Source organism: Micromonospora sicca, assembly GCF_003172935.1.
Taxonomy (GTDB): Bacteria; Actinomycetota; Actinomycetes; order Mycobacteriales; family Micromonosporaceae; genus Micromonospora; species Micromonospora sicca.
The window spans coordinates 1-41,550 of sequence record NZ_QGKS01000286.1 but is presented as its reverse complement, the minus strand read 5'-3'; the positions used below and the strand labels follow the sequence as shown (position 1 = coordinate 41,550).

The window sequence follows — 41,550 nt, the reverse complement described above, 5'->3', positions numbered from 1 at the left end:
CAGCGACGACCAGGAACCCCGCCTCTACACCCCGGCCGAGGCAGCGGCACTGCTACGCGTCCCGGAATCCTGGCTGCGCCGCCGCGCCGGTCGTCGCCAGATCCCCCGCACCTTCCTCGGCAAGCACCTGCGGTTCTCCGCCGCCGACCTCGCCGCGATCATCGCCGCCGCCGCCGAACCCGCCACCCGAAGGCGGCGGGGCGCCGGCCGCGCCCACCCTCCACCACCGACTTGCCCCAACCCCGAAGTCACGCGTCAATCAGCGCCGGACCAGACACAAACGGATCGGAGTACCTGATGGCCTGGGTGGAAAAGCGTGGTGCCAAATTCCGCGTCCGCCTCCGAATGCCCGATGGCACCGTCACCACCGACTCCCTCCACGAGCGCCGCGCCGACGCCGTCCTGCGCGCCAAGGAAGTCGACGTGGAACTCGCCCGCGACACCTTCATCGACCCCCGCGGCGGGCGGATCCCCCTCGCCGACTGGGTACCGATCTGGGAATCAACACACCAGGCATCCCCGGCCACCTGGGCCGCTTACCGAAGCCACCTGCGACTGCACATCCTGCCCGTCCTCGGTCAGCTACCCCTGGTCGACATCCGCCGCCAGCACGTCAAGACCCTCGCCGTCGCCCTCGGCGAGCGCCTGTCACCCCGATCGGTCGCCGACGTGATCATGGTGCTGTCGATGATCCTGCAAGAGGCGGTGGAAGACCGCAGGCTTCCCTTCAACCCCTGCCGAGGAGTCCGCATCCCCAAGGGCATCCGCGCCGAACGGCCCCACGCCACCGCCGAGCAGGTGGCGGCCATCGTCGCCCGCCAAGCCCGCCCCTCGGACGGGCTGATGATCCTCACCGCCGCCTACACCGGCATGCGATGGGGAGAACTCGCCGGCCTCGCCTGCGACAACCTCGACCTCGCCACCGGCACCATCTACGTCCACCCCGAGGTGGGAGCGCTGCACGAGGTCGAGGGGAAGCTGTTCCTCGGCCCGCCCAAGACCAACGACTCCGTCCGAAACATCCGGCTACCGCGCTTCCTGACGAACCTCCTCGCCACCCACCTCGCCGAGCACCCGCACCACATCGTGTTCTCCGGCGCCCGCGGCTACCACCAGCGCCGCTCCAACTTCAACCGCCGCGCCTGGACCCCCGCCGTCTCCGGCGATCCGAAACGGGGCATCCCACCGATCCTGCCCGGCATGCACTTCCACGACCTGCGGCACACCCACAAGACATGGCTCATCGAAGACAACATCTCTGAGATCGCCCAAGCCCGCCGGCTCGGACACCGCCTCGGCGGAGTTCGCGGCATCTACAGCCACGTCACCGACGTGATGCACAACCAACTCGTTGATGCGCTGCAGCGGCGCTGGGAAACCACCCAGCCTGGCGGCCGGAAAGCTCTGCTGCGGCGGCTGCACCATGCCGCTTGATCGACGCAGATCGACGTCGTGCTTCCGCTGGCGGGAAACCCGGGCTGGTTGGCCATGCCGCATCAGCCGTCGGCCGCGCCAAGGGTGAGGGTGACCGGCTGGCTCGGTGTCTTGCAGTGATCGACCGGGCTGCGGGTGGCCCGCCGGGAGCCAGATCCGCCGCGCGTCGACGTCGCGGCCGGCGAGGTCGGCTTCGACGTCGTCCCACCCGTCTTCGGAGGAAGAGGACAAGCCCAATGCTTCCCCCAGGCTCACCCCGTACTCCGCGATCGCGGTCTTCCCGAGCAGCAGGTAGCTCTTGAGCCCGGGCCGGGCCTCATTCCACCGCTGCCACTGCTCCGGGCCGAGGAGCTGCTCGTAGCAGCTGCGCATCGCGCGGAGGGTCGCCGACACCAGCTGCGGCTTGGCGGCGATCCGGCGGACCAGCGCGGAGAAGTCGACGTCGTCCTTGTTGATGCCGTTGCCGTCGCCCTCGCCGAGCAGATCGACGAGCAGCGCGATCAGGTCGTCCAGCTCGCCGTCGAACAGCGGGTCGAGCACGGCGGCGGGCAGCTCCGGCGGGAGCTCCCAGCTGCGTCGTACAGAAGCCGGTGCAGGGGCGGCCATGACCGGCCGTCCGGGTGCGCCCACACCTCGACCTGGAGCTCCTTGCGGACGGTCCACAGCAGCCGACCATCGTCCCCGCCCGGCAGGGCGATGACCCGCAGGTGCGGGAACGGCGGCTCGTTCAGCCCGGACACGCGGTCCGGGCCGCCGAACTTCTCCGTGATGACCGGGGCCGCCTTGAGGACCTCGATGGCCAGGGCGACCCCGTCGATCTCGGCGGACGTCCCGGTCACGGCTTCGCGCGCCCCGACCACCGCAGCGCTGCGGCCCGCTCGGTCGACACGCGGATCTTCGCGCCGGGCAGGTAGTCCTCGCCGGCTTCGCGGTAGTGGGTGGTGAGCTCCACCTCGACCAGGCCGTCACCCGGGTCGGCGGCGGAGGCATCCACCGGGGCGGCCGCGGCCGGCTCGGTCACCTTCGCCGGCGTAGCGGCGGCCGGCTCGGTGGTCTCGGCCTCGGGCTTCTGGCTGGGGGCGTTGCGGGTCATCGAGGGCACCTCCGTCGCCGGGTGGACGGCGTGCACCGTAGGCACCCAGGTGGGCTTACGTCCGGCTACCGAGTCCGGTGCCGGGCTGCGACCTCCTGCACCGCCCTGCCCATGTACCGGGCGGCGTCGTCCTCGGCGGTGCCGAACTCGGCGTCGCTCACGCGCGGACCGACCGAGGTGACGTGCCCGACCACCGTGGCAACCCGGATCTCCACCGGGTGCGCCTCGATCCCGCGGGACAGGCCGGCCGGGTCCTCGATGGCCTGGCAGCGGCAGTTGACGGTCAGGCCGGGGGTGGCGTCGCGGTCACGCGGGTGCCGCAGCTGCTGCTTCGGCGGCGCGCCGTAGTGGGCCTGGTCGTAGTCGGGGCTGTCCACGACGAACCGCAGGTTCTCCGGCACCTCCTGGCCGTGCGCGTCCCGGTGCTCCGGCCGGACCTCCTCGTCGCCGAACGTGTGCCACGTCTTCGTCCCGGGGGCATTGTCCCGGGCAACGTCGGCGACCTCGTCGGTGATGGCCTGCACCTTGCGGGCGACCATCGCCGCGACGATCTGCTCGAGCCCGTTACGCGGTCGGAACCGGGTAGCCACGATCCACCTCCGGTGGGACGATCCGGGCCTGCACCTCGACGTAGTCGACGTCCGGCACGTTGGGCACCTCGTGCAGTCTGGGGATCCCGGTCACCGTCCACGTGCGGATGCTGTCGTCGGTGACCACGGTGTCCTGCGCGCGGACCGGCCACACGGACGGGTCGAGTCGCAACTTCCACGACCCGTCGGGCTGCTCCACCGCGGCGCCCGGCACCGGGTCGGTGACCGAGGCGTTGTCCGGGCGGGGGACCGGGGTGCCGTGAGCGTCCGGCTCGGCGGGGTGCTGCCGCTTGCGCACCTGGTAGAGGCCGTCTGCCAGCAGGACCGCCATGCCTCACCCCCTGTCCCGGGTGAACCGGGGCGGCAGGCCCCGTGATTTCCTGCCGCCCCGGTCAGCCCGCTCGCCAACCTGCCGACTGGCGGCTTACGGGCTCGACCCCCCCCGGGTCCGCGCGAACAGTAGGGGAGCTGCGCGGGTTGTGTCTCGCCGGCGGCGGGCAGCTTCTCGAGCGCCATGCTGGACGGTTGCACCAGCGTGGGCTCGAACGGCTCCAGCGCGAGCGTGCCCGCCTTGATCTCGGAGACCAGGTCAAGGTGATCGCATGGACCCAGTTCGAGGCCCCGGGCGACACACCGTGACGGCGAATCGCCGCCGGAGCGGTCACTTCTTCGCGCATATAAAGGGCATAACCCACCAAATTGGAGAGCAAAATCAGCCGATCATGCCAAGGTTTCGCGCACCCGGTGCCCCCGGACCGGTAGAGTTCTTCACTGGCACCGGCGCAAGTATCCCGACCTCGAGGGAACCCGCCCCCGAGAGCTCGGGGGGCGAACGTCCCCCCGGGAAGGGAGCTCGACCGATGTCGAGTGATACACCTCCGCCCCGCCGGCGCCCGCGCCGGAAGGGCAGGCGGCCAAGACCCACCACCTCGTGGTGGAAGAAGGCCGGCGACGTGGCGTTCATCATCCTGAAGGTGGCGACCGCCGCGGTGGGGCTCTACGGAGCCCTAAACGGATGTAGCCCCGTCTAACGACAGGGCCACATCTAGCAGGTGAAGGGCGCTCCGCTCCTATGGTTTCCAGGCCGGGGGCGGGGCGTTCTTCTTTTTTTGCGGGGTGTAACGCCCGCGACCACCGCAGTCTGACACACACGAGCGGGAAGTAAAGTGACCGGGACCACAAATATTTTCGGTTCCGCCTCTTGTGTCGTACACTTCCTCGCCCTGTGACGTGCGGTTACCTCCACTGTAACGGTGTCTGCAGAATCCGCAGCTTTTTGTGACACAGACCTGCATGGGCGACCCCGTTAATAGGCCAAACGGCCGAATCCCGTGGGTGGTCACGCCATCACGCAAGGTCATTTCCGAGGGCTGCTCGTACAGGTGTTTTCCTAGGATGACCCACGCATGGTGCGGTACGCCCTCAGTACGGGCGGGGGATCGTCCAGCCCGGCCGGGTGTACGCCCGGCGTCCGGCCAGCCGCCTGCGGTCCATTGAGGACGCGGCGGCACCCCGCCGGTCGGCGCGTCGGCCGTCGAGGGCCCGTCGTCGTAGGTGACGGACTGGCCCTCCGCCGACACCGACTTCACTGGCCGACGGACGGCGGCCTGGTCGGCGAGCCGGCGCACCATCGGGTGGGCGTACGCGGCCGCCGCGGTGATCCACCGGCGGATCGGCGCGTACTCCGCCTCCCGGGCGTCGCGCCCGTACAGGTACCTGCACGCCCGTCCGATGTTCGTGCGGCTGACCGATCGTGGCGTGTGGTGGGCCGATGGTGCCGAGCAGCCCTGCGATGCCATCATCTGGTGTACGGGTTTCCAGCCCAACCTCGCCCACCTCGCGTCGCTGCTGCCCGGGTGGCGGCAAGGCAAGGTGGCCACCGAGGGCACTCGGTCGGTGGACGAGCCTCGCCTCTACTTGTTGGGTTACGGCGATTGGACGGGGCCGGCGTCAGCCACGCTGGTGGGTGTCGGCCGGACAGCGAAGGCGACGGTCGCCGACATCGCCTCCCGGCTGCGCGGGTAGCTGTCGGCCCCGGGGCCCGGCCGAGCAGGTCGGACCGTGGGCGGCGCCGGTCAGGATAGAGGGGCTCCTGCTCAGGGGTGAGCCGCCGCCGGGGTGGGGATCCAGCGGGCGGCAACGACGGCGATGTCAGGCGGTGGGGCGCAGCTCGGTAAGTAGCCTCTCCACGCGTGTGCGGATCTCGTCGCGGATGGGGCGGACGGCGTCGACGCCCTTGCCGGCGGGGTCTTCGAGCTTCCAGTCCTCGTAGCGCTTGCCGGGGAAGACGGGGCAGGCGTCGCCGCAGCCCATGGTGACGATGACGTCGGAGGACTCCGCGGTCTCGTACTCCAGGAGCTTGGGGGTCTGGTCGGTGATGTCGATGCCGACCTCGCGCATGGCCTCGACGGCGGCGGGGTTGATCTGGTCGGCGGGGGCGCCGCCGGCGGAGCGGACTTCGACGGTGTCGCCGGCGAGGTGGCGCAGCCAGCCGGCGGCCATCTGGGAGCGGCCGGCGTTGTGGACGCAGACGAACAGGACGCTGGGCTTGTCGCTCATCGGGTGCCTTCCATGCGGTGCGAGGGCCGGTTGACCGGCTTGTCCTCGGGGTCGGGGAACAGGTGGGCCGGGTCGCTGTTGCGGTCGAGCGTCCGGTAGCGGCCGGGGGCACGGCGGCGGTTGACGAATCCGGCATCAGGCCGAGTGCCGCCGGTGCCTTGTGGGTGCGGGGTTGTCATGAGCGGCGGCCGACGGCGGCGTCCTCGTCGGTGGGGACGACTACCTGGTCGGCGGCGGCGCCCGCGTCGGGGTAGAGGGCGGCGAGCAGGCCGACACCGACGGCAAGGCCCACAAGCTGCGCGACGACGAAGCCCGGCACGGAGGTGGGGGCGATGCCGGCGAAGGTGTCGGTGAACGCGCGGCCGATGGTGACGGCCGGGTTGGCGAACGAGGTCGACGAGGTGAACCAGTAGGCGGCGCCGATGTAGGCGCCGACGGCGGCGGGTGCGACCGCGGCGCGGCCGGAGCGGGCGAGGGCGAAGATCAGCAGGATCAGGCCGGTGGTGGCGACAACTTCACCCAGCCAGAGGTGCCCGGCGGCGCGGTCCTTGCCGGAGAAGTCGACGGCGGCGTGGTCGAACATCAGGTTCGCCAGCACGGACCCGGCGATCGCACCCAGCACCTGCGCCACGACGTAGCCGCCCAGGTCTCGGGCGGTGAGGCCGGTGCCGGCGCGGCGGCCGAGGAACCAGTCAGCGGCGGAGACGACGGGGTTGAAGTGCGCGCCGGAGGCTGGGCCGAAGATCAGGATCAGCGCGCCGAGGGCGAACGCGGTGGCGGTGGAGTTCTCCAGCAGTTGGAGCCCGACGTCGCCGGGGGAGAGGGTGGCGGCCATGATGCCGGAGCCGACCACGGCGGTGACCAGCAGGGCGGTGCCGACGAACTCGGCCAGCAGGCGCCGCCGAAGTGCGATGGTCATCAGTCTTTATCTCCCATGATGGTGCTGTCCCGGATCGTCGGGCAGATTGGTTATCGGGTGGCGGGGACGTTCAGTTCGTCGAGCAGGCGACGGACGTGGCGCTCAATCTCGTCGCGGATCGGCCGCACGTCGGCCAGGTCGAGCCCGGCGGGGTCGTCCACGATCCAGTTCTCGTAGCGGGTCCCGGGGAAGATGGGGCACGCGTCGCCGCAGCCCATCGTGACCACGACGTCGGCGGCCCGGACCACCTCGTCGGTCCACCGCTTGGGGAACTCCTTCGAGATGTCGATGCCCCGTTCGGTCATCGCCGCGGTCGCGGAGGGGTTGATCTCGATGCCGGGTTCGCTGCCACCGGACCAGGCGATCGCCTGGTCGCCGGCCAGGTGGGTGAAGAAACCCAAGGCCATCTGGGAGCGGCCGGCGTTGTGGGTGCACAGGAACAGCACGACAGGGCGCCCGTCGCGGTGGTGACCCTCCACCCGGGCGAGAGCCCGTAGCCGCTGGCGGGCGAAGCGCTCGGCGAGCAGCGGCAGGTAGTTCGCAACGCTGGCGGCGGTGGCGAACTGGTCGTAGCTGGTCTGCAGGAACCGCTCGATGGTTTCGGCGCCGTAGATGCCGTCGAACTCCTCAGCAAGTCGCGTCGCGGCGGTGTGCAGGGCGACCTGCTGGTCGAGGGTGATCTCTTGGAGGGGGTGGGCGGTGATGTCGGTCATCGGAGACCTCCGGGCAGGATGGCGGGCGCGAGCCGGTCGACGCGGTCGGCCAGGTCGGCGTAGGCGGCCTCGAACGCCTCGTCGGTGTCCACGCGCACCGGGTCCGGGACCGACCAGTGCAGGCGAGGGCGGATCGGGCCGGTCAGTTCCTCATGGGCGTTGTCACAGACGGCGATCACCAGGTCGTCGCGACGGACGACATCGGCGACGTGGGCGGTGCCGGTCGGGTCGAGGTCGAGGTGGTGGCGGTGGGCCACGGCCACCGCACGCGGGTGCACCCGGGTGGCGGGCTTCGTGCCGGCGGAGGCGACGTCGCCGCGGGCGCGCTGCTTCCACAGCGCGGCGGCCAGCTGCGAGCGGGCCGAGTTGTGGGTACACACGAACACCACCCGGCCCACGCCGGCCAGCCGCGGGGTGGCGAGAGCGGCCAGCGTCTCAGGGCGTAACCGCAGGTAGGTGCGACGCCGGTCGCCCTCGGAGCGGCCCTTGATGACCAGGCCGGCGTCGGTGAGGACCTTGACGTGGTGGGCGACCAGGTTCGTCGGCATGCCGAGCGTGTGTGCGATCTCCCCGGGGGAGGCGTCGCCCAAGGTGAGCGCGTCGACGATCGCCAGGCGTGCCGGGTCACCGAGGGCGGCGTGGATGCGGGCTCGCCCGTCGAGGGAAGAAGGCTCAGCGTTCATTGAGTCAACTCTCGCTGAGGAAGTTTGTCGAGTCAAGCCGGCCTCGTGAAGGCCCGGATCTCACCGGGGCGGTGTTGGTGCCGGCTGATCAGCAGCAGGTCGCCAGATAGGACTGCAGATCCGTCAGGGCGGCGATGGCGCCGTCGCGGTCAGCCCGGTAGAACACCGTCTTGCCGTCTCGCCGCGAGGTGACCACGCCGCCGCGTCGCAGCAGCGTCAGCTGCTGCGACGCCGTGGCCTGGCTGATGCCCACCCGCTCGGCCACCTCACCCACCGACATCTCGGCGCCGCGGGCGAACAGCGTCATGATCCGCTGCCGGGTAGGGCTGCCGAGGGCCTTGAGGAACTCCTGCGTCTGCGGCGCGAGGCCCGAAGCGGCGCTCTGTGGCCCGGTCGGCTGGTCGGCAGCGGTCTGGCTCATGGTCATACCTTTCCTCGCCATCATCATATTGTCATTCAACGAAACGACGATATGATCGTGGTGTGAACGATCAAGTCAATCCCGTGATCATCGTTGGCGGCGGGCAGTCCGGCCTCGCCGCCGCCCGCGCCGCCCTGGACGCTGGCCTACGACCCGTGGTCCTGCACTCCGGCGCCGAACCGGTGGGCTCCTGGCCTGACTACTACGACAGCCTCACGCTGTTCTCGCCCGCCCGCTACAGCACCCTGCCCGGCATGCCCTTCGACGGCGACCCGGACCGTTACCCGCACCGCGACGAGGTGGTCGACTACCTCCGCCGCTACGCCGACGCCCTGGACGTCGAGATCCGCACCCGCACCCGAGTCGTCGCCGTGCGCCCCGGCGACAGCGGTGGATACCTCGTCCGCACCGACACCGGAGATGAATTGCCCGCCGTCGGAGTCGTCGCCGCTACCGGCTCCTTCGGCAACCCGTACCTGCCCACCCTTCCAGGGCAGAGCGAGTACACCGGGGATCTGCGGCACGTCGCCCACTACCGCCGACCCGAGCCATACGACGGCAAGCGGGTCGTGGTCGTGGGGGCCGGCAACTCCGCTGTCCAGGTCGCCTACGAACTCACCGGGCGCGCCCGGGTGACGCTGGCGACCCGCGAACCGGTCCGGTTCCTGCCGCAGCGCATCCGCGGTCGAGACCTGCACCACTGGCTGCGCGTCACCGGCGCCGACCGCCTTCCGCGCCCGGTCATCACCCGGCTCATCCGGCACGCCGCCGTGCTGGACACCGGCCGCTACCGCGACTCCATCACCTCGGGTGAGCTTCCCCGGCGGCAGATGTTCACCCGCTTCACCGCTGACGGCGTCGTCTGGAGCGACGGCACCACAGACGGCGTCGACGCCGTCATCTTCGCCACCGGCTACCGCCCGAACCTCGACTACCTCGCCCCACTCGGCGCGCTGAACCAGGGCGTACCCCGACAGGCGGGCGGCATCTCCACCACCCATCCCGGCCTGCTCTACCTGGGGCTGGAATTCCAGCGATCCTTCGCCTCGAACACCCTGCGGGGCGTCGGACGCGACGCCGCGCACGTCATGGGCGCCCTCGCCGCACGCGTGGACCGGCGTCCGCGTCTCTCCCGTCAGGCACGCCCCACGGCCTCCGTTGCCGAGCGCTCGACGCCGCCCGTGCACGCCGATCGAGCCACGGACGGTGCGGGCGGATGACGGCGATGGGCGAGCGAGGTCAGGCCTTGGCCGCGGCCGCCGGCTCGATCGACAGCAGCGCGGCGAGCTGGCGCAGGATCTGCGGTCGAGCCCGGTAGTAGACCCACGTGCCTCGCCGCTCGGCGTCGACCAGGCCAGCCTCGCGCAACGTCTTCAGGTGGTGCGAGATCGTCGGCCCGGTCAGGTCGAACGCCGGCGTCAAGTCGCACACGCACGCCTCCCCGTCCTCGGCGGAGGCGATCATCGACATCAGCCGCAGCCGCACCGGGTCGCCGAGGGCCTTGAACGCGGGCGCGAGCACCGCGGCCGTCTCGGCGGGAACCTGGCTCTGCGCTAGCGGGGGACAGCACGGCGCATCGGCGTTGAGGTCGATGAGGGCGAGCGGCGCCTGTTGCTTCGACATGCCTCTAGGTTGACATCTCTCTAATCAACGTGCAACTCTCTGATTCGACGGGCGTCGAGACAGGCGTCCTTGAGGAAAAGAGGCTCCGTCATGTTCGGCTTCCCCCGCCGCTCGCGCACACCGCTGCCTGGTGTCCGGTTCTGCGACTCCTGTGCCCAGGTGTCCACCGCCGCCCAGCGCGCCGAACGCCGTCTCGACCGCGCCCGCACCACTGCCTACACGCTGATCACCCCCCGTTGACGAGAGGACCCGACATGAGCGAGAACACCTCCACCGCCGGCGGTTTCACCAGCGACCCCGCCGCGGCCCTGCAGATCACCGGCTCCGGCGCCTGCTGCGGCAGCCCCGCCCAGGCCGTCGGCGGCATCCTCCCGCCAGCCGGCGAAACCACCAGCGGCGACCCGTGCTGCGGGACCCGCCAGGCCGCCCAGGCCGCTGACTCCTGCTGTGGCACCGGGGCCAAGGCCGACGCTATCGCCACCGGGCAGGGCTGCTGCTCATGACCAGCTCAAGCAGCCTCGCAGACCTGCTCGAGCAGGTCAGCGCCGACCGGATGGTCGCCACCATCGCCACCCTCGCCTCCGACCCACTAGCCGGACGGCGGGTCGGCTCGACGGGCGGGGCAGCGGCCCGCGCCTGGCTCCTCGACCAGCTCACCGCTCTCGGCGCCGACGTCCGCACCGAGGAGTTCCCGGTCCGCGCCGTGCCGCAGGTGTATGAGGCGCCGACGGTCACCTGGGGCGATCGGGACGGCACCACGGAGCTGGTGTTCGGACGTCAGGTCGCGATCCACCCGGCCTCCGCCGACGCGCCGGACATCCGTCGCGGCGCCCTCGGGCGTCGCCGGCAAGGACGACCCGACGGGGCGGTGGCCGGCCGACATGAGCCTGTTCGACGCCTACCGGGACACCCACGGCGCCGCCGGGTTGCTGCTCCGCCGCCCGGTTGACGCCGAGGGTTGGCAGTTCACCATGCTCGCCGGCCCGGACCCGGGGCCGCTGCCGGTGCTGACCCTCGACCCGGACACCCACCACGCCGTGCTCACCGTTGCCACCACAGCAGACAGCTGGCTGGCCGGCGCCACGCCGCTGCGCCGCGACGACGTCCACGGCGCCAACATTCACGCCTGCCTCCGGCAGTCCGTCCCGGCTGGCGCCGACCTGCTGCTGACCGCGCACTACGACGGCGTTGGCGACCACCCGGGCCTTCGCTTGCCCGGCGCTTCGGACAACGCCACCGGCGTCGCCGTGGTCCTCGAAGCCGCCCGCGTTCTCGCCACCGCGCTGCCGGCTGGTGCGGGACTGTCGGTCGCACTGCTCGACGGGGAGGAGGTCGGCGCTCTCGGCTCCGCCCACCATGCCAGTCAACTCCGCGCCGCGGGTGCCGCGCCGATGGTCATCAACGTCGACGGCGCCGGCCGCCTGGAGGGGGCAGCCGCGGTGGAGGCCGGCGGCCCTGCCCACCGTCTCCTCGCCCTGCTCGACCAGGCCGGGCGCCACACCGGCATCCCCCTGACGGCGGGTCCGGTGGCATCGGACAACCGCCGCTACGGCGGTGCCGGTTTCGCCGCAGTGGGGATCGGGGCCGGCATGGGCGGCTACCACAGCCCCGCCGACACCCCCGACAAGGTCGACCCCGACACTCTCGACGCCATCGCCCGGCTCGTTGTCGCGACCGCTCACCTCGCCGCGGCGGCACCCGCTACACTTTCATCGCCAATCGGCGATAAACGATAGAGGAGTGATCGTGGGCAACCTCCTCGACCGGGACACCGCGCAGACGTACGCCTCGTGGTTCCGGGCCCTGGCGGACCCGACCCGGGTGCAGATCGTGGAGTACCTGGCCCGGCACGCCCGGCCGATGAGCGTGGGGGAGATCGTCGCTGCCGTCGGCTTGGCTCAGTCCACCGTCTCCCAACACCTGAAGATCCTGACCGAGGTGCGGTTCGTGCTCGTCGAACCGGTCGGCACCGCCCGGCACTACCGCATCAACGACGCCTGCGTCGGCTGCTTCCCCTCCGCTGCTGACGTCGTCATGGGCCGCCCGGCCCCCAACCCGAAGGGAGCCTGCTGATGGCCGACATCACCGTCCGCCCGATGACCTCGGACGACGCCGATCGTGTCCTCGCCATCTACCAGGCCGGCCTCGACGGCGGCGACGCCAGCTTCGAGACCACCGCACCGACCTGGACCGCATTCGACCAGGGCAAGCTGCCTGATCACCGCCTCGTGGCCGTCGACGCGGACGACACAGTCCTCGGGTGGGTGGCGGTGTCACCGACGTCGAGCCGGGCGGTCTACGCCGGGGTGGTCGAGCACTCCGTCTACGTCGACCCCGCCGCCCAAGGGCGTGGCGTGGCGCGGCTGCTGCTGGACGCGCTGATCGCCTCCACCGACGCCGCCGGCATCTGGACCATCCAGTCCGGCGTCTTCCCGGAGAACGCCGCCAGCCTCGCCCTGCACCAGCGGGCCGGGTTCCGGGTCATCGGCACCCGCGAACGGATCGGCCGGCACCACGGCCGGTGGCGCGACGTGGTGCTGCTCGAGCGGCGCAGCCCCGCCATCACCTGAACCCCTTTCAGTTCTGCCCGCCGCAGCACCACTGCACCTTCTTGATTCGACAATTTTCAACACAGAGGAGTTTCCGATGACTGTCCTGGACGAGCTGCCCGTCGTGGTGATCGGCGCGGGCCCGGTGGGTCTGGCCGCCGCCGCCCACCTGCACGAGCGTGGCCTGCCCTTCCTTGTCCTGGAGTCCGGCGACACCGCCGGCGCGGCGGTGCGGCAGTGGGGACACGTGCGGGTGTTCTCCCCGTGGCGCTACAACATCGACCCGGCCGCGCGGCGGCTGCTCGACGACGCCGGCTGGGTCGCCCCGGCCGAGGATGCCCTGCCCACCGGCGCGGAGCTGGTCGCTGACTACCTCCAACTCCTCGCGGAGCTGCCGCAGCTCAAGCCGCACCTTCGGTACGGCGCGCGGGTGGAGGCGATCAGCCGGCTCGGCCTGGACCGGCTGCGCACTGCCGGTCGTGAGCAGGCGCCGTTCCTGATCCGCCTCGCCGACGGCGACGAGCTGCTGGCCCGGGCGGTCGTCGACGCCTCCGGCACCTGGGGCACCCCCAACGTCCTCGGCGCATCCGGCCTGCCCGCCCTCGGCGAGAAGGACGCGGCAGCGTTCCTCGAGCACGCCCTGCCCGACGTGCTCGGCGCGGACCGGGACCGCTTCGCCCGCCGGCACACCCTCGTCGTCGGCGCCGGCCACTCCGCCGCGAACACCCTGCTCTCCCTGGCCGAGCTGGCCGCCGCCGAGCCGGGCACGGAGGTGACCTGGGCGATCCGCTCGGCCAGCCCGGCCCGCACCTACGGCGGCGGCGACGCCGACGCCCTGCCCGCCCGCGGCGCGCTCGGCTCCCGGCTGCGCGAGCACGTGGACGCCGGCCGGATCCGGCTGCTCACCGGCTTCTCCGTGCACGCGCTCACCCCGACCGACGGCCGGGTCGCCGTGGTCGTCCGCCACGCCGACGGCACCGACGAGTCCATCACCGTGGACCGCATCGTCGCCGCCACCGGCTTCCGCCCCGACCACTCCATCGCCGCCGAGCTGCGCCTGGACCTTGACCCGGTCATGGGCGCCACCCGCGCGCTCGCCCCGCTGATCGACCCGAACGAGCACTCCTGCGGCACCGTCCCGCCGCACGGCGCCGACGAGCTCGCCCACCCGGAGGTCGGCTACTACGCCGTCGGCATGAAGAGCTACGGCCGCGCGCCGACTTTCCTCATGGCCACCGGCTACGAGCAGGTCCGCTCCGTCGTCGCCGCCCTCGCCGGCGACTGGGACGCCGCCCGCGACGTCCAGCTCGACCTGCCCGAAACCGGCGTCTGCAACAGCAACCCCGCCGACTCCACCGGCGCCGACAGCTGCTGCGGCCCCGCCCCCGCAGCCCAGCCCGCCGGTAGGGGGTTGGCGACCGGGATCTCCGGCGGCCTGCTCTCCGCACCGCTCAACCTGATCAGCCTCGACACCCCGACCAGCCGCCAGACCGGCGGCTGCTGCACCAGCTGATGACCACCACCACGACGGCGCCCGCCGACCCCACGGTCGGCGGGCGCCACGGGTGGCGCATCGTCGCCGCCCTCGCCATCACCTCCACCATCGGCTACGGCACCCTCTACTACGCCTACGCGGTTCTCCTCGGCCCCATGGCCGCCAGCCTCGACGCCTCCACCACCGCCGTCACCGGCGCGCTCACCGCCAGCGTCCTCGCCGGCGCGCTGATGGCCATCCCCGTCGGCAGGTGGCTCGACCGCCACGGCGGACGAGCCCTCATGACCGTCGGCTCGGTCACGGCCACCGCCCTCCTGATCGCCTGGTCCCAGGTCCAAACCATCGGACAGCTCTACGCCGTGATGATCGGCATCGGCATCACCGGCGCGATGGTGCTCTACGAACCCGCCTTCGCCGTCATCGTCTCCTGGTTCACCCCCGACCGGCGCCCCACCGCGCTGCTCGCGGTCACCGTCGTCGCAGGGTTCGCCAGCACCATTTTCATGCCCCTCACCGGCCTGCTCGTCGCGCAGCTCGGCTGGCGCGGAGCGCTGCTCACGCTAGCCGCCGTCCATGGCGTAGTGACTGTGCCGCTGCACGTCCTCACCATCCGTAAACCGCCGCACGTCAGGACACCCAGCCCCGCCGCGCGACCGGACCACACCCTACGACGCATCGCGGCGCGCGCCGCGATACGCGATACCCGGTTCTGGATCCTCGCCGCCACGCTCATCGCACACGGCGCGGCCACCAGCACCATCGGCGTCCACCTGGTCAGCTACCTGACCAGCCGCGGCCACGCGGCTACTTTCGCCGCCACCGTCGCAGGCCTCCTCGGCGTCCTGTCCGTCACCGGACGACTCGTCCTCACCGGCGCCCGACGCCGGCTACCGGTCACCACCATCGTCGCCGCGGTGTTTGCCGTCCAGGCCGCCGCCGTCCTCGCGATGCCCTTCGCCGCCGGAACCCGCGTCGGAGCAATCGTCACCGTCACCGGATTCGGGCTCGGCTTCGGCATCGCCAGCCTCGCCACCCCCGCCATCCTCGCCGACCGCTACGGCACCACCGCCTACGCCACCATCGCGGGACGACTCGCCGCCCCCGTCACCACTGCCAAAGCCGCCGCACCCCTGCTTGCCGCCGCGTGCCTCCTCGCGGCCATCGGCCTGCGCGCCGTGGGCGAGGCCAGGACCGACAGCGAGTACCGCAACCAGCCGGACGTACCGCGTCCAGGAGCCCGTGTGGCTGCCGTGCCAGGGCCAGATTCAGCTCAAGCACCGGCAGATGGCGAGCGCGCAGAAGGTCGACCCAACGGCAGCCCGACGTCTACCCCAGGTCCCACGCGGTCCACGTGACGACCCATGGCCGCTCAGGTCGCGCGGCCGGAAGCGGCTGATCCCCGAAGAGCACCGCTTCTACCGCCTCGGCGGCTGCCCGCATCTCCGCCTCCGCGTCCCGCAGCGGATCACACACCACCAGCAGGAGATCGCCGTGAACGAGTGTCTGGACGGCGTGGCCCGTCTGCTGCCTGATCAGCGACCGAATCTCCTTTCGAAGGACGGCAAGCTGGTCACCGGGCACCTGCCGGACCTCCGCGTACCCGTGCTCACGCACCACGTCGCAGACCACCTGCGCGACGACCGGGACTCTGCGGTCGACCGCCGGCGCGGGGAACAGGCGGTCCATCAGCGTCAGACACCGTCGGCACGTCGGTGCAAAAGCCGCCTCCCGGTACCTGCTAAGCGTCCCGCCGTCACCGCCGACCATTAGCGCCCAGACCCGGCCGCACATCGTCGTGTGCTCCCAGATCGGCTGTCGCAGCGCCTCAACGTCATACCGCCGCTGGACTGCCTCACGCTCACTGTCCCCGCCCGCGAGGTAATGGTCCGGTACGGCACCGCGGCCCGGCCCCGTCGGTTCGTGCCAGCGCGCGAGGTGCACGGCCTCGCCGCCGCTGACCGCCACGAGAAGCAGCACAGACTCCCCAACTGTGATGACGTTCGGTCCATGCAGGCCGCCACGCATGCCAGCAGTATGCCCGCCCCTCCTCCCAGGACGGCCATAGCCGAGGCTTGCTCGTCCCCCGCCAGGCCCGAGGCAGTCAACCTCGTCGAGCACCCCGACGCGGGGCCGCACGCTCCCGGCCGACCACGAGGCCGCCGTCTGCACCGCCTGCTGCCATCCTGTTGGTTTCGAGGGTCATCAGTGGTGCCGTTTGGACCGGGCGCCGGCTCGCTGCGGCTCTCGACGCCGAACGGCTGCCTCGCGTCGGTGTCCTGAGTGTCTTCACGTTGCTATGACAGAGCCGGCGGCTGGCGGTCACGTGCCCAGCTGCCCGGTGTCTGGCAAGGACGGCTGCTGCGGTAGGCAACAAATGTCTATTTGGTCGGTACCTCGCCGTCGGCTCACTGCGGGCGTCCCGCGATCTGCGACGGTCTCTCGCGTCGTCGCAGGGGGAATGTCGGTGGGGCGGGTTAGTCTGGTGGTCAGCAGAAGACCCCGCAGCCACGGGCGCACGGGGGCGACGGGCTACGGGGCCGTTTCTTGATTCGCACCCAGGAACATACCCGGTGAAGGTCGCCGGCGGCAGACGATGGCGCCGTCGGGCGAACTTTTTCACCCGCGCCTCCTTCTTCCTGTGCCTGTGGGGTTCCGCCATGTCCGGGTCCTCGGACCCAGAAGGAGGACGCCAATTATGTCCCTGGAAGACCAGCTCGGAGAAGGCCGCAAGAACCTCGAGGTCACCCTGGAGGAACTGCGTGAAGCCCGCAGACGCCGAGGCCTGCTCTGCGCGGCGCTGCTCGACGCGTTTCCCGGTGCCCGTACCTACATCAACGGGTCGATTGCGCACGGTGACGCGAACACACCGCTGACCGACGTCGACCTCGGTGTCGTGGTCGACGCCGCCGGGTACGGGCCGGACGGTGCCGGGCCGTTGCCGCTGATGGAGCAGGCCCGCGACGCGATCCGGGAGCACCTCAAGGACGAGTTCGACAACCTCACGGTCACCGTCGAGGGCCAGAAGCGGTCCGTGCTGGTGCGGTTCGGCGCCCCGGTCACCCCCGGCGAGAAGGACTTCACCGCCGACGTGATCGTGGCCCTGGACCACCCAGTGAAGGGGCTGTGGATCCCGAACACCACGATCGCGGCCGGGTGGGACCGGGCGCACCCGGAAATGCACACCGAGCTGGTCCTGCAGGCCAACGATGACACCGGCAACGTCTTCGCCCGCACCGTGCGGCTTCTCAAGCATTGGCGCACCCACCACGGCAAGCCGCTGTGCTCGTGGAACATCAAGGCCCTGGCCCTGGGCTGCATCGCGGATCAGAAGCGGCCCCTGCTGCAGGCGCTGCACGACTTCTTCACCCACGCCGCCGACGAGCTGGCCGCCGGGCTCACCGAGGACCCTGCCGGAGTCGGCGGGAAGATCAAGCTGCCGGCCGGGATGACCCGCGAGGGTGCGGCCTGGCGGCTGGGGCTGACGCGGGACAAGGTAGCCGCGGCCATCGAACACGAGCAGGCCGGCCGGCACGCCCTCGCCCAGCACGCACTGCACAGCGTGCTGCCGCACGTGGTCGCTGACAGCGATCAGGGCGCCCAGATGGCCGAGCAAGCCTTGCTGACCACCGGCGCGTCGGCCGCCAGCCTCATCGTCCCGGCGCCGGACACCTCCGCGCGGGCGTGGTCGCCCCGGTGACCGACTGGTACGGCCGGCGGGCATCGTGGTGGGTCCCGCTGGAAGCCGCCGCCCGGCGGCGGCTGGGGCCCACCCTGTCCCACCAGTACGTCTTCGAGCCGGCCTGCTACGCCAGGGAGTGTGAGATCCTCGTCTACCGCATCGAGGCGCTGGAGGTGATCGGCGACCCGGAGCCGGTTGACGTGACGATCCGCTTCCACAAGCTGCCGCCGTACGACACCTACGGGCTGCCCCCGCAGGATTACCCCCGGGTCTTCGCCAAGCCGGGCGCCACCTCCAAACACCGAATGCCCGACGACGGGGCGTTGTGCATGTGGATGCCGCTGGATCCGCCGCATCGCCGATGGACCCACCACAAGGGGCTGCTCGAACTCGTCGAGCTGACCCGCCAGCACCTGTTCCTCGAGAACTACTGGCGCCAGAACGACGGGGTGTGGCTGCTCGAAGACGCACCGCACGGACTTCCGCGAACCCAGGGAGGTGACAGCACATGGTCTACGCCCAAACAGCGCAGAGCGGGTGGACGGCCGCGCAGACGGCGATCGTCATCGTCGCCGTGATCGCGATCCTCGGCGGTATCGTCTCTGCCTCGGTCACCTACACGCTCAACCAGAGCGCCGCCCGCCGGGAACGGCAGGCCAAGGCGTTCGCCGAGGCCCTCAACGCGGTCGAGGACTACGCCGAAATGCCGTACCGGGTCCGCCGCCGCCGTGACACCCCCGAGGCCCGCTACGACCTCACCGACGAGGTCAGCAAGATCCAGTCCCGGCTGGCGTACCACCAAGCCCTCCTGCAGATCGAGGCGCCCGAGGTGGCCGCCAGCTACGCCACGCTCGTCCGTGCCACCAAGATCCAAGCAGGCGGGCAGATGAGGCAAGCGTGGCAGCAGCCCGTGCTCACCACCGACGCCGACATGAACCTGCAGGTCCGCTACCCCCGAGACCAGATCGATGCCGCTCGAGGCGCCTGCATCGCAACCATGCGAGCCGCCCTCCGACGACACCGGACCCGCCACGCGCCCACCCTTCCCACCGCCAACAGCGACCAACCCGAGATCCCTCCTCCGACCGCTGGAGACGATCAGCGCTAGCGAGCCAGTGGCACGCATACGGTGATCGGCCCGATCGTGGCCCTCGCCGTTCCCCGAGGCTGCCCCATCCGAACGGAGACCACCTCATGCAACATCTGCTGACCGAAGCCCAGGAGACGCCGACTGCGGCTCTCGACTACGCACAAGGCGTGTCGGAAGTGCGCACACCCGAACACCTCGTGCCCCTACGAGAGGTAGTCAGGCGCCAAAACCGCAGCGAGCTCAACGCCCTCTTCGCGGCCATCAACGAGCGATTCGGCGCGACGGAACCCGTGATTGGCGTCTTCTACGCCGCCGGCGAGATGGCCGTCATGGCGGAGGTGGGCCGCAGTGATCTCGAGCCCCAGGACCGACGGCTGCTGCGCCAGTTGTGGGCGGTACTGCGCCATGCTCAGTCCGGCCCTGACGTCAAGGAGACCCTGTGATTCCTCAGCCCTACCCCTTGTGGTGCGCCGAAGCGTCCAGCGACCGTCGTGTCTCTGTCGGCCGCATCATCGGCTGGGTAGCCACCAACGAAGACGACGGTGATCTACCCAGCGGCGCCCCGGTCGACTACCTTCCGGTCCTGCACATCGCCGACCCGCGAGACGGCACCTGCGACGGCATCCACAGCCCCGTCGAATACCAGCAGCTCTTCATCGACGACGACCCAGTAAAGGTGCGAAAGCAGGCGGAGGCGTGGGCGCGGAAGCAGCCGTTGCCGCCAGCGGCGCGAGTGGAACCGCCTACGTTTGACTGACCGGCGGCTGGCAGTTGCCCAGCAGCCAGGTGGCTGCGCCCCGCCCACCCGTGGCAGCAGTCGCCATACGTCCACTGTGCGTCAGCCGCACTGTCACGTGGGGCGGAGGCCGCCGCCGAGCTCTGCGACGCCGACGTCGGTGAACTGGCCAGGGTGCTTGACGCGGAGAGGGAAGATCCATGAGTTCAACGTGGGGGCGGCTATGCAATTAGGTAGGTGGCAATGAGCCGTGAGCGGCGCCGAGCTCGGCGTACCAAGAGGCAACGGGCGGGCGAGCACCGGCCAAGGCGAGAGCAGCGTGCGCCGTCATCTGTCGAGTTGGCTACTGCGGAGACGTTTGAACGCTTCATCCGGTATGCGCAGTCCTCGGCCGGCGCTGAGGATGCCTCTGCGGCAGCGCGTGCGGATCTGTTAGCTGCTGCCGAGGAGATTTCTCGGGCCGCGTGCGGCCTTGACCTGATCAGAGTTGTGTCAGGCGTCTGGGTCGGAATGATCATGAACCGTGCCGTGGGTGGAACTGAGCCGTCGGCTGCTGCCCTGGAGCTGATTGCACTGGTGCTGGCATCCAGAGACGCCACGGCTGACGTCCCCGTCGCGCCCGTCGAGTCTGAGTTTCTGCCACCGCGGGTGGAGGCAGCTGCCCAACGAGCCTTGGCCGCAGGCAGCATGACGGCTCTGTTCGACTCGCCGCCAGCGGACGCAGAGGGCATGATCCTCTTCCATTCAGTTCACCGCGAGATCATGCTCCGCAATCCGGTATACCCACACATGCTGCTCGACACCTTGCGCGGCCTGTTCGGCGATCCGGCTGTGAACGCCGACTGTCAGGCCGCGTTGGGGTTCACGGGTTTGGAAGCTGTCAACATCATGCAGGCGGTGCGCTCGCTCTCGACCGCCCAACTGGCCGAGCGGTTCGCGCGCATGGAGTCCGCCCGGGACGCGAGCCCGCCGTTCCTTCGGTCGTGGCAGCAGCGCAAAGAGAGCGAGATTGAACTGCCAGATCAAGCGCATCGCGCAGCCGCACAGAAGCTGTTCGACGCGGTACAAGGCCTGACCACGCACATAGATGAAGCAACTGTCATCGATCCTGATGCCGTTGCTCGGCGCACCGGCTATAACCGCGCCACGGTCGAGGCTGTTCTTGATGCGTACACCTTGACCGGTGTCATGGATATCGGCGATACGCTCGGCCGATTCTTTCGTGGCGATAACCCCTTGCGCACAGCTCCGATCATCAGTGACGCCCAAGGCCGACGCATGCTCGTCCATGAGGCCTTGGCGCTGCCAGCAGTACGGGAGGTCATCGAGAACAAGCTGACCGCGGCCAAGCGGTGGGACACCTACAAGCAGCACCGCGGCGAGTGGGTCGAGAACACTGCCGTCGATCTCTTGGCTGGGATCTTTCCGGGAGCGAAGGTCTACCGCGCCTTCAACTACTTTGTCCCCGACCCGAAAGCCGGCACAGCGCAAACCGATCCCGTGAAGTTCACCAAGCGTGTTGAGGGCGACGGCCTTATCGTCATCGACGACGTGGCACTGATCGTCGAGGTCAAGGCCGTCGCGTTGACTCCAGAGGCACGGGCCGGAGATCCCCGCCGACTCCGCAGCAAACTGCGTGACATCGTGACCAAAGCCGCCGATCAAGCCGGCCGGCTCCGTGAACGGATCATCACCGACAAGCGGGTACGGCTGGACGACGGCCAGTGGATCGATGCCAGCGGCGTGCGAGAGATACACACAATCGCGGTGGGGCTTGAAGATCTCTCCGGCGTTACGACCGCGACAGCAACCCTCGTCGCAGCCGGCGTCCTCAACCCGGACAACATCCCCTGGACAGTTTCACTGCACGACCTGCGCATCGTGTCCGAGATACTGGATCGTCCCAGCGAACTGCTGCTCTACCTGCGCCGCCGCACGCAGCCCGAAACGACGTGGAAGTACCGCGCTGTCGATGAGCTTGACCTGTTCCTTCTCTTCCTCAACGCGAACCTGCACGTCGAGCCCGACCCGCGTCGGACAATGCAGACCCTTCCCTGGTCCGGACCACCATCCACCGCAGACCTGCGTCGCTTCAACGCCGAACACCCTTGGCTGGTTGACAGCCACACCGAGCCTCTCGATGCCTGGTACACATCGAAGATCGACCCGACCGCGACGCCGGCAGACAAGCCACGGCTTAGCGCCGATCCCAAGCTCCTCAAGCTCGTTGACATGGTCTCGAAGTGTGGAGAGCCCGGCTGGTTGCCCACAACGGCATCACTCTTAGAAGGCAACGGCAAGGTTCAACGTAGGTTCGGCCTGCACTCCGCCGACCTAGCGAAGCTCGTGCGCCGTGACCGAAAGCGTCACATGATTACCCAACTCATGCCCGAGACGTCAGGTACGCATATCCTCCTCGTCTGGGCCTGTCACTCGCCTGATGAAGAGGCAGACGACGCTGCAGAGCACCTGTCGCGGTACCTCAAGGCCAAGAAGCATCAGACCGGCTTTCACAGGGCTGCCGCTATGATCTTCGATCCAAGCGGAAGCGACCTGCTGCGGCTTCTCTACTACAACGAGCCTACCGAGCCAGATTCCCAACTTGATGAAGATATCGCCCAGCTCGTGCCCCTTCAGAGGATGAAGCGCACCGTTCCTCGCCCAGGCCACCAGAGCAAGCCCCGTTGATGAACACCGGCAATGCTTCGGCAGCTCACGGGCAACGGGGTGCCGCAGCCCGCGCGGAGCGCCGCGCCCCGGGAGTAGTCTCGATCCCGCCCTGAGACGCACCGCGGCTCTGACCGCTGCAGGCAGCGACAGTTCGTGGCGCGAGAGCCGGGCCGGATGGGTAACGGCGAAAGCCTAGCGACGGCCGAGACAGGCCGACCGTATCGTGCTCCTCGGAAGCACGAAAACCGGCCACGCTTGGAACGCGAGAGGTAGGTACAGACGGTGGCAGACCGGGGTTCGGTTGATATCGCTGACCTAGCACTCGCCGTTGGCGACGCCGATTCCGTGGGCGTGCGACTGGCGGTTGTGCGGGAAGCCGACGAGTGGCAGCTGCGACGCGCTGACGTCGTCCTTGATGCCCCGACACCTCTCATGCCACGATTGTGGACCTACCCACAGGAAGCGTTCATTGAGCAGCAGGTCCCGGGGACGGTGGCTGCCAGTCTGCTGAGCGGACATCCTCAAGAGGTGGCCGGGTACAAGGTGGTAGCGCCGAAGCCGGCCGCGCCCAACGCCACGTTCGAGCGAATCGCCGGGCAACGGCGATTCGGTGCGCTCGTGACTGCTTGGCCGCGCACTGAGTGGCGAATCAGCGGCGAGCAGACCTCGGTGCGGCAGGATGGCCTGCTCATCGGTAACGGCCCTTCCTACCTCAACTACACAGCCGCTTGCAGCGCGTTCTTTGATGGGGCGGCGCCCGACCACCAAGGACACGGCAACCTGTGGCGAGTCATCCGGCACGACCGGCGGGCTTGGCTGCATCGAATCAAGATCACGCCTGTGAGCGTGGTGGTCGGCGTGCAGGGCGACGATCTCCGTGGCGTCCGGCTCGAATTGAGCAGCCCGACGAGCAGCGTCTCGCGACCGGTGGGTTCGACAGGACGCGTGACTATCAGGCTGTCAGGTGGACTCGGCCAACACGCCTTGCTGCTATTGCGCACTGCCGAAGAGTGGCTGGACTACCGGTACTTCGATAGCCCAATCCCTGGCAGCGTTCAGGACGCCTCCGTCATCTTTGAGCAGCCTGGCGCTGATCTTGAACTGCTGATGGCTGGTGGCGAGGGACAGTACGTCGAGTTCAAGAAGACGGTGACACGGCAGCAGGAGGACAAGCGGTCCTTCCTGAAGACCGTCGCGGCGTTCGCGTCATGGAACTCCGGGACAGTTCTAGTAGGCATCGATGATGATGGTCAGGTCGTTGGCGTGCCGGCCGACGATCGCGACAAGCTTCAGTTGCTGATCGCCTCGATCATCCGTGACAGCATCGAGCCGGAACCGACCTATGTTGTGCGATGGGTAGAGCACGACGGCAGACACGTGCTCTTGCTTGAAGTTCAGGGCCGCCCACGCTGGCACGTGCTGGAACCTAAGAGGCCCGAGTTTTATGTCCGCCGCGGCGCGAGCACCATGCCGGCCAAACGCGAGCAGATCGGCGAGGGATTCGGACAGAACGTCACCGGCAACCTCGGGCAAGTCAGAGTCTGAGACCGCGGCGTTGCGTCCCCGGCTGCGCCGGCTCTGAACTGGCCGCCACAGGAGAGATCCTCGCGGACGTGCGCTGGCTGTCGGCGGCGGAGCGGGAAGCGGCGGCGCTGTGCCTGACCTCGACGATGTCGCCGCCGCACGCTCAGCGATGACCGGGCGGCCACACCCACTCGCCATGACGGAAGAAGCTTTCGACTGACCGATGACGGTGCGCCGTTGATTGACCATCTCGGATGCAGGTCCGTCGTCTCGTGCGGTCGGTGGGGGAGCGACCCTTGGTTCGCGCCGCACCGCGGCGGGTCCGGCCGAGAGAGCCTGAGGGATGAACGACAACCATCTCTTCGGACCTGCACCCTCCTAGGATGTTCAGAGGGTGTGCTCCACGCCCGATCGGGGGATGATCGAAGCATTCACGAAACTGAGAGGCTTCTGCTGAGCCCGTTGGTAGCTCACAGAGGTCCTGACATCTGTCAGTGGATCGAGTAGTGCGCGGGCACTCGATCGATGCCGGCGGGCGACGGGTGGTATTCGGGTAACTGGGCATGTCCAGCGCCGGGCCCACTTTTTCCTTCCAAGAGGGCGACCAAGGCCCGCAGCCCCCGGCGTCGTGCGACCAGCGCTGCGGCAGCCACCCGTGCCGGCAGCGGACCGCGCACCCGTAGTTCCCGCTGTTGGGCCGGGGAGAGCTCCGGTATCCGTAGGCGGAGCAGGTCCGCGAGCCGGTGCAGGTCGCTCGCGTTGGCCACGGTCAGTTCGAGGTGAGCGGGGCCGGCAGGCGGTCTGGCTACTGCCCGACGATTAGAACTGCTGCTCGGTGATGGGTTCAGCTAGCGCTGGCTATGCCCGTAATGTCGACAGAAGTAGATCCGTGACCGTCGTGGGTTGCGTGACCATTGCCAGGTGATCGGCGTCCATGCGCCGGACCCGGTACCCGCGTTCTTCCGCCTGGTCTGCAGTGGACTGGTACGCAGCGCTCAGCTGGAGGTAGATGTGCCCTGCGGAGTTCCACGGCCCGCCCGGTGCGGGCAGTACCTCGGAGACGACCTTCCACGGCAGCTCGGGTGAGCCGTGCAGCACCTGGCGCCGCTGGCGGGGGGTCGGGCAGGAGATTGTCGAGGGAGCTGGCGGGGAACCACGTGTCCCACGTCGGCAGCCGGCCCGATACTGCTATTTCCCGCAGCCACGTGGCCCGCTCCGGCGGCAGTGACCCAATCCAGCTGGTGCCCTGGTACGGCAGGCGGGCGTCCAGGAAAGCGACGTCCAGCCGGTCGCTGCCGACCGCGTCGGCGATGCCGGGCAAGTAAGGCCCCGCGCGGCTGTGGCCGACGACGACGGTGGGCGCACCGGGCGCGACGCTGGCCGCCGCTGCCATGCAGACCGCCGCGTGGAAGGACGGCGCGTCGACCAAGGGGCGAAGGTCTGGTTCCGCCATGCGCCACCCCGCCGCTTCGAGGTGCGGCCGCAGGCCGTCCCACGTCGCCGGCGTGAGGAGCGGACTGTGGATGAGGAGCATCGTCGGTTCGGCGAGCACAGCCCCATCCTGGTATATCCGGGAAATAATCCGGACCGCCTGGACAGGTGAGTGGTCCCCATCTGGTCCGCAACGGGTCGACGGACGACGGGGACACCAGCGAGACCGGGTCCTGCTATGTGAGCGTCAATCGCCTACGGCACGAGGCCGGCCTCTTCATGTATCCCGACATGTGGCACCTGTCCCGGCAGCAGGTCGACGCTTGGAACGATGGCAAGCTCGACGTCTTTGAAATGTCGATCGGCTGGGACCGCGACATGGGCGGACCTGCGTAACCCGGCCCTCCGTGCCCATTGCATGCCCAATGCGGTCAGCCAGCGGCGGGAAACTGCGGTCAACACGACGGATGCCCGACGCGTGGCTGCTATAGGATTACGGCATGAGCACCTATGCTGAGCATAGGTGCCGTAAATTTGTGGCCGAATCCCCCCTCGGACATCAGAAATCTCAACGGTGCGTGGCAAGATCTTCACTTGCCCGCACCGTTTGTGTTTCTGGGTCGTAGGTCAGGTTCAGCCCGAGGCTGCGGTAGACCTCCAGCTTGTGTTCCGGCTCGGCGTCCCGCAGGGCGCTCACGAGGTCGCCGAGTTCTTCGACGATCGCGATGATCTGCTCCCGGTTGAAGCGCGGAGGGGTGTCGGGGCTTTCTCTTCGACTGGCATGTGCTGGAGTTGTTTCAGCACGTTGGCGTTCGGCCCGGGTTTCGGCGATCCAGCCGGCGACTACGGCCGGGTCAGCGCCGGCCTCGAGTGCCCGCCCGGGTGCGGGCCAGTTTCGCGTCGCACTCAGCGACGGTAGGTCCTTCCGGCACCTGGGTCATTGCGTTCTCGGGTAACTGCTGGTCACGGCGGTGATCAAGTCGTGTGAGCGGCGGTTGGCTTGGCGGGTGGCGCGGGCGATGTTGGTCGCGCCGGTGGTGCGGTGGTGGCCGATCGCGGTGTTAAGACACGGCGGTACGGCCTCCGGGGTCAAGGGGTCACACCCCCACGCTCGCCGCCCTCATCCCGCCCCAGATCATCGAGGCTGTGGAGTATGGGTGGCCCGCTGAGCGGTGACAGCCCGAAGTTCGCCTTGTAGAAGGAGGGGACCCGAGCGAAGGTCGCGCCCTCAAACCAGGCATGACCGGTGCAGGCCGCCCGGTTGAATTCGACCATGTCTCCGAAGGAGACCTCTTTGAACCGGGCGTCGCCGCCGAAAGTCACGTCGCCGAAGAATGCCTCGTCGTTGAAGGTTGCCTTGTCGAATTCGACGTCCTGGGTGAAGGTCGCACCATCGAAGAACGCGGCGCCGTTGACGGTCATGCCGTTAAAATGAGCGCTGCTGGCGAAGGTCGCATCGGAGAAGGAGGCTGCGCCAGTGAAGATCGAGCCTTTAAACCACGCGAGGCCGTTGATGGTCGTTTCGTTGAACCCGGCAAGGCCGCTGAAAATCGTCTTCTGAAAGTCGGCCACGACAACGGACGCCGATAGCAGGTAAAAGTCGAAGAGTGCAGCTCGGGAGAGGTCGAGCCCCATGCCCGGCCAGAAGGGCTCGTCCGGAGAGGCTGGGAAGCCCTGCGCGTCCTTGCCGGAGATGCCCTGAGGTGCGCGGAGGTGGTCGGCAAGGAGACGTTGAGCTGTTAGCCGCACCTGCAGCTCCTGGCTCGCGTCCCGCTGCTGTGCAGGGGTAGCCGACGCAGGCAACTCCTCCGGGTGGCTGTACGGCATTCGCAGGTAGGCGCATAGCACGTTCACCACCGTCTGGCGGTGCTCAACGTTGGCTTGGGCGAGTTGCTCGAGGGAGTACAGGGCACCAAGCCGAACTGGGGCCTGCTCGTGGCCGAGCTGCTCGACCGCCTTGGTGTAGAGGCCGTTAACCTGCTCACCCTGGCGAAGCGCATAGGTGCGATCCTGCTCAACTTGGGTTTGTCTAAATGTGCGATAGGTGACCACCGCGCCGCCGGCGACAGCAAGACCGGCAAGGGCCTGCACCAGCGTTGTCCGCACGTCGTTCTTCGCCTTGAGCGCCTGCTCGGCTGTCAGGCCCTTCTGCGGGTGCTGCGTGAGCAGCCACGGACCCACCACGAGCGCGAACGCAAGTAGGAGCGCTGCGATGACCGCGCCGAGCACCCATAGCCACGAGCGAACAACCCGCCTCCGTCGCTCTGCCATTGTTCTCCCGGATCGGTGCGGCGTCAGTCCTATGTAGTTTGAGCATCGGTTGTCGGAGGAGTGCGCGATAGTCACAAGGACGACAGGCCTTCGCGATGAAGAGCTGGGGGTCAAGGCCTATATCGAGGGGGCGCTCCCAGGCGCCGATGTCAAGCAGCACGACCACTTGCTTAGCGACCCGCGCCGGTGCGAGGCAGTGTGCAACCGAGGCTGACTGGCATAGGCCGCAGCTAAGCGAGCACCGGCCGCCGATTGAGGCCGTCCAGGCTTCGTGACACGCCGGCGAGCCTCAGAGGGCGTCTGATTCACGTATTTTACTGGGTGATGCCGTCTTCAGGTGTCTCGCCAGGTTGTGGTGGTTTCGTGGGTGACGCGCCTGGCGAGGTCGTCGATCATCGCGAGTTGGATCATGCTGGCGGAGTTGTCGGGTAGGGCCTCGTCGTCACGGGCCAGGCGTCGGCGCAGCATGATCCAGCCGAGGGCGCGTTCGACGACCCATCGGCGTTTGACCACTGAGAACCCTTTGACGCGTGGATCTTTGGCGACGACTTCGACGTCGATGCCGAGCATGGCGCCGTGCTCGATGACCTTGTTCTTGAAGCCGGCGTCGACCCAGGTCTTGGCCAGGGTCGGGTAGGTGGTTTTGGCCTGGTCGAGAAGGTTGATGCCGATGGTGTTGTCGCTGGCGCTGGCGGCGGTGACGACGACCGCGAGGAGCAGACCGAGGGTGTCGGTGACGATGCCGTGTTTGCGTCCGACGATCTTCTTGCCGGCGTCGATACCCTGCGTGGCGATCGGTGCGTTGGTGGAGCTCTTCACGCTCTGGGTGTCGATCACGGCAGCCGACGGCTGTGGCCCGCGCCCGGCCTTCGCGCGAGCCAGGCCGGTGAGCTGGTAGTTGAGCTGGGTGAAGATGTCGTCGGTGGTCCAGGCGGTGAAGTAGCCGTAGACGGTCTGCCAGGGCGGGAAGTCGTGGGGCAGGTAGCGCCAGGCGATGCCGGTGCGGTTGACGTAGAGGATCGCGTTGAAGATCTCCCGCAGGTCATGGGTGGCGGTCCGCCCGCCGACGCCGGCGTCGGTGCGGGACTGGCGCCAATCAGCCGGGGCGCGATCAGCGCCCAGCGGGCGTCGGACAGGTCGGAAGGGTAAGCGGGTCGCTCCGTCATGCAGCCTGTTTACTGTGGACTGGGGTGTGGATCGCGCTGGGTCCGACGATTCCCGAATTTCTGAACCAGACAGGATCCACGGATCAAAGCAGGCATCTCCATCGGCATCAATCAGGCGGAACCGGCCCCAGCGGTGATCATTCGACGCTGCCGACGCCTCGCCGACCAGGCCCACGAAAACAGCAATACGTAGCGGGAGCGATCAAAACGCCCAGTAAGTGCCCTGATTCCCGAGCTCGTCGCGCAGCATGCTCTCGACCCGCCCCAGCAGCTCGTCGTCAGCTGAAGCGAGAAGACGTACTACCCTGCCGAACCTGGTGTCGTCAGCAGGTGCGGACGACCGGGGTTGCTCATCGCCTTCATGCTCGCCGGCATCCGCACGCGGCTCGCCGGTCGCGGCAACCTGCGGCAGCGCGACCGCGACCCGTCGCAGCGCCTCGCCCGCGTTGGCCGAGAAAGCTGCGCTCATCAGCTCAACCGCCTTGAGGCCCGGCGAGATGGCGTCGATGAAGGCCGCCCGATCGCTTGGCGACCACCTTCCAATGGCCTCCACTGCGGCTGCCTCAAAGGCTGCCTCCCGGTCGACATCGGTTCGCCGGTTCTGGCCTTTCATCTTTGCCTTGAAATCGAAGGCGACGTCACGCTCGGCCTCGGAGTCATAGATCAGCAGGTCGTAAGGACCGCTGTCCCTCCACTGGATTCGATGCTGCTCCGTCAAGCAGGCGAGCAGCGGGCGAGCCGTCGCAACCGACGGCGCCTGGGCGCCACGCTCGATCCCGCGGACGAACGACACGTGCACGTCTGCCCGGGTGGCGAGTTCTTGCGGGCTGAGGCCGCTGCGTTCACGCATAGACTTCAGCAAAGCGCCGAAGCGGCGGTTGCCAGGAGTGCCTGCCGAAACCTGCAACGGGCCCTCATAGTCAGCGTTTTCGTCATCACGCACGAGACAAGAATACAGGATCATCTTGCGCTGCCCACTGGTGCCGTGCCAAGCTTACGCAACACACGATCCTCTACTCCTCTACCGCCAACTGAGAGGCTCCATCATGTCCAAGGCGCTCCTCTACCTCGTCGGCGCCAGCGCCACCGGCGCGACCACGCTATTCCTCTACCAGCGCTGGCAGCAGAACGCCGCCGCCGAAACTCTGATTCGAGACGCCGAACTGGAAGCCCAGGTCCAGCAGAGTCAGATCTACCTGGCCGCACAGCGCGAGGAGGCACGCTCTGCCGGAGTTGATCCGGACTTGGTCGCCCAGCGCTATCACGACAAGCGTGAGGCGTTCTCCCGTTCGGCGAGGCCGCAGCTTGGCGATGAGTACGGTCCCTGTCAGCCGCTCAGCCGTTGCTGGTCTTATAGCCGAGATTAGGGGAGCGGATTGGGAGCAACTGGACGCACCGAACGGCGTTGGACAGCCTCCAACGGCACCGAACGGCACCATCCTGCACCCAACACGACCTGCTGGTTCTCGTTTTCGCAGGGCAGAGTCGGTGCAGCGTCCTGCTTCACACCGGAGTGCTCAGCTATTTTCGCAGCAGTCGAGGGTGCTCTATGTTGCCTGGCAGGGGAGTACGCGCAGGTCACGGCGGTAACGAGCTGCTGGATGGCCTGGCCTTGCACTTGGGAGCAGATTGGGGGCAGGTTGGCGAAGTGGTCACCGCGTTCGAAGTGCTCACCGACGCGGGATAGGGACGAGGGCTTTGACCTGCGGTGATGCGGGCGAGCGGCCTGGTGTGACCTCCCAGAGAATATCGAAGAGGTCACCGTGACCGGCATGGACTGGTGGTGGCGAGCCCTGATCGGCGTCGGCGTCGCGCTCCTGTTCACCTGGATCGCGCTGCTGATCGCCCTGCTCGTGGCGAAACCTGGCACGGCGCAGATCAAGGAGGCGCTGCGGCTGCTGCCCGACCTGCTGCGGCTGTTGCGCCGCCTCGCCGCTGACAACACCCTGCCCCGTGGCGTACGGATCCGGCTCGGTCTGCTGCTCGCTTATCTGGCCGTCCCGTTCGACCTGATCCCGGACTTCATTCCCGTGCTCGGCTACGCCGACGACTTCGAGGCCCGGGCGGACACCCTGGTGGAGATGTGCCGGCGAGGCTACGCCGAGAGGATGGTGCTGTCCCAGGACGACTCCTGCTACATCGACTGGATCGATCCGGCGGTCATGCCGTTCCTGGCGCAGTGGCACTACCTGCACATCGGCGCCGAAGTGCTGCTGTACGTCCGCGAACGCGGCGTGCCCGAGGCGCAGATCGAGACGATGCTCGTGGACAACCCGCGCCGCGTCCTGGCCGGTGCCGCGGCGGCCTGACGGGGGACCGACCACCGCCGGTGACGGCTCCGGGCGCGTCCACGGGCAGGACGTCGGCGACGAGCCGGTGAGCGGAGCGGCGACGGGTGAACGGCGGGCCCGGACACGGCGCCGGCGTCGCCGTCGTCGGGTCAGCCGGTCGTGACGGGCCGGCTCTCGGTGATCGCGCTGGCGAGGCCGGACGTGCTCACGGCTCGTACGCCGTACACGCGGCTGCCGCTGCCCGGGTTGCGGTCGACGCAGCTGCGACGGGTCGGTGGCGTCTGCCCGATCGGCGCCCACCGACCGTCCGGGCTGCGTCGCAGACACTGGTAGTACGCCAGGTCCTCACCCGTGGACGACCAGGTCAGGCGCACGGTCCCGGTGTCGGGGAAGGCTGTCAGCAGGGCCGGCGCGACGGGCGCGATCCGGGCCGCCTCCTGCGACGTGATCCCCGCCGGGCCCGAGGAGGGCGACGGCGGCGAGGGCGATTCCGGGCCGGTGTCCGGTGGCGTGCCGGTCGACGCGCACGCCGCCGCGGTGAGAACCACGGCGGCGGCCAGGAGCGGTGCGCGGATCATGGTCGGCTGCCTCTCCGGTGTCCTCGGCAGGGGCCCCACGGGACCCCTGCCGAGGACGGGTCGGTCTACTTGAACCTGAAACCGGCGGAGCGCTGGGTGCCGTCGTTGAACGTCACGGTCAGCTGGCGGCACGTTCCCGCCCACGACTTCGCCGTCTTCCACACGTAGGTGTACCGGTCGGTGACCGGGTCGTAGGAGAGTGTGGCATCCCCCGGGCCGGCGGTCTGCTCGATGTCGTCGACGGGGGCGCCGGAGTCACAGGTCACCTGCTGGGATGCGGGTGAGCCGGCGGCGAAGACGTCGAGGCCCTGGTCGCCGCCGAGACTGAACTTGACCGGGATGGCGCTGCCCGCCTTCGCCACGTTCAGGGTGGGCGGGCTGTCGACGGGGGAGAAGAAGCCGGTGAAGGCGTACCGCGACGCCGGCGGGCTCTTCTGCTCCTCCTCCGGCGTCATGGTCTCGTTGTTCTCGGTGGTCATGGGCAGGTCGGGGGTGACGCCCGCGAGACCGATGGCGCCGCCCTTCAGCTTCAGGTTCGACCAGTCGTTGAAGCCGTTGAGCGTGCCGTTGGCGCCGTCGTGGTTGACGTCGAACACCACGCCGGTCTCGGTGGAGTTGCCGTTGCAGTTCCAGTCGATGGCGCCGCCGGCGTTGTTGACCGCGACGTACGCCCCCGGTGCGGGCGTGGGGCACCAGTGCCGGGTGCCGTAGCCTGCCGCGCCGATCCCCGCCGGCTCGCTCAGGCTGTTCTCGTTGAGGCTGCCCAGCGCGGAGCGGGAGTAGTCGAGCGTGCCGGCGGCCCCGCCCTTGATGACGCCGCTCATCTGGAAGCCGTAGCTCATGATGCTGAGGTAGTTCGGCTTGTAGTTGGTGTCGTCCCCACCGCCGTGGCGCAGCGAGAGGTTGTGCCCCAACTCGTGCATCAGGGTGCCGGCCTGCTCACTGTCGCTGCCGGTTCCGCCGGTGAACGAGCCGAGGCTCACGATCAGGTCGGAGGCGCCGATGCCTCGGGAGATGCCCGACGAGGTGGTCGAGTCGTAGTTGTGGGCCGCGATCACGTAGTGGAAGATCGGCGTACGCCCGGTCGGCGTGAAGTTGGCATCCTTGAGCGCCTGGAACGCGCTCCAGTCGTAGCCGCCCGCGCCGGAGGTGCCCAGGTTGGCGACGTACGCGAGCTGGTTGGCCTTGCTCCGCGACCCCCAGGTCGTGTTTGTCGCGTAGTTCATGATGCTCGACGAGCCCTCGTCGATGTGCAGGTTGATGCCCACCGACCCGGTCGGGCTGACGTACGGCGACGCGGCGAACGCGTCGACGACCCGCTTCAGCGCGGCGGCGCTCAGCTTCTGGTTGTGCGTGGCGTCGGCCATCCAGTCGATCTGCACGAAGATGTCCGGCTTGTTCTTGTCCGCCCCCATTGCCGGCAGGTCGGTGAACTGCGGCGCGATCGGGCCGGCGCCGTCGGGGTCGATGGTGACCCCGCCCGTCTCCCACTCGTCGAGCAGGCCGTCACCGTCGCTGTCGACCCCGCCGCCGGTGGCGCAGGAGCCGGGCGGGATCTCGAAGGCGATCGCCCGGCGCGGCTCGTAGGCCTCCACCGACCACATCACCGTCTTCGGCGAGAACGTGACGCTGTCGCATTCCAGGTCCTCGTCGCGTACGCCGCCGGCCCCGGTCGCGAAGTCGAAGGCGGGCGCGTGGGTGCTGCGGTTCACCACCCAGACATGGTTGCAGCCGTCGGAGCCCTGGAACAGCAGCTGGCCGCCGATGGCGAGCCCGCTGTTGTAGCAACCGCTGCCGGACCAGGCGAAGCTGCCCAGGCCGGCGCCGGCCGCGGAGTAGTGGTAGATGGTCGTGGACGTGTCGGGGCTGATGAGAAGGCTGTCGTCCTGCGCGTCGTAGGCCAGCCCGTCGTCGATCTCGTCGACGGCGCCGGCGTCCGGCGCGTTGAAGACCACCGTGCCGGTGCCGGTCGCCGGGTCGACCAGCCGCACGTCGCCGTCGGTGCCTGCGCCGCCCCAGCCGGCCCAGATCTTCTTGCGGTTGCCGTCCCAGGCCAGCGCGCCCAGGCCGCCCGCGACGGTGTACGAGGCGAGCACCGCGCCGGTGATCGGATCCGCCTTGACCAGGTCGGGACTCGACCGGTAGCAGCTGTACCAGAGGTTCTTGCCGTCGAACGCGATGCCGACGCCGATGCCACTGGAGCACGACTGGGCGAAGTTGGTCTGCTGGACCAGGTCGCCGTTGGCGGCGAGCGCCGGTGACGGCCGGGCCGCCACCCCCACGGCGAGCACCACGATGGCGGCCACCGTTGCCGGAAGCCATCGACGCCGGACTCTTCGGTGCATGTCAGCCCCTTTTCTGCGGTGAGCGGTTCGGCGACCGTTGACGTCGCCGGGGATCACCCTTCGGCGTGGGGTGGTGACCGAGAATCACTGAGACCGTGATCCGACACCGGAACAGGCCGAACGTCAGGGGCGCACCCTCCGCCCGTCACCGTCGTCCCCCCGACCTAGCGGTGCGGGCACCCGGCCGTCGTCGGACACCGCCCGCGAGCCTGTTGCGCAGGGGGTGGCCGACGAGGGCCGGGTGGTCGCACGGTCAGGCGTCGGGACCGGCGCGGGGCGTCGACATCGGTCGGCTCACCGTCGGCACCGCGGGCTGGCGGCCTTGTCGTCGAGGATGCGGCCCCACTGGCCGCGCCATATCAGCGCACTGTTCCCGCTGCCTCGCCGGGCAGGGCGGCCCGGCTTGAGGCGCTGCCGCCGTCACCCTGTCGGCACCGGCTCACTGGCTAGCCGTGTATTCACAGGGTTCACGATCAGTGCAGCCGCGCCACTGTCGGCGCCGAATTCGGTGGCGGCGGTCCCAGCGGCCATGGAAGCCTGGAGCTTGCCGCCGCTCGGTTCGCGCGGTGAGGCGCCCGGCCACCACGATGACGAGGAGTGACAATGCGAGCAGCTTCCACGCTTCGGACCCTTGACCGTCCTACCGTGGAGTGCCGCGTTGGCCTTGTTGAACCTCGGAATCGTCGCCCATGTTGATGCGGGAAAGACCAGCCTGACCGAACGCCTGCTCTACGAGGCGGGCGCCGTGTCCGAGCTGGGAAGCGTTGACGCCGGCACGACGCGTACGGACTCGATGGAACTCGAGCGCCGGCGCGGCATCACCATCCGGGCGGCTGTCACCTCCATCGCGATCGGTGACCTGAGCATCAACCTGCTCGACACCCCCGGGCACCCTGACTTCATCGCCGAGGTCGAGCGGTCGCTGGCCGTGCTGGACGCGGCCGTGCTCGTGGTGTCGAGCGTGGAGGGCGTCCAGCCGCAGACGGTCGCCATCTGGCGTGCGCTGCGCCGCATCGGCGCGCCGACGGTGGTCTTCCTCAACAAGGTGGACCGTCGCGGTGCCGATGTCGACCGGGTGCTGGCCCAGGTACGGCAGCGGCTCGGGGCGCGTCCGGTCATGCTCACCAGGGTGGCCGGCCAGGGCGGGCGTGACGCCCGGGTGCGGGCCGTGGGCCTTGACGCCGAGCCGGTGGTGGAGGCGGTGGCGGAGGTCGACGACGCGGTGGCGGCGCGGTGGCTGACCGATGAGTCGGTGCGTGGCCGGGATGTCCGGCGTGCGATCCGGCATGCGGTACGCCGCGTCGAGTTGACGCCGGTGGCGTGTGGCTCGGCGATCACCGGAGCGGGGGTGCGGCAGCTGTGCCGTCTCCTCGCCGACCTGCTGCCGCCGGGGGAGGAGCGGGACGGTCCGCTGGCGGGTACGGTGTTCGCCGTCGATCGGGACGGGCACGGCCGGCGGGCCTGGCTGCGCGTGTGGTCCGGGCACCTGCGCGTCCGGGACCGGGTGGAGGTCGCCGGAGGGCGCCCTCAGGCGGTGACCCAGATCGCCGTCTGCGAGCCCGCCGGTGTTGTGGTGCGCCCGCAGGTGTCCGCGGGGCAGATCGCCGCGGTGCGCGGTGTGTCGGCCCGCATCGGTCAGCACATCGGGGACCCGCCGCGTCGGCAGGGCTACCGGTTCCCGCCGCCGACCAGCCAGGCGATCGTCGAGCCCGTCGAACCGGGCCAGCGGCTGGCGATGTTCGCCGGCCTGGCCGAGCTGGCCGACGAGGACCCCCTGGTGGACCTGCGCCTGGACGAGCAGCAGGGGGAGGCGGTGATCCGCCTGCACGGCGAGGTCCAGAAGGAGGTGCTCGCTGCTCTCCTGCAGGACCGCTACGGCGTTCGGGTGCGGTTCTCCGGGACGTTGACGGCCTGCATCGAACGGGTCGCCGGCACGGGAGCCGCGGAGGAGCGGGCGCAGGAGCGTGGTAACCCGTATCTGGCCGGCCTGGGGTTGCGGGTCGAGCCGGCCCCGGTCGGGCACGGTATCGAGTTCCGCCCGGGTGTCGAACCGGGTCGGCTGCCGCCGGCGTTCGTCGCGGCCACCGAGGAGGGCGTGCGGGCCGCGCTGCGGCAGGGCCGGCACGGCTGGCCGGTCACCGACTGTGTGGTGACCATGACGGCGTCGCGGTACTGGCCTCGGCAGAGCAGGCCGCACCAGAAATTCGACAAGTCCATCTCGTCCGTGGCGGCGGACTTCCGCAATCTCGCCCCGGTCGTGGTCGCGGCCGCGCTACGGCAGGCCGGCACCCGGCTGTGCCAACCGATCGAACGGTTCGAGGTCAACCTGCCGCAGCAGACGGTGGAGGCGGTGCTGGCGTTGCTCGGACGGTGGGGCGGGGTGGTGGAGGACACCGCCCTCGCCGGCGGGTACCTCGAGGTGAGCGGCACCGTGCCCTCCTCCCGGGTGCCGCAGATCGTCGCCGCTCTTCCCGACCTCACCGGTGGTGAGGCTGTCCTGACCACCACCTTCGACCACTACGCTCCCCACACCGGTGAGGACCCGCCGACGCTGCACCGGCGCGGACCCGACCCGGGCGACCGGGAGGCGTGGTTCCGTGCCGTACCACGGTAGGCCGATCGGAACGGCGTGGTGGGTGGTGGGCCGGGTGCGACGTGGCCGAGGAACGGCAGGGCCGAGCCGCGGTCGGCCGGGTCCGGGCGAGGAGGTGGGTGCGCGTTCGCGCGTCGGCGTTGAGCCGGTGTACCGATGGACGGCGAGGGGCCGGACAAGGAGGGCAGGTGAAGCGCGGCGAGCTCTGGTGGACTCAGCTCGACGAGAGGCGGCCGCCAGATGATGTAGCGGCGGATCATGCTGCCCTGCTGCCGGTGGCTGGCGTGGTCGGTGCCATCGAGGGTGAAGTCGCGCAGGGCGGTGAATTGGGCCTCGATGCGGTTGAGCCAGGAGCTGTTGGTGGGTGTGGAGGCGAACTCGACGTTGTTGGCCGCGGCCCAGTGGCCGACGAGGGTGTCTTTCTTCGTGCTCAGGTGTGGGGAGTAGTTGTCGAGCACGATCCTGGGCAAGGACCAGCTCTATGGCCACATCCCGTGCGGTCGGGTGTAGGTCGCCCGCCGGCGCGGGGCCTGGGCTCACGGTCGGGGTCCTTGTGTCGTCCACCGCGCTCGGCCCACCGCCGCCCGGGATGAGGTTGAAGATTCAACGGGCCGAACTCGTCCAGGCAGAACACGACCTCGGGCTCGCCGTCCTCGGGTATGACCTCGCCGTCAGCGATCGCGTAGAGGTGCTCGACCCGGGCCTTCTTGGTGGCGTAGTCCGGGTCGCGGGAGGTCTTCCAGGTCTTCACCCGTTGAAATGACACGCCCTCCTCGCGGAGCAGGACCCGCAGGCCCTCGTGGCTGATGTCGTCGACCACCCCCTCAGCGACCAGGAAGTCGGCCAGATTCGCCAGGCTCCAGGTCGAGAACGGCAGCCCGTGTTCGGCCGGCTTGGACTTGGTGATCTTCTTGATCTCATGCCGCTCAGGCAGGGTGAACGTTCTCGGCCGGCCGCCTTGTACTTGGGGTAGAGCGACTCGAAGCCGTCGTCGTTGAAGTTGTGGATCACGTCCCGGACCCGATCCGCGCTGGTGAACGTCACCTCGGCGATCTTCCCCACCGACATGCCCTGCGCGGACAGCAGCACCATCTGCGCTCGCCGCCAGGTCACCACCGAACCAGTACCTCTACGAATGATCCGCCGCAGCCGCTGCCCCTCGTCGTCATCGATCTCCCGCTCCCGTTCTCGTTCTGCCACCCCGACAGCCTGGCCACACCGCACCATCCGGACCAGCACCCGCACGGCGCGTCGTCACGGGGCAAACGTTCCCTGATGCGGCACTAGCTGGCCCCGGCACGGCCTTCCACTGGCTTGCGGATCGACGCCGGACTGGGCCGCTCAGTTGAGCCCGGTGGGAGCGTGCGTGGCGCTACCAGGGCGACTTTGGGTTCGAGCCCCACGAGCTTGTGGTGATCATCGCGCCAGAGGAGCACCACGTGAGGCGCCGGGACCAGATCGATGGTTTGCAAGTCTGATGGCCTCCTTCGGTTTCTCGAATCGCTTCGTTGCGGAAGCGGACCGCTCGTCGGGGCATGTAAATGGCGCGACAACTGTCGTACCGCCCCCAGAGAATCCCGAGGTGACGCTCTCAGCCCTCCTTAGCCGTGCCCGCCCACCGTCGCCGCTGGCTGGCCGCCTCTCCCTGCAGTCGCTGCTCTTCGCGCTCGGCCAAGGCACGTTCATGACCGGATCCGCGGTGTTCTTCACCAAGATCGTCGGGCTGTCCGCTGCTGAGGTCGGTCTCGGCCTGACGTTCGCCGGCATCGCCGCCTTCCTTGCCGCCGTACCAATGGGCAAGCTGGTCGACCGCTACGGGCCGAAGAAGATGTGGGCGGTCAGCGCCGCCGGGCAGGCGGCGATGTTCGCCGTCTGGCCGTTCATCACTGATTTCGAGGGCTACGTCACCATGGCCGTCTGCATGGAGGTGATCGGTGCGCTCGGCGGCGCCGCGTTCGGGGCATACACGATCGATGTGCTGCCACCAGACGAGCGGGTGAAGTCACGCGCCTACATGTACTCCGCGCTCAACCTCGGCTTCACCCTCGGCTCCGTCATGGGTGGAATCGCGCTCGCATTCCACTCCAACGAAGTGCTGCACGCACTGCCCTGGTTCACCGCCGCGGTCTTCCTGGTCAACGCGGCCGCGGTCACGCGGCTGCCGCGCGCTTCGCACGATGAACGCAGCCCAGAGGACCGCAAGGTGCGCATACCCGGGCCGGGTCCGCTGCGTAACCCCGGTTGGCTGCTCACCACGTTCTTCGGTGGGGTGTTCTGGACGAACCAGGTGTTGCTGAACGTCGTCATTCCGCTCTGGCTGGTCGAGCAGACCGACGCTCCGCGGGTGGTGCTGGCTTTCCTGTTCGCCACGAACACGGTGATGTGCATTTTCCTGCCGATGGCCACCTCCCGCGGCGTCAGGGACTTGCCGACCGCGCTCAAGGCGATTCGGCTGTCCTCAACCTTCTTCGTCCTCTCCTGCCTGATCACGCTCGCGACGCACGACACCGTCGGCTGGGTGACGATCTTTCTGGTCTGGGTGGGCCACGTCACTGTGACGGGCGCTGAGCTCTACCTCTCGGCGGCGAGCTGGTCCTTCGAAGCCGAGCTGATGGACCCGCGCCAGCGCGGCGCCTACCAGGGCGCGGCCGAGCTGAGCGGCACACTGGGCAAGGTTTGGGCGCCGGCGGTGTACACGTTCCTCGCGTTGAACTGGGGCGCTGCCGGCTGGCTGGTGATCGCCGGCATCATCCTGGTGGCCACGATCGCCATCCATCCGTCGACTCGGCTGGCTCGACGATTCCTCGAGCGGCACGTCCCCGCAGAAGTGCTGGCCGAGGCCCGAGCCTCCAGCAGCGATGCCGAGGAAGGGACTGGTACACCGTCGCTCCGCCAGGCCGACGTGTCGCTGCCGGAGTCAGCGGGTAGCCGCTAGGCACCACACCCGCAAAGTGACGGTTCACCTGTGCTCGGGCTTCGCGGCGTAGCCCGGCGCGGAAGACCAGGACTACCAGCCGCTGTGGTCCGCCGAGATCCTGGAAGAGGTCCGGCACAACTTGCCGCAATCGGTCAGCGCGACGGGGGAGGATCGGCGGATCAGGGCGATGCGTACGTTCCTCCCGGAGGCGCAGGTCGCTGGCTATCCGGACCTCGTGTACCAGGTGACCAGCCACCTCAAGGAACGGCACGTGCTGGCAGCAGCAGTCGCCATCGGTCACGCTGAGGGACAAGACGCTCGTGCTGCACCTTGGAAAACGCGGCGAAGTAGAGCGTTAGGTGCCGGGGACGCCACGGCCGCCCCGCCGGGGATCGGGAAGCACGTGGGGAGCAGCCAGGTAAGTGGCTGCAGCGTCTTGCGCGGGGCGGGAGTGGTCAGCATGCGGTGTGACGAAAGACCGGGACCGCCCCCTGAGCCGTTCGCCGTCGGGGTCGTCACGGGCCGCCCGCGCCCTCTCAGCGCCTGGCCTCCGCCGGATGTCGCACGACGGACGGGGACCCTGGCGATGCCTCCGGGTGGCATATGCTGCGCCGGCACGACGGGGAGGGTGACATGCGACGGTGGCGGGTACGGGTGGCGGTGGCCGCCCTGGCCGGGACGGTGACGGCGATGGCGGGGTGCGGGGCGCCGGCCGGGTTGGACGGCGACCTGACCGACGACTGGCGGCCCGCCGCGGCGGCCGTGCAGTTCACCCCGAAGGTGGGCGACTGCCACGTGATCGCCGGCGCGTCGAGTTACCTGACCAGCTACCAGCCGGTCGACTGCACGCGGCAGCACCTGCTGGAGACCTTCTACCTGGGCACGTTCACCGGCGCGGTAGCCGAACGGGAAACCCCGCCGCCGGTGGGTTCGGCGGTGCTGCGACCGGCGTTTGCCGAATGCGACGCGAAGGCGACCGCGTTTGTCGGTGGCGACTGGCGGGGCGCTCGCTTGACGGTGCAGGTCGCGCCCCCGTCTCCGGGCGGGTGGCAGGGTGGCAGTCGCTGGTTCCGGTGCGACATTTTTGAGCTGGACACGGCCGACGGCGGCTCGGCGCAACGGCATCCGGACGACCACCCGGTGCAGCACACCGGCAGCCTGCGGGACGCGCTGAGGGGCCCGTCGCCGCTGGCCTTCGGGTGCTTGAACGAGGACCGGTACGGCGCCTTCGAGCAGACCGGCTGCGCCCGGCCGCACACGTTCGAGTACGTCGGCTCGTGGACGGCGCCCGACACCTCGTACGCGGACGCGGGCCGCGACGAGGACGGCGTGCACGCGAAGTGCCGGGCCCTCGTGGCCCGGTACGCGAAGGTCCCGGTCGACGGCGTGCTGCGCTACCGGACGGGCACCTCGTACCTGGTGCCGGCCGCGGAGGCGTGGGCGCGCGGTGACCGGGGGATCCGCTGTTTCTACTGGTCGGGGGGTCCGAAGGTGGCCCACTCGATCAAGGGCGGTGGCACGAAGGCGCTGCCAGTCCGCTGAACGCGGTGCGCTGGCGGAGGCAGGCGGGGCAAGCGGGTGAGCCGGGCCGGTCTGGCCGTCCACCGTCGACCGGTGGCCCCATCATCGCGCTCGGTCGCAGCGGCCTGCCGTCCGGCGTGGGGGTGTTTCGCGCTCGAATCCTCGGCGCCCGCACCTGAGCCTGCACGGACCCCTTGCCGCAGATGCTTTCTTAGCTGGGGCCATAGCAGCGCGTCGGCCGTGTGGTCAGCCGGCTCGAACAGACGCTGGATTGCCTGCTGAAGACCAAAAGTCTCGCTGGCCAACCTGAAAACCTCGTCCTCCGACCGACACCGCTCAAGACGGTTCTGCTGTATCGACATCAGGCTGTGGGAGTGGTGGTCGCGCCGTGTCACCCGGGAGCTGAGACTCGAATCCCAGGGTCAACCACCTGACCAGGCCTTCCTGCTCGTTGAACTCTTCGGGGGACCCGAAGGCGTCAGCACCGACACCTCCGCTCAACAGGCCGGCGCCCCATCCACTCATGCCGAGGTGAGGTGCGACACGAGGTCGCACGTGTGGAGTGAGTACGTCGATTGGAGGTCGGGTGTAGATGCCCGAGACGTAGCTCCCGGTCAGTGTCCGAGACCGGTCCCCGCCCTGACGTGCGTGGCGAGTAA

42 protein-coding genes and 1 pseudogene are annotated in these 41,550 nt (G+C 69.1%); 25 read left to right on the top strand and 18 right to left on the bottom strand.

Annotated elements, in window-relative coordinates; translation table 11 throughout:
* On the top strand, positions 1-298 hold a 298-nt coding region (locus DKT69_RS23545; protein ID WP_109803680.1), incomplete at its 5' end, for a helix-turn-helix domain-containing protein.
* A gap of 47 nt (positions 299-345) precedes the next feature.
* Positions 346-1,434 carry a tyrosine-type recombinase/integrase gene (locus DKT69_RS23540; RefSeq protein WP_236648183.1) on the top strand — a complete coding sequence of 363 codons (1,089 nt, stop codon included), beginning with the start codon at positions 346-348 and terminating at the stop codon, positions 1,432-1,434.
* A 500-nt stretch (positions 1,435-1,934) separates the two neighbouring features.
* Here the strand turns inward: DKT69_RS23540 and DKT69_RS23535 are convergent, their stop codons facing one another.
* From DKT69_RS23535 to DKT69_RS23520, 4 genes are all read right to left on the bottom strand, one after another.
* Positions 1,935-2,273, bottom strand: coding sequence for a hypothetical protein (locus DKT69_RS23535; RefSeq protein WP_146231193.1), 339 nt, complete (start codon positions 2,271-2,273; stop codon positions 1,935-1,937).
* Positions 2,270-2,527: a hypothetical protein gene (locus DKT69_RS23530; protein ID WP_146231192.1), complete on the bottom strand. Its 258-nt coding sequence runs from the start codon at positions 2,525-2,527 to the stop codon at positions 2,270-2,272. Before DKT69_RS23530 ends, DKT69_RS23535 begins: the two co-directional genes overlap by 4 nt.
* 65 nt (positions 2,528-2,592) lie before the next feature.
* On the bottom strand, positions 2,593-3,117 hold the full coding sequence (locus DKT69_RS23525; protein WP_109803671.1) for a phage minor head protein: 525 nt from the start codon (positions 3,115-3,117) through the stop codon (positions 2,593-2,595).
* On the bottom strand, positions 3,092-3,448 hold the full coding sequence (locus DKT69_RS23520; protein WP_109803670.1) for a hypothetical protein: 357 nt from the start codon (positions 3,446-3,448) through the stop codon (positions 3,092-3,094). The genes DKT69_RS23525 and DKT69_RS23520 overlap by 26 nt, the downstream gene beginning before the upstream one ends.
* Before the next feature lie 1,223 nt (positions 3,449-4,671).
* Here DKT69_RS23520 and DKT69_RS39125 point away from each other — a divergent pair.
* Entirely contained in the window at positions 4,672-5,142 is a 471-nt protein-coding gene (locus tag DKT69_RS39125) for a hypothetical protein (protein ID WP_201749824.1), read from the top strand.
* A 126-nt stretch (positions 5,143-5,268) separates the two neighbouring features.
* Here DKT69_RS39125 and DKT69_RS23510 read toward each other — a convergent pair whose 3' ends face one another.
* The 5 genes from DKT69_RS23510 to DKT69_RS23485 all read right to left on the bottom strand — a co-directional run bounded on the left by DKT69_RS23510 (position 5,269) and on the right by DKT69_RS23485 (position 8,412).
* A complete protein-coding gene (locus tag DKT69_RS23510; RefSeq protein WP_109803669.1) occupies positions 5,269-5,676 on the bottom strand; it encodes an arsenate reductase ArsC in 408 nt (135 codons plus the stop codon).
* Between the two features lie 175 nt (positions 5,677-5,851).
* Entirely contained in the window at positions 5,852-6,595 is a 744-nt protein-coding gene (locus DKT69_RS23500) for an aquaporin (RefSeq protein WP_109803667.1), read from the bottom strand.
* Between the two features lie 50 nt (positions 6,596-6,645).
* A complete protein-coding gene (locus tag DKT69_RS41195) occupies positions 6,646-7,308 on the bottom strand; it encodes an arsenate reductase ArsC (protein WP_109803666.1) in 663 nt (220 codons plus the stop codon).
* Positions 7,305-7,991, bottom strand: coding sequence for an arsenate reductase/protein-tyrosine-phosphatase family protein (locus DKT69_RS23490; protein WP_109803665.1), 687 nt, complete (start codon positions 7,989-7,991; stop codon positions 7,305-7,307). Before DKT69_RS23490 ends, DKT69_RS41195 begins: the two co-directional genes overlap by 4 nt.
* Before the next feature lie 88 nt (positions 7,992-8,079).
* Positions 8,080-8,412: an ArsR/SmtB family transcription factor gene (locus tag DKT69_RS23485; RefSeq protein ID WP_109803679.1), complete on the bottom strand. Its 333-nt coding sequence runs from the start codon at positions 8,410-8,412 to the stop codon at positions 8,080-8,082.
* A 62-nt stretch (positions 8,413-8,474) separates the two neighbouring features.
* Between DKT69_RS23485 and DKT69_RS23480 the strand changes: the two genes are divergently transcribed.
* The gene (locus DKT69_RS23480) at positions 8,475-9,632 is read left to right on the top strand and encodes a flavin-containing monooxygenase (protein ID WP_109803664.1); all 1,158 of its coding nucleotides are present in this window, start codon (positions 8,475-8,477) and stop codon (positions 9,630-9,632) included.
* Positions 9,633-9,651: 19 nt separating this feature from the next.
* On the opposite strand, the gene DKT69_RS23475 is transcribed toward DKT69_RS23480, so the two are convergent.
* The gene (locus DKT69_RS23475; protein WP_091307727.1) at positions 9,652-10,035 is read right to left on the bottom strand and encodes an ArsR/SmtB family transcription factor; all 384 of its coding nucleotides are present in this window, start codon (positions 10,033-10,035) and stop codon (positions 9,652-9,654) included.
* Positions 10,036-10,125: 90 nt separating this feature from the next.
* On the opposite strand from DKT69_RS23475, the gene DKT69_RS39120 reads away from it, so the two are divergent.
* The 8 genes from DKT69_RS39120 (at position 10,126) to DKT69_RS23440 (ending at position 15,434) form a co-directional block, all read left to right on the top strand.
* The gene (locus DKT69_RS39120) at positions 10,126-10,275 is read left to right on the top strand and encodes a hypothetical protein (protein ID WP_201749823.1); all 150 of its coding nucleotides are present in this window, start codon (positions 10,126-10,128) and stop codon (positions 10,273-10,275) included.
* A gap of 14 nt (positions 10,276-10,289) precedes the next feature.
* Positions 10,290-10,538, top strand: coding sequence for a hypothetical protein (locus DKT69_RS23470; RefSeq protein ID WP_109803663.1), 249 nt, complete (start codon positions 10,290-10,292; stop codon positions 10,536-10,538).
* Complete coding sequence (locus DKT69_RS23465) at positions 10,535-10,984, top strand: hypothetical protein (protein ID WP_109803662.1); 450 nt, start codon at positions 10,535-10,537, stop codon at positions 10,982-10,984. Before DKT69_RS23470 ends, DKT69_RS23465 begins: the two co-directional genes overlap by 4 nt.
* Positions 10,917-11,771, top strand: a complete 855-nt coding sequence (locus DKT69_RS23460) for a M28 family metallopeptidase (protein WP_201749822.1) — start codon at positions 10,917-10,919, stop codon at positions 11,769-11,771. Before DKT69_RS23465 ends, DKT69_RS23460 begins: the two co-directional genes overlap by 68 nt.
* 10 nt (positions 11,772-11,781) lie before the next feature.
* The gene (locus tag DKT69_RS23455; RefSeq protein WP_438361861.1) at positions 11,782-12,108 is read left to right on the top strand and encodes an ArsR/SmtB family transcription factor; all 327 of its coding nucleotides are present in this window, start codon (positions 11,782-11,784) and stop codon (positions 12,106-12,108) included.
* A complete protein-coding gene (locus tag DKT69_RS23450; protein ID WP_109803661.1) occupies positions 12,108-12,605 on the top strand; it encodes a GNAT family N-acetyltransferase in 498 nt (165 codons plus the stop codon). The genes DKT69_RS23455 and DKT69_RS23450 overlap by 1 nt, the downstream gene beginning before the upstream one ends.
* Before the next feature lie 76 nt (positions 12,606-12,681).
* Positions 12,682-14,097 (top strand): FAD-dependent oxidoreductase, encoded by a 1,416-nt coding sequence (locus DKT69_RS23445; RefSeq protein ID WP_109803660.1) that lies wholly within the window; start codon positions 12,682-12,684, stop codon positions 14,095-14,097.
* The gene (locus DKT69_RS23440) at positions 14,097-15,434 is read left to right on the top strand and encodes an MFS transporter (RefSeq protein WP_109803659.1); all 1,338 of its coding nucleotides are present in this window, start codon (positions 14,097-14,099) and stop codon (positions 15,432-15,434) included. Before DKT69_RS23445 ends, DKT69_RS23440 begins: the two co-directional genes overlap by 1 nt.
* Here DKT69_RS23440 and DKT69_RS23435 read toward each other — a convergent pair.
* Positions 15,406-16,104 carry a hypothetical protein gene (locus DKT69_RS23435; RefSeq protein WP_109803658.1) on the bottom strand — a complete coding sequence of 233 codons (699 nt, stop codon included), beginning with the start codon at positions 16,102-16,104 and terminating at the stop codon, positions 15,406-15,408. The genes DKT69_RS23440 and DKT69_RS23435 overlap by 29 nt on opposite strands.
* A 670-nt stretch (positions 16,105-16,774) precedes the next feature.
* On the opposite strand from DKT69_RS23435, the gene DKT69_RS23430 reads away from it, so the two are divergent.
* From DKT69_RS23430 to DKT69_RS23395, 8 genes are all read left to right on the top strand, one after another.
* Entirely contained in the window at positions 16,775-17,776 is a 1,002-nt protein-coding gene (locus tag DKT69_RS23430) for a nucleotidyltransferase (RefSeq protein WP_109803657.1), read from the top strand.
* Positions 17,773-18,336, top strand: coding sequence for a hypothetical protein (locus DKT69_RS23425; protein ID WP_146231191.1), 564 nt, complete (start codon positions 17,773-17,775; stop codon positions 18,334-18,336). Before DKT69_RS23430 ends, DKT69_RS23425 begins: the two co-directional genes overlap by 4 nt.
* Positions 18,267-18,866, top strand: coding sequence for a hypothetical protein (locus tag DKT69_RS23420; protein WP_109803655.1), 600 nt, complete (start codon positions 18,267-18,269; stop codon positions 18,864-18,866). Before DKT69_RS23425 ends, DKT69_RS23420 begins: the two co-directional genes overlap by 70 nt.
* Before the next feature lie 86 nt (positions 18,867-18,952).
* The gene (locus DKT69_RS23415) at positions 18,953-19,291 is read left to right on the top strand and encodes a hypothetical protein (RefSeq protein ID WP_109803654.1); all 339 of its coding nucleotides are present in this window, start codon (positions 18,953-18,955) and stop codon (positions 19,289-19,291) included.
* Positions 19,288-19,605 (top strand): hypothetical protein, encoded by a 318-nt coding sequence (locus DKT69_RS23410; protein ID WP_109803653.1) that lies wholly within the window; start codon positions 19,288-19,290, stop codon positions 19,603-19,605. The genes DKT69_RS23415 and DKT69_RS23410 overlap by 4 nt, the downstream gene beginning before the upstream one ends.
* Before the next feature lie 318 nt (positions 19,606-19,923).
* Positions 19,924-22,272: a hypothetical protein gene (locus DKT69_RS23405; RefSeq protein WP_146231190.1), complete on the top strand. Its 2,349-nt coding sequence runs from the start codon at positions 19,924-19,926 to the stop codon at positions 22,270-22,272.
* A gap of 264 nt (positions 22,273-22,536) precedes the next feature.
* A complete protein-coding gene (locus DKT69_RS23400; protein ID WP_146231189.1) occupies positions 22,537-23,799 on the top strand; it encodes an AlbA family DNA-binding domain-containing protein in 1,263 nt (420 codons plus the stop codon).
* A 1,578-nt stretch (positions 23,800-25,377) separates the two neighbouring features.
* On the top strand, positions 25,378-25,605 hold the full coding sequence (locus DKT69_RS23395) for a hypothetical protein (protein WP_109803650.1): 228 nt from the start codon (positions 25,378-25,380) through the stop codon (positions 25,603-25,605).
* A gap of 172 nt (positions 25,606-25,777) precedes the next feature.
* On the opposite strand, the gene DKT69_RS40665 is transcribed toward DKT69_RS23395, so the two are convergent.
* The 4 genes and pseudogenes from DKT69_RS40665 to DKT69_RS23380 form a co-directional block, all read right to left on the bottom strand.
* Positions 25,778-25,906, bottom strand: coding sequence for a hypothetical protein (locus tag DKT69_RS40665; RefSeq protein WP_255420225.1), 129 nt, complete (start codon positions 25,904-25,906; stop codon positions 25,778-25,780).
* A 392-nt stretch (positions 25,907-26,298) separates the two neighbouring features.
* On the bottom strand, positions 26,299-27,438 hold the full coding sequence (locus tag DKT69_RS23390) for a pentapeptide repeat-containing protein (RefSeq protein WP_161557937.1): 1,140 nt from the start codon (positions 27,436-27,438) through the stop codon (positions 26,299-26,301).
* 375 nt (positions 27,439-27,813) lie between these two features.
* Positions 27,814-28,646 (bottom strand): annotated as a pseudogene (locus DKT69_RS23385) (IS5 family transposase).
* Between the two features lie 202 nt (positions 28,647-28,848).
* Positions 28,849-29,589 carry a helix-turn-helix domain-containing protein gene (locus DKT69_RS23380; RefSeq protein ID WP_161557936.1) on the bottom strand — a complete coding sequence of 247 codons (741 nt, stop codon included), beginning with the start codon at positions 29,587-29,589 and terminating at the stop codon, positions 28,849-28,851.
* 103 nt (positions 29,590-29,692) lie between these two features.
* On the opposite strand from DKT69_RS23380, the gene DKT69_RS23375 reads away from it, so the two are divergent.
* Positions 29,693-30,013 carry a hypothetical protein gene (locus DKT69_RS23375; RefSeq protein WP_109803647.1) on the top strand — a complete coding sequence of 107 codons (321 nt, stop codon included), beginning with the start codon at positions 29,693-29,695 and terminating at the stop codon, positions 30,011-30,013.
* 405 nt (positions 30,014-30,418) lie between these two features.
* A complete protein-coding gene (locus DKT69_RS23370; RefSeq protein ID WP_109803676.1) occupies positions 30,419-30,955 on the top strand; it encodes a phosphotriesterase family protein in 537 nt (178 codons plus the stop codon).
* 131 nt (positions 30,956-31,086) lie between these two features.
* Here DKT69_RS23370 and DKT69_RS23365 read toward each other — a convergent pair whose 3' ends face one another.
* Together DKT69_RS23365 and DKT69_RS23360 are read right to left on the bottom strand one after the other, a co-directional pair.
* On the bottom strand, positions 31,087-31,515 hold the full coding sequence (locus DKT69_RS23365) for a hypothetical protein (RefSeq protein ID WP_109803646.1): 429 nt from the start codon (positions 31,513-31,515) through the stop codon (positions 31,087-31,089).
* 65 nt (positions 31,516-31,580) lie between these two features.
* The gene (locus DKT69_RS23360; RefSeq protein ID WP_236648182.1) at positions 31,581-33,860 is read right to left on the bottom strand and encodes a PxKF domain-containing protein; all 2,280 of its coding nucleotides are present in this window, start codon (positions 33,858-33,860) and stop codon (positions 31,581-31,583) included.
* Positions 33,861-34,518: 658 nt separating this feature from the next.
* On the opposite strand from DKT69_RS23360, the gene DKT69_RS23355 reads away from it, so the two are divergent.
* Positions 34,519-36,474, top strand: coding sequence for an elongation factor G (locus DKT69_RS23355; RefSeq protein WP_109803644.1), 1,956 nt, complete (start codon positions 34,519-34,521; stop codon positions 36,472-36,474).
* A 726-nt stretch (positions 36,475-37,200) separates the two neighbouring features.
* Here DKT69_RS23355 and DKT69_RS40045 read toward each other — a convergent pair.
* Complete coding sequence (locus tag DKT69_RS40045) at positions 37,201-37,680, bottom strand: helix-turn-helix domain-containing protein (RefSeq protein ID WP_368666269.1); 480 nt, start codon at positions 37,678-37,680, stop codon at positions 37,201-37,203.
* A gap of 355 nt (positions 37,681-38,035) precedes the next feature.
* On the opposite strand from DKT69_RS40045, the gene DKT69_RS23345 reads away from it, so the two are divergent.
* A complete protein-coding gene (locus DKT69_RS23345; RefSeq protein WP_109803643.1) occupies positions 38,036-39,388 on the top strand; it encodes an MFS transporter in 1,353 nt (450 codons plus the stop codon).
* Positions 39,389-40,003: 615 nt separating this feature from the next.
* The gene (locus tag DKT69_RS23340; RefSeq protein ID WP_109803675.1) at positions 40,004-40,912 is read left to right on the top strand and encodes a septum formation family protein; all 909 of its coding nucleotides are present in this window, start codon (positions 40,004-40,006) and stop codon (positions 40,910-40,912) included.
* The last annotated feature ends 638 nt before the right edge of the window (positions 40,913-41,550 follow it).

Bases quoted from the DNA above. Each gene is read 5' to 3' on its own strand.
- DKT69_RS23540 (WP_236648183.1), top strand. From the start codon at position 346: ATGCCCGATGGCACCGTCACCACCGACTCCCTCCACGAGCGCCGCGCC.
- DKT69_RS23530 (WP_146231192.1), bottom strand. From the start codon at position 2,527: ATGACCCGCAACGCCCCCAGCCAGAAGCCCGAGGCCGAGACCACCGAG.
- DKT69_RS23520 (WP_109803670.1), bottom strand. From the start codon at position 3,448: ATGGCGGTCCTGCTGGCAGACGGCCTCTACCAGGTGCGCAAGCGGCAG.
- DKT69_RS23510 (WP_109803669.1), bottom strand. From the start codon at position 5,676: ATGAGCGACAAGCCCAGCGTCCTGTTCGTCTGCGTCCACAACGCCGGC.
- DKT69_RS23500 (WP_109803667.1), bottom strand. From the start codon at position 6,595: ATGACCATCGCACTTCGGCGGCGCCTGCTGGCCGAGTTCGTCGGCACC.
- DKT69_RS41195 (WP_109803666.1), bottom strand. From the start codon at position 7,308: ATGACCGACATCACCGCCCACCCCCTCCAAGAGATCACCCTCGACCAG.
- DKT69_RS23490 (WP_109803665.1), bottom strand. From the start codon at position 7,991: ATGAACGCTGAGCCTTCTTCCCTCGACGGGCGAGCCCGCATCCACGCC.
- DKT69_RS23485 (WP_109803679.1), bottom strand. From the start codon at position 8,412: ATGAGCCAGACCGCTGCCGACCAGCCGACCGGGCCACAGAGCGCCGCT.
- DKT69_RS23475 (WP_091307727.1), bottom strand. From the start codon at position 10,035: ATGTCGAAGCAACAGGCGCCGCTCGCCCTCATCGACCTCAACGCCGAT.
- DKT69_RS39120 (WP_201749823.1), top strand. From the start codon at position 10,126: ATGTTCGGCTTCCCCCGCCGCTCGCGCACACCGCTGCCTGGTGTCCGG.
- DKT69_RS23470 (WP_109803663.1), top strand. From the start codon at position 10,290: ATGAGCGAGAACACCTCCACCGCCGGCGGTTTCACCAGCGACCCCGCC.
- DKT69_RS23465 (WP_109803662.1), top strand. From the start codon at position 10,535: ATGACCAGCTCAAGCAGCCTCGCAGACCTGCTCGAGCAGGTCAGCGCC.
- DKT69_RS23460 (WP_201749822.1), top strand. From the start codon at position 10,917: ATGAGCCTGTTCGACGCCTACCGGGACACCCACGGCGCCGCCGGGTTG.
- DKT69_RS23450 (WP_109803661.1), top strand. From the start codon at position 12,108: ATGGCCGACATCACCGTCCGCCCGATGACCTCGGACGACGCCGATCGT.
- DKT69_RS23445 (WP_109803660.1), top strand. From the start codon at position 12,682: ATGACTGTCCTGGACGAGCTGCCCGTCGTGGTGATCGGCGCGGGCCCG.
- DKT69_RS23440 (WP_109803659.1), top strand. From the start codon at position 14,097: ATGACCACCACCACGACGGCGCCCGCCGACCCCACGGTCGGCGGGCGC.
- DKT69_RS23435 (WP_109803658.1), bottom strand. From the start codon at position 16,104: ATGCGTGGCGGCCTGCATGGACCGAACGTCATCACAGTTGGGGAGTCT.
- DKT69_RS23430 (WP_109803657.1), top strand. From the start codon at position 16,775: ATGTCCCTGGAAGACCAGCTCGGAGAAGGCCGCAAGAACCTCGAGGTC.
- DKT69_RS23420 (WP_109803655.1), top strand. From the start codon at position 18,267: ATGGTCTACGCCCAAACAGCGCAGAGCGGGTGGACGGCCGCGCAGACG.
- DKT69_RS23415 (WP_109803654.1), top strand. From the start codon at position 18,953: ATGCAACATCTGCTGACCGAAGCCCAGGAGACGCCGACTGCGGCTCTC.
- DKT69_RS23375 (WP_109803647.1), top strand. From the start codon at position 29,693: ATGTCCAAGGCGCTCCTCTACCTCGTCGGCGCCAGCGCCACCGGCGCG.
- DKT69_RS23370 (WP_109803676.1), top strand. From the start codon at position 30,419: ATGGACTGGTGGTGGCGAGCCCTGATCGGCGTCGGCGTCGCGCTCCTG.
- DKT69_RS23365 (WP_109803646.1), bottom strand. From the start codon at position 31,515: ATGATCCGCGCACCGCTCCTGGCCGCCGCCGTGGTTCTCACCGCGGCG.
- DKT69_RS23360 (WP_236648182.1), bottom strand. From the start codon at position 33,860: ATGCACCGAAGAGTCCGGCGTCGATGGCTTCCGGCAACGGTGGCCGCC.
- DKT69_RS40045 (WP_368666269.1), bottom strand. From the start codon at position 37,680: ATGGTGCGGTGTGGCCAGGCTGTCGGGGTGGCAGAACGAGAACGGGAG.
- DKT69_RS23340 (WP_109803675.1), top strand. From the start codon at position 40,004: ATGCGACGGTGGCGGGTACGGGTGGCGGTGGCCGCCCTGGCCGGGACG.